Genomic DNA, 55291 nt, shown 5'->3' on the forward strand with positions numbered 1-55291 from the left:
CGTGCCGGACGGACCGTTCGGGTACGGCCATCCAGGCCTACCCGAACTGCCGGTCGCATCCCTGCGACCGGCTCCTGGCACAACGTTTCCGCCTCAGCGCTGCGAATAGCCCTCTACAGCAGAGGAGGCGCTGTGGCCTCAGACAGGGTGCCCTTTGCAGCAGGAAAAACGCCGCCGTTCTTTTCCCGCAGCGCACACGGAAGCTGGCCAGCAGGCTGGTACCGCTCAGGGGCGGGCATTTCGCAGCGCTGAACAGAGTGAGTCTGCCAGGAGAGCCCGCAGGGAAGCGGGCGAAAGGTGGGGCTGGAACAGGGAGGTTCCATCCCCACCGGTCCGTCAGGCAGACGAATGGCGTGAAGGTACCGCGTCAGCGGCGCGAGGACCGCCCGCCCCTGAGCGGCCCCAGACTGCGTGATCACCCCGTGCATAACTGACAAGCATAACTGACAAGCATTAGGCCGCTGCCCGCTTCTCTTAGTTGTCGATCACCTCGCCGCTCTTCTTCAGCAGCGGACAATCCGTCACGCCGATCACGCCGCTGTCAGTATGCAGGTACTGCGCGGTAATCAGGCCGCGCGCGGTCAGATAGCTGCACTGCAGGCCCAGACCCGCCGCGTTTTTATTGCTGCCGGCCAGCACGCCGTAGCCGGTAAACAGCATGGCGATCCAGATAACGGCGAGCAGAACGATCGCCCGGATAAAGAGTTTCATTTTGTCTCCATGTGATACATAACGCAGCTGTCCACTGTTTGCTGCCGCCCGTAATATTAACAGCTTGCCGCGCTTTGTATCCTGACGCGATCGGAGATTGCCGAAAGCCGGAGATTCAGGGAATTCTGCAATGCGCCGCGCAGCCTCGCCAGCCGCGCCCGCAACGGGTAGAATCGTGCCATCGATTTTTTTACGTTTTTGAGGCAGTTATGAACGAATTAGCCGCAACCTCTGATCCGCTGTTTAACTATGGCGTGCTGGCGATCATCATTATTGTGGCGTTTATCGCCTGGTTTTTTGTTAACCGGGCCAGCGTCCGCGCCAGCGAGCAGATCGCGCTGCTGAACCAGCTGCTGGAGGAGCAGAAAAAGCAGAATGCGCTGCTGCGTCGGCTGGTCGACACGCAGCACGGCGAGCAAACAGAGCAGCAGCAGGAAGAGAAGCGCGATTTCATTCGCCTGATCCCGGAACGTTAACCGTTATCCCATCCGCAAGGAGGCAGCATGGCCTGGCAAAATCCCTGGTACGACGGCAGCAAAGCGCATCACACGCCAGAGGGATTCCGTAATCTGGAGCCCGATCCGCGCCAGCCGGGCGATCTCGACCGCTGGCGCAAAGAGCGCAAAGCAGCGGGGCTGCCTTTTCCGCCGCAGGCGGGCTATGACGATTTTCAGACGCGCTGGTGGCAGCGCGCCGATCTCTCTGGCGTTGACGATCGCGTCTGGTGGCTAGGCCATGCGGCGATGCTGCTGCGCCTTAGCCAGCGCTATCTGCTGATCGATCCGGCGCTCTCAACCCGCGCCTCGCCGTTGCCTTTTGCCGGTCCGAAACGCAAAACCCCGCCGCCGCTGCGCATCCACGATCTGCCGCGCCTCGACTACGTGCTGATCTCCCATAATCACTACGACCATCTCGATTCCGCAACCGTCAGGCGCATTATCCGCCGCTTTCCCGACGTCACCTTTGTGGTGCCGCTGGGGCTGCAGGGCTGGTTTACCCGACGCGGTGCGCGGCATGTGCGCCAGCTCGACTGGTGGCAAAGTCTGGAGCAAGAGGAGCTGTCGCTGACCGCCGTGCCGGCGCGTCACTGGAGCATGCGCACGCTCTACGATCGCAACCGCTCGCTGTGGTGCGGCTGGGTGGTGCGCAGCCAGACGCTCAATTTCTGGTTCTCCGGCGACAGCGGTTTTTCCGAAAATCTGGCGGAGATCCCGCGCCGGCTCGGTCCATTCAATCTGGCGGCGCTGCCCATCGGCGCCTATGCACCGAAATGGTTCATGCAGAGCAGCCATATGGATCCCGACCATGCGGTCTCATTATGGCGCGTAATGGGTCAGCCTTTGACGCTGCCGATCCACTGGGGCGTGTTCGAGCTGGCAGACGAATCGCTCGATGAGCCGCCCGCGGAATTATCGCGCGCCATCCAGCGCAGCGGTGAAGATAATGGCCGCTTTGCGGCATGGAGAATAGGAGAGAGCCGAGCCTTGCAGAATATAACCCAGGAAAATTCCTAAAGCGCGCGGGTTATCCCTGGGTGGCCCGGGGATTTCAATTGATCTTTTATTCAGGATCAAAGAATAAATGGTAATAACTAATAAGCACCACTCTGCTTTTAATTGGGGCAAGGCTAAATTTTATTTTCCTGATTTTGGTGCAAAAGTATTAATTAACGGTGCCAGCGAAAAGAGGGATGGCGGGAAGAAAACCGGATAAAAAATGCGTCGTTTCGCTTTTGCGGTTTCGCTTAGGGAAAGTCAATGCCATAGAATTGCAATAATCTTGCTGTATATTAGCCCGTTACAGTGAATAAGGTTGGACGAAGGCGCGGTAATCCGCTACGTTATTCTCCTCATCAGCAGGTTGATGAGCAGGTTTTTTTCGGCTACGGCATGCTCAGCTTATGTACCAGAATGAACAAAGTGTGTCTCCTCTTTGCAAATTTTGTGCAGCGCGTCCGGCACCGATTAAAAATGCCTTGCCATTAATTTGCGGATATGTGATAACAATTCGTGGGTCAAACGAGGTACAGTTCTGTTTATGTATGGCATCTTCAGTAAAGAAGTTACGAGTAAAAACGTTGACGTTGAATACCGCTTCCTTGCCGAACCTTAATTAGTGCCTCATTCAGTAACGTCTCTGGTTTCTCTGTAGGTCTGCCTTCGGGCAAAATAAACACTCTAAGGAATTTGCAAAATGGCAAAGATTAAAGGTCAGGTTAAGTGGTTCAACGAGTCTAAAGGTTTTGGTTTTATTACCCCAGCTGACGGTAGCAAAGACGTGTTCGTACACTTCTCCGCTATCCAGGGCAACGGTTTCAAAACCCTGGCTGAAGGCCAAAGCGTTGAGTTCGAAATTCAGGACGGCCAGAAAGGCCCGGCTGCAGTCAACGTAACCGCTATCTGATTTCGTGCCAGCTCGGTGCCATGCACCACTGAAAACGAATCCGTAAAGCCCTGGTCATCTGACCGGGGCTTTTTCTTTGCGCTTTCGATAAGAGCGCGAACGGAGTACACTGCGGCGCTCGTGATAATGGAGTCCGTATGTTGCTGATTTGCCCCCTCTGTCAACGCTCTTTGCAGCCCGAAAACCGCAGCTGGCGCTGTGAAAACCGCCATCAGTTCGATCAGGCGAAAGAGGGCTATCTCAATTTGTTGCCCGTTCAGCATAAAGGCTCGCGCGAGCCGGGCGACAGCGCGGAGATGATGCAGGCGCGGCGCGAATTTCTGCAGGCGGGCCACTATCAGCCGCTACGCGACGGCGTGGTGACGCTGCTGCGCGACAGGCTGCGCGAGGCGGGCGCGCTACTCGATATCGGCTGCGGTGAGGGCTATTACACCGCGGCGCTCAGCGCGCTCGGCGCGCAGGTCTACGGGCTCGACATCGCCAAAAACGCTATCCGTCTGGCGGCGAAGCGCTATCCTGAAGTGCAGTTTTGCGTCGCGTCCAGCCAGCGCCTGCCCTTTGCCGACGCCTCGCTGGACGCGGTAGTGCGCATCTACGCGCCCTGTAATGAAGCGGAGCTGACGCGCGTGATCAAGCCCGGCGGCGTGCTGCTTACCGTCACGCCCGGCGCGCATCATCTGCAGCAGTTTAAGGCGCTAATCTACCGCGAGGTACAGCTGCATGCGCCGGAAGAGAAGCGCTACAGCGGATTTAGCGAAGAGACGCAGCAGTCGCTGCGCTACGGTATGCAGCTGAGCGGCGAGGCGGCGGCGACGCTGCTGCAGATGACGCCTTTCGCCTGGCGCGCCAAACCTTCCGTGTGGGGCGAGCTGCAGGCGTCGAAGACCTTTGACTGCGACGCCGATTTCCGTCTGACGGTGTGGCGTCGCGACTAACGCGCGTCCACCAGTTGGTGATAGATGCGTTCCAGATCGTCAAGCTGCTGCACGGCGATCAGCAGGCGGCGCTGCTCCAGCTGCATCACCAGAATGCCATCCTCGGAGAGATTCAGACCCTGAATGCGGTCATACGCTATCCAGACGCCGCCATAGAAAAGTCCTTCGCCCTTCATCAGCAGCGTGGGGCGCCGCAGCCAGAACAGCCAGAAGGCGAGGAAGAGGAGCACCATCAGCAGCGTGGTGGTCAGCTGCGGCCCCTGATGCGTTACGTTATTCCACAGCAAAATCAGCAGCAGCCCGATAAATATCAGGCTGTCGATCTTGTGTCTGCGTCGCAGCGCCACGCTTAAACGCGTCGGCCCTTTGCGGCGCGGCAGGATAAGGTCGTTATAGAGTGCAAAAAGCAGCAGCGCGGCGATGCAGAGCGCGATGAGGCTGTCCGTGAGTGTCATCCAGTGCTCCTGGTGCGATGCGGCGGGGAAGAGGCCGGGCGCGGCGCGCCCGGCAAGGGAACTACAGGCCCAGCAGGCCGATCCAGTAGCCGAAGATACCGATGACGAAGAAGCCGACGATAATCCACAGCGCGTTGACCTTGCGCCGCAGCAGCCACATACAGGCGAAGGTGAGCAACAGCGGCACGATGCCCGGCATCAGCTGATCGAGGATGGTCTGCACCGTGGTGACGGTGGTTTTCCCGGTCTGATCGGTAATGCGCGACACCACCAGCGGGATGTTGACGTGCGTCCACTTGTTCACCAGCGCGCCCATGACAAACAGGCCGAGAATCGACGCCCCCTCTGTCAGTTTCTGCAGGAAGCCGCCGCCCATGTCGCTGACGATATCGATCCCTTTACGATAGCCGTAGGCCACGCCGTAATAGCGGGTCAGCAGGCGCGCCAGGTTAAACAGCACAAAGAACAGCAGTGGTCCGAGCAGGCTGCCGCTCATGGCGATGCCGGCGCCGAGCGCGGCGAAAACCGGACGCACGGTTCCCCAGAAAATCGGGTCGCCGACGCCAGCCAGCGGCCCCATCAGCCCCACTTTAATGCCGTTGATGGCGGCATCGTCGATCGCCGCGCCGTTGGCGCGCTGCTCTTCCATCGCCATGGTGACGCCCAGTACCGGCGCGGCCACGTAGGGATGGGTATTGAAGAACTCCAGGTGGCGCTTTATCGCCTGACGGCGCGCCTCGTTGTTTTCCGGATAGAGGCGGCGGATCACCGGCACCATCGAGAAACAGAAGCCCAGCGCCTGCATACGTTCGAAGTTCCATGAACCCTGAAACAGATTCGACCGCAGAAACACGCCGCGAATATCGCCAGCAGTGAGTTTTTTTGGCGTTGTCGTTGTATCAACCATGTTGTCACCTGTTCCTTAGTCGAGTTCGTTGTCGAGATCGTTATTGGCCGGGCCAGCCGCTGGCGCACCCGCCACACGGTTATATTTCGGCGCCAGCTGGATATAGAGCACCGCCATCACCACGCCGATGACGCCCAGCGCCACCAGGTTGAAGCTAGTGAACGCCGCGGTGACGAAGCCGAGGTAGAAGAACGGCATCAGATAGCCGGCGCGCATCATGTTGATGACCATGGCGTAACCGACCACGACGATCATGCCGCCTGCGATATTCAGGCCGTTGGTCACGACTTCCGGGATCGAGCTGAGCAGGCTGTGCACCGCGCTGGTGCCAACGGAAATCGCCACGATCAGCGCCGGAATGGCGATACGCATCGCCTGCAGCACCAGCGCCGAGACGTGGATCCACGAAATCGCTGTCAGGTTGCCTTTTTCCGCCGCCTTATCGGCTGCGTGCTGGAAGGCGACGGTAATGGTGCGCACGATAATCGTCAGCACCTGGCCTGCCGCTGCCAGCGGGATCGCCAGCGCGATACCCGCACCGACGCTCTGTCCGCCAGCGATAACCAGTATGGTGGAGATGATTGAGGCGAGTGCCGCATCGGGCGCCACGGCGGCGCCGATGTTCATCCAGCCCAGCGCGATCATCTCCAGCGTGCCGCCAATGATAATGCCGGTTTTCATATCGCCGAGCACGGCGCCGATCAGGGTACAGGCCACCAGCGGACGGTGAAACTGAAACTCATCCAGAATCGACCCCATACCCGCAATACAGGCGACGATAAATATCAGGATGATTTGTAGCGAGGTTATTTCCATCATATCCCTTCTCCTCAGGAGGATAGCGTTAACTGGCCCGCAGGCGCAGCTGGCGGCTTTTTACGCGTTGACCTTCGCGATCAGGTCCATCATTTTCAGTTTTGGATCGTTTGACACCTTACGCACTTCCAGCTCAATGTGGCGCTCGTTAAGCTTGCGGAAGGCGGCAATATCCTTTTCATCGACCGAAACGGCGTTGTTGACCTGGGTTTTTCCCTGGCGAAACGCCATGCCGCCAATGTTGACCGACTTAATGTCGACGCCCTGTTCCACCACGCGCAGCACGTCGGTGGGATTGGTAAACAGCAGCATCACGCGGTCGCGGCCATATTTCGGGTTGTTCCAGACGCGCACCATCTTGTCGACGTCCACCACGTGCGCGGTGACGCCGGGCGGCGCCACCTGCGTCAGCAGGGTTTTGCGCACATGATCTTTCGCCACTTCGTCGCTGACGACGATAATGCGCGTGACGTTGGTCTCTTTGGTCCAGCGCGTCGCCACCTGGCCATGGATCAGACGGTCGTCGATACGCGCCAGGCCGATTTTCATATGTTCGCCCGGCGCGAGCGGGGTGGCGGGCTGCGCCGGAGCGGGCGCGGCAGGGGCGGCGGCCGGCGCGGGCGGTGGAGCAAGCTGGGTTTTCTGCGCTTTTACCCCTTCGCGGCCGGTTTCCACCGCGATGGCGACCAGCTCAGCGAAGGTGGGGTCGTCGTCGCGCGCCATCAGGGTTTCCACCAGCATCGGAATATTAACCCCGGCGATAACATCGTAATTCTCTTTGTCCAGCACCACGCGGCTGGCCGCGTTAAAGGGACTGCCTCCCCAGGTGTCGACCAAAAACAGCGCGCCTTTCGACGTATCGAGCTGCGCCAGCTGCGCCTGATATTTTTCAATAAGCGTTTCTGCATTCTCGCCGGGCACAAAGTCGATCCATCCGACGTTCTCCTGCTCGCCCAACAGCATCTCTGCGGTTTTAAGCAGTTGCTCGGCTGCCCAGCCGTGTGTACCAATTACTATCGCAATGGTCACTTGCTACCTCCGTTCGCTAAAGAGATTCGTCTGGAGTCGACGAACCGTTATGAGTTATCGCTACGGTTATCCCTGGACAAGCGTAGGCAAATCATCTGTATAGATGGGGTATTCTCAAGACGTTTTATGTAGAACAGTCAGTCGCGATTTATTTTAGTGCGCGAAAAAATAATTTATGTGACGGTCGTCAGTAATCCGACGGCTGAATCGCTACATCGCATTATTACTATGGTGTAACCGTTGAATCATTTGTAAATGAAAGAAAATTTTTTGACGTAATTTACTGGGCTGTTACATTAACGATCTGTTTATTACTCAGGAGTAACGGGTTTCAGCCCACCTTTATGGATCGTCACCGACGTCGCTTAACCACTTTGATGCGCGCATCCGCGCCTTCTCTCACGCCTGACGGCGTTCCCGTAGTTCACCCGATTGCCTTTCTGTCACGTCCTCAGACGCTGGCACGATATCGTTCAATCTGTCTCTCATTCTGGAGTCTGTAATGGAATTTCTCTTCGACCCCTCAATCTGGGCTGGTTTATTAACGCTTGTCGTACTGGAAATCGTCCTGGGCATCGACAACCTGGTGTTTATCGCCATTCTGGCTGACAAGCTGCCGCCGAAGCAGCGTGACAAGGCGCGCCTGATCGGCCTGTCGCTGGCGCTGGTAATGCGTCTGGGCCTGCTGTCGCTGATCTCCTGGATGGTGACGCTGACGCGCCCGTTATTTAGCGTAGGCGAGTTTAGCTTTGCCGGGCGTGATTTGATCTTGCTGGTGGGCGGGGTGTTCCTGCTGTTTAAGGCGACGATGGAGCTGCACGAGCGGCTGGAGAACCGCCAGCTTGAGCATCAGGGCAACCGCAGCTACGCCAGTTTCTGGGCGGTGGTGACGCAGATTGTGGTGCTGGACGCGGTCTTTTCCCTTGATGCGGTGATCACGGCGGTCGGCATGGTTAACCATCTGCCGATTATGATGACGGCGGTGGTGATTGCGATGGGCGTGATGCTGCTCGCCTCGAAGCCGCTGACCAACTTCGTCAACGCGCATCCGACGGTGGTGGTGCTCTGCCTCAGCTTCCTGCTGATGATCGGCCTGTCGCTGGTGGCGGAAGGCTTTGGCTTTCATATTCCGAAAGGCTATCTCTACGCGGCGATCGGCTTCTCAATTCTTATTGAGCTGTTTAACCAGATCGCGCGCCGCAACTTTATGCGTCATCAGGCGCATCGTCCGATGCGCGAGCGCACCGCCGAGGCGATCCTGCGCCTGATGGGCGGACGCCAGCGCGCGGCGCAGCCTGCCATCAGCGAAGAGTCGCCGCTGACGCAGGCGATGCCGCAGGAGGCGTTTAAAGATGAAGAGCGCTACATGATCAACGGCGTGCTAACGCTGGCGTCGCGCTCTATCCGCAGCATCATGACGCCGCGCGGCGATATCTCCTGGGTGGACGTGGCGCGTCCGCTGGATGAGATCCGCATCCAGCTGCTGGACACGCCGCACAGCCTGTTCCCGGTCTGTCGCGGCGAGCTGGACGAGATCGTCGGCGTGGTGCGCGCCAAAGAGCTGCTGGTGGCGATCGAGCACGGCATGGACGTCGCCACCTTTGCTGCGCGTTCGCCCGCTATCGTGGTGCCGGAAACCCTGGACCCGATTAATCTGCTCGGCGTGCTGCGCCGCGCCAAAGGCAGCTTTGTTATCGTCACCAACGAGTTCGGCGTGGTGCAGGGGCTGATTACGCCGCTGGACGTGCTGGAAGCGATTGCCGGCGAGTTCCCGGACGAGGATGAAACCCCGGATATCATTGCCGACGGCGACGGCTGGATCGTCAAGGGCGGCACCGACCTGCATTCGCTGCAGCAGCTGTTCGACGTCAACGATCTGGTAGATCCGGAGGAGGATCACGCCTCGCTGGCCGGTTTGCTGATTGGTCAGAAAGGGCAGCTGCCGCTGCCGGGCGAGGTGATCGACCTGCCGCCGCTGCACTTTACCATTCTGCAGGCGACCGACTATCGCGTCGACCTGGTGCGCGTCACGAAAGATAAGCCGCACGAGGATGAGGAAGAGGAGCAGTAATCAATCTGAATCTGCGGCGGGTTTATCAAACAGACGAGGATGCTGTTTAACGCGTGGGTGAGATGGGCCGAAGAGCAAAGCGTCCCGCAACAGGGACAAAAACGCCGGGAGCGTTTTTGAACAACGCGGTGCGTTGGCCCGTTTACGGGCGCACCTCAGGGAAGAGGTGCGTATCTGCGGGCCGAGCGAGCAAGGATGCGTAAAGCGACTTTGCGATCGGGCCATCTCATCCACGCAGGTATCCGCTCTTACAGGCAAGCTAAACGGCGCATTTGCGCCGTTTTTTATTACGGGGTCAGCCGCGCCTGATGCTGCGCCAGCCAGGCGGGGAAGTCCTCAATCGGCATCGGCCGCGCGTAAAAATAGCCCTGCAGCAGATCGACGCCGCGCTCGCGCAGGTAGTCAGCCTGCTCGGCGGTTTCCACGCCTTCCGCCACCAGGCTGATATTCAGACGCTGCGCCAGCGAGATCACCATATCGGTGACGGTGGCGTTAATCGCGTCGGTGCCGATTGCGGCGGTGAAAATCTTGTCAATCTTCAGCACGTCCGGCTGCAAATCCTTCAGATAGGAGAGCGAGCTGTGGCCGGTGCCGAAGTCGTCGATGGCCAGCCGCACGCCGATGCTGTGCAGCTGCGAAATCACCTTCTGATCCACTACCGGCAGCGCGTCACGCTCCGTCAGCTCCACCACCAGCTTCGGCAGCGGATTCGCCGGCCACCACAGCTGCTGCAAATCCTCAACGATAGCGCGATCGCGAAAGTGGCTGGCGGCGACGTTAATGGCGATATGGAACGAAGGACAGCGCGGCAGATTCGGCAGCTGCGCCACCGCTTTATCAATGACAAAGCGCGTCAGCGGCGCAATCAGGTTCTCTCGCTCAGCCAGCGGAATAAAAACGTCGGGCGGGATCCAGCCCTGGCGCGCGTTATGCCAGCGCAACAGCAGCTCAATGCCGTCGCAGTCGCCGCTCTGCGCATTGATCAGCGGCTGACAATAGACCATAAATTCATTCGCGGTGATGCCGTAGCTGATCTGCCAGCTCAGGCTCATGCGATTCGCCGTTGCCAGCCAGACGATATAGCCGATCAGCAGGCTCAGCAGCAGCGCCAGCGGCAGCTGCGACGGCAGAGTCGACAGCGCGAGCCGCGCCGGCGACGGGCCATACAGCGTAATGGTAAAGGGATAGCGCAGCGAGGCCTGATCGTAGCTCACTTCGTCTTCCGAGGGCGCCGTCGGCTCAATCAGCGGATTGCCATACTCCAGGCTCTCGCCGCCAACGTTAAAAATGGCGCGCTCTACCCACGGCAGCTGCGGCTCCAGCAGATAGGTGCTCATCAGCTCAATATTGATCACCTGCAAAATGCCGGAGCGGTTATCAAGCGATTTAGGCGTCCAGAGCAGCAGGATCGGCGACCCCTTCAGCAGATAGTTGTCGGTCGCCAGCATCATGCGCTGGTTATTGATCGCCAGCTCGGGATAGGTCTGACTAAAGGGAATGGCGCGCGGGCCGTAAATGCTGGAGCAGTAGATGGTGTCGTTTTCCACCAGCAGAATGGCGCGCACCGTCTGCAGCGCGGAGATTTTTTCGATCAGCGGAAAGCGCACGTCCTGGCAGGGCACGCCCACCAGACCGAGCGTATTGTTGGCTGAAACGTCAAGCGGCGAAAACATGCGGTCAAAGCGCTGAATGGCGCTATCGGCAAAATCGAGCGACTGCTGCTCAATGCGCGATTTCTCTTCAAAAAAGCGGAAAGCCAGCGTCAACATCAAAACCACAACGGCGATCACCAACGCGATAAGCAGTCGCTTACGGCGAAACTGTCCAACATATTGCTGGGCCAAAAGCATCAGTAACCACCTTCCACAGACCAAATAAAAGCAAGGATAACGGGGTTGTTATCGGCATGGCCCTGTTAAGGTTTAGCCATGCTTCAGAAAAAAAAGCGCTACTGAAAAAATCGCGCGACCTGAAAAGGTCACGCGAAACATTACTCTACCGTTAATCGCCGTTATGAGCCAGGCCTGACGGCAGCGGGTCGACGCCGCTGACTCTGATTAGTCGCACTGAACTTTAATCGCCAGACCGCCGCGCGAGGTTTCGCGGTATTTGGCGTTCATATCTTTGCCGGTCTCATACATGGTCTCAATCACTTTATCGAGCGAGACGCGTGGCTCGCTGGTGCGGCGCAGCGCCATACGCGCGGCGTTGATCGCCTTCACCGAGGCGATGGCGTTGCGTTCAATGCAGGGCACCTGCACCTGGCCGGCGACCGGATCGCAGGTCAGGCCGAGGTTATGCTCCATGCCGATTTCCGCCGCGACGCACACCTGCTCCGGGCTGGCGCCCAGCAGTTCGGCCAGCCCGGCGGCGGCCATGGAACAGGCCACGCCGACTTCGCCCTGACAGCCGACTTCCGCGCCGGAGATAGAGGCGTTCATCTTATAGAGAATGCCAATCGCGCCCGAGGCGAGGAAATAGCGGATAAAAATATCGGGCGTGACGCTTTCGATAAAGTGATCGTAATAGGCGAGCACCGCCGGCACGATGCCGCAGGCGCCGTTGGTCGGTGCGGTGACGACGCGGCCGCCGGCGGCGTTCTCTTCGTTCACCGCCAGCGCGAACATATTGATCCAGTCGATGACGTTCATTGGATCGTTGGAGTGTTTCGACGATGAGGTGAGCAGACGGCGCAGCGACGCGGCGCGGCGCGGCACGCGCAGCGGACCCGGCAGCACGCCTTCGGTATTAAGGCCGCGATCGATACAGGCCTGCATGGTCTGCCAGACGTCGGTAAAGTAGTCGCGGATCTCGTCGCGCGAGTGAAGCGCCAGCTCGTTCTTCATCACCAGGCCGGAGAGGGACAGGCCGGTTTCGCGGCAGTGCGCCAGCAGCTCTTTGGCGGAGTGGAACGGCCAGGGCACGCTCACTTCATCCAGCGCCGACTGGCCAAAGTGCTCTTCGTCGACGATAAAGCCGCCGCCGACAGAGTAGTAGGTTTTGCTTAAGATCAGCAGGTCGCCCGCAAAGGCGAGCAGGCGCATGCCGTTCTCATGCAGAGAGAGGTTTTCGCTGCGGAATACCATGCCGCCTTCGCGCGGGAAATCGACTTCATGGGCGCCGTTCGCCAGCAGCAGCCGTTCGCGCTGCTCGACATCTTTGATAAAAGCGGGAATGGCGTCGATATCCACCGTGGCCGGCGACGCGCCCGCCAGCCCCATAATAATGGCGATATCGGTATGGTGGCCTTTGCCGGTCAGCGAAAGCGAGCCGTAGACATCCACGGCGATGCGTGTCACCTGCTGAAGTTTTCCCTGTTCAGCCAGCAGATCGACAAATTCTTTGCCTGCTTTCATCGGACCCACCGTGTGGGAACTCGACGGGCCGATGCCCACTTTGAACATGTCAAAAACGCTAATCACAGGCGACACTCCTCACAAAAAATTTTTTTCTCTGCCGGGGCAGTTTATGGCGCTAATAGTAATCGTCGACCCGGGGAAATGAGCGCCTTTTCGCATGAAATAAACTAATCGTTCGCGCGAGAAATAGTTATCTTTCGCCACGGAGAGCAGCAGCCTGTTTTGCGGCGGAAAGGCGGGGAAAAGCGGGCGTCAGAACGCGATTTGCTCACTGAGGGAACGGATAATGCCCGCCGTCATGCCCCAGACCAGATACTCCTGGTAAACCGAGAGCCAGACAGGATGACGCAGCCCGGCACGATGCACCTCCAGCTCGGCGTAGCGGTTAAGGCGCAGCGCCTCTTCCAGCGGCATCTCAAAGGCGCTCTCCACCTCGTCGGGATTAATGTGCAGCGCGATATCCGGTGCAATGACGCCGACCACCGGCGTGACGCGGAAGCCGGTGCTGCTGGTCACCGGCGCGAGCTGGCCGATCACCTTTACCTGACAGGGATCGATGCCGACCTCTTCCTGCGCCTCGCGCAGCGCGGTGGCGATAAGCGAAGCGTCGCTCGCGTCCTGCATGCCGCCAGGGAAGGCGACCTGGCCGGCGTGCTTGCGCAGCTCACGCGAGCGGCGCGTCAGCAGCAGGCCCGGCGTCTCACGCGCGACGATCGGCACCAGCACCGCCGCCTGACGGCCAACGGGCGACCGCTGCGGTTTTTCCGGCTGCAGCAGGATAAAGCGGGTCAGAAAGTCGTCGAGCGTCAGCGGGTTCATGTCACGTCTCCAGCCAGCGCAGGCAGAATGCGGCTGACTTTATGCAGCGTTTCCTGATATTCGGCGTCCAGCTCGCTGTCGGCCACCACGCCGCCGCCCGCCGCGCAGAACAGCTGCTGCCGCTCCGCGATCAGCGTGCGGATGGTAATGCTGGTGTCCATACGGCCGCACAGGCTGAGATAGCCGATGCTGCCGCACCAGGCGTTGCGACGGTGCGGCTCCAGCTCGTCAATGATCGCCATGGCGCGAATTTTCGGCGCGCCGGTAATGGATCCGCCGGGAAAGCAGGCGCGCAGCAGATCGCTGGCGTGCAGCTCGGCCGGCAGACGCGCCCGCACCGTGCTGACCAGATGGTGCACCGCCGGAAAAGGCTCTACCACGAACAGCTGCGGCACGCTGACCGAGCCCGGCACGGCGACGCGGCCGATATCGTTGCGCAGCAGATCGACAATCATCAGATTCTCGGCGCGATCTTTCTCCGACTGCGCCAGCGCCAGCGCCTCCAGCCGGTCGAGATCGGCATCAGCGGCGCGCGGCCGCGTGCCCTTGATCGGCCGGGTTTCGATCTCATCGCCTTTCAGCGACAGAAAGCGTTCCGGCGACAGGCTGAGGATGGCGCTGTCAGGCAGGCGCAAAAAGGCGCTGAACGGCGCGCGGTTCGCCGCGTTGAGTCGGCAGAACGCCTGCCACTCATCACCCTGATAGTGCGCCTGAAAGCGCTGCGCCAGGTTGACCTGATAGCAGTCGCCCGCCTGAATATAGGCCTGCACCGCGTGAAAGCGCGCGGCGTAGTCGCTGTAGCTCAGGTTGGATTGCCAGGCGCTGGTGAGCGAGAAGGGCGCGGCGTTGCGCGTCGGCCACTGCTGTAGCCAGCGCAGCCGCGCCTGCGCGTCGCCCAGCGACACCAGCGTCAGGCGCTGCAGATGGTGATCGGCGATCAGCGCCCAGTCGTAGAGGCCGACCGCCATATCCGGCGTGGTGAGATCGTCCGCCGCCTGCTGCGGCACGCGTTCAAAGCGGCGGCCAAGATCGTAGCCGAACAGGCCGAGCGCGCCGCCCTGAAACGGCAAATCGTCGCGGGCAACCGGGCGCAGGCCGAGCGCGTCGCACTGCTGCTGCACCAGCCGCAGCGGGTCCTCGTCTGAGCGCAGCGTCTCGCCGTCCGCCTCAAGAATGGTGACATCGCCCTCGGTGACCAGCGTGGCGCGCGGATCGGCGGTGAGAATGTCGAAGCGGTTATCTGCATGGTCGGCATGGCCGGACGTGAGCAGCATCGCCCAGGGCAGGTGCGATATCGGGGCGAAACGCGCGCTGAGCGCATCCCGCGTATAGTGTAGACTGAGCGTTGAGACCATGATCCGGCAAAAATCTGACAGCAGTGAGGGCGCTAGCCTGCCATATTTTTTCCCGGCTGGCACCTCTTTGTTCCGCATGGAATAATGCCGGCCTCGCAACCAGGAGTGAATTATGTTTACAGGTTTACCGGCACTTTCCCACGAACAGCAGCAGCAGGCGGTGGAACGCATTCAGGAGCTGATGGCGGGCGGCCTCTCCAGCGGAGAGGCGATTGCCCAGGTGGCGCAGGAGATCCGCCAGACGCACAAAGGCGAGCAGATCCGGGCGCGCTTTGAAGATGAAGATGAGGCCTGAGGCCCGGCGCGGCGACTACAGCGCCGCGATAATTTTAATCTCCACCTTATATTTCGGGTTCATCAGCCCGGCCTGAACGGTGCAGCGCACCGGCGCGTTGCCGGGCGACACCCAGGCGTCCCACGCGCGGTTCATCGCCGCGAAATCCGCTTTCTCCACCAGAAAAATCGTCGCGTCGAGGATCTTGCTCTTGTCTGAGCCGACGCGCGTCAGCAGGGCGTCGATCACCGCCAGCGCGTTGGCGGTCTGCGCTTCAGCGTCAGCGTCGAGGTTCTCCGGCACGCTGGTGTAGTAGACGGTGTCGTTGTGAATAACGGCTTCCGACATACGGTGTTCCGGATCGATACGGGTAATCGTCATGGTTTCTCCTTATTTTTCCAGCCGATAGCCTGGCACAACAGGGGAGGTGCTGTCATCAGTTGTGGAGTGGGGCGTGGAATACTGACATAATTACAGTGTTTTTGCCGAAACGGGTGAGGAAGTGTGGCGGACGATTTTGCAGTAGATGGCGCGCTGGCGCAGGCGATTAGCGGCTTTAAGCCGCGCGAGGCGCAGCGTGAAATGGCGCAGGCGGTAGAAGAGGCTGTGAAGAGCGGCGGCGAGCTGGTGGTAGAGGCGGGAACCGGGACGGGTAAAACCTACGCCTATCTTGCCCCGGCGCTGCGCGCCGGAAAAAAAGTGATTGTTTCCACCGGATCGAAAGCGCTGCAGGATCAGCTGTATGGCCGCGATTTGCCGACCATCGCAAAAGCGCTGAACTTTACCGGTAAAACCGCCCTGCTGAAGGGGCGCTCCAACTATCTCTGTCTTGAGCGGCTGGAACAGCAGTCGATGGCGGGCGGCGATCTCAACGCTCAGGCGCTGGGCGATCTGGTCACCCTGCGCGGCTGGTCGTCGCAAACCGTTGACGGCGATATCAGCAGCTGCGGCGGCGTCACCGAAGACAGCCCCATCTGGCCGCTGGTCACCAGCACCAACGACAACTGCCTCGGCAGCGACTGTCCGCTTTATAAAGACTGCTTTGTGGTCAAGGCGCGCAAGCGCGCGATGGACGCCGACGTGGTGGTGGTAAACCATCATCTGTTTCTGGCCGATCTGGTGGTGAAAGAGAGCGGCTTTGCCGAGCTGATCCCCGAAGCTGACGTGATGATCTTCGACGAGGCGCATCAGATCCCCGATATCGCCAGCCAGTATTTCGGCCAACAGCTCTCCAGCCGCCAGCTGCTCGATCTGGCAAAGGATATCGCCATCGCCTACCGCACCGAGGTGCGCGACGTACAGCAGCTGCAAAAATCGGCGGATCGCCTCGCGCAGTGCGCGCAGGATTTTCGCCTGACGCTGGGCGAGCCGGGCTATCGCGGCAACCTGCGCGAACTCTTCGCCGACAACAACATCCAGCGCATGTTTACGCTGCTTGATGACGCGCTGGAACTCTGCTACGACGTCATCAAGCTGTCGCTGGGACGTTCGGCGCTGCTTGACGCGGCCTTTGAGCGCGCCGCGCTCTACCGCGGGCGCCTCAAGCGGCTGCGCGCCGTCAATGAGCCGGGCTTCAGCTACTGGTATGAATGCACCTCGCGCCATTTTACCCTCGCTCTGACGCCGCTTTCGGTGTCGGAACGCTTTCGCGAGGTGATGGACGCGCGCAAAGCGGCGTGGATTTTCACCTCTGCCACGCTGGCGGTCGACGAAGAGATGAGCCACTTCGCCGATCGGCTCGGCGTCAGCACGGCGAAAACCCTGATCCTCAACAGTCCGTTTGACTACGCGCGTCAGGCGCTGCTCTGCGTGCCGCGCAACCTGCCGGAACCGAATCGCCCCGGCGGCGCGCGTCAGCTGGCGCGCATGATGAAGCCGCTGATCGACGCTAATAAAGGACGCTGTTTCTTTCTCTGCACCTCACACCTGATGATGCGCGAGCTGGCGGCAGAGTTTCGCGCCAGCATGACGCTGCCGGTGCTGGTGCAGGGCGAAACCAGCAAAGGCCAGCTGCTGAAGCAGTTTATCGAGGCGGGCAACGCGCTGCTGGTGGCGACCAGCAGCTTCTGGGAGGGCGTCGACGTGCGCGGCGACGCGCTGTCGCTGGTGATCATCGACAAGCTGCCGTTTACCTCGCCGGAAGATCCGCTGCTTAAAGCGCGCATGGAAGATTGTCGCCTGCGCGGCGGCGATCCCTTCAGCGACGTGCAGCTGCCGGATGCGGTGATTACCCTGAAGCAGGGTGTAGGACGCCTGATCCGCGACACCGACGATCGCGGCGTGCTGGTAATTTGCGATCAGCGGCTGGTGTCGCGTCCCTATGGCGCGCTGTTTTTAAACAGCCTGCCGCCGACGCCGCGCACCCGCGATCTGGCCCGCGCCATCGCCTTCACGCAGCAAGCGAAAAAGTAATTTTCCACTGGCTGTGCTACCATGCGCGCCGTTTAAAATCACCCGAGGTTGTTATGTCTTCCCGAATCCTGGCGCTGGACACTGCGACAGAAGCCTGTTCAGCCGCGCTGCTTAATCAGCAGCAGATCGACGCCCGTTTTGAAATCGCGCCGCGCGACCACACGCAGCGCATTCTGCCGTTTATCGAGGCGCTGCTGCAGGCGCAGCAGCTGGAGCTGACGGCGCTCGACGCGCTGGCGTTCGGCCGCGGTCCCGGCAGCTTTACCGGCGTGCGCATCGGCATCGGCATTGCGCAGGGCCTGGCGCTCGGCGCCATGCTGCCGATGATCGGCATCTCGACGCTGGCGACGCTGGCGCAGGGCGCGTTCCGTCAGCAGGGCGCCACGCGCGTGCTGACGGCCATCGACGCGCGCATGGGCGAAGTCTACTGGGCAGAGTATCAGCGCGACGAGCAGGGCGTCTGGCAGGGCGAGGCGAGCGAAAGCGTGCTGTCGCCGGAGGCGGCGCTGGCGCGCATGCAGGCGCTGGAAGGGGAATGGTTTACCGCCGGCACCGGCTGGCAGGCCTGGCCGCAGTTGCAGCAGGGCCACGCGCTGACGCTCAGAGCGAGCGGCGTCGAGCTGCCCACGGCGGAAGATATGCTGCCGCTGGCGCAGCAGGCCTGGCAGCGCGGCGACACCGTGGCGCCGGAGCATGCCGAGCCGACCTACCTGCGCAATGAAGTGACGTGGAAAAAGTTGCCGGGCCGCTGATCGCGGCGCAACTTATTGCTCTGGCGCCAGTCTAATCAACATCTTTTAGGAGAATGCCTATGTCAGTGTGTCAAAAAGGTCTGTCCGGTATGTTGTTAGCCTGCGCGCTGTTGCTGAGCGGCTGCGTCACGGTGCCGGATGCGATCAAAGGAAGCTCTGCGCTTCCTCAGCAGGATTTAGTGCGCGTGATGAACGATCCGGCGCTGTTTGTCGGTCAGGAGTCGCGTTTCGGCGGCAAAGTGGTCAAGGTGACTAATCTCAACGGCAAAACCCGGCTGGAGATCGCCACCCAGCCGCTGGACGAGAGCGCGCGTCCGCGCTTAGGGGCCGCTTCGGTCGGGCGCATCTACGCTGACATTAACAACTTCGTCGATCCCACCGACGTCAGTAACCAGTATGTCACCGTGCTGGGCACCATTCGCGGCACCGAGAAGGGCACCATCGGCGCGGCGAGCTACAACTTTGTGGTGGTGGACGTGCGCGGCTACCAGCGCTGGCATCTGACCCAGCAGATCAACACGCCGCCGCAGCCCATCGATCCCTATATCTGGTATGGCCCGACGCGTCACCATCCCGGCTACTGGGGACCCAATCCCTACTGGGGCATGAGCAGCGGACCGGCGCAGGTGGAAACTATCCTGACCGAATAAGCCGTTATTAACCAGATTCAGGCCCGGCCGCGGCTGCCGCGACCGGGCTTTTTATTGCCGCGAATAAGCGGGTGGAAAAATTAGTGATGCGCTTCGCAACCTCAGCATGCCGGATCGGGCAGACTGGTACAATGAGTTAAAATATTGTTAACAGGCTGAATGGGTTGAGGCAGCAATGGAAAAACAACATGAATATCGAGGTGAACCCTTGAATAAGGTCTGGCTGAAACGCTATCCGGCTGATGTGCCCGCCGAGATTAATGCGGATCGTTATACCTCTTTGGTCGATTTGTTTGAACAGGCCGCACAGCGCTATGCTGACCAACCCGCCTTTATCAATATGGGGCAGCCGATTACCTATCGTCAGCTGGAGCAAAAAAGCCGCGCCTTCGCCGCCTGGCTGCAGTCTGGGCTGGGGCTGAAAAAGGGCGATCGCGTCGCGCTGATGATGCCTAATCTGCTGCAGTATCCCGTGGCGCTGTTCGGCGTGCTGCGCGCCGGCATGGTGGTGGTCAACGTCAATCCGCTCTATACGCCGCGCGAACTCAAGCATCAGCTCAACGACAGCGGCGCCAGCGCCATCGTTATCGTCTCCAACTTCGCCCATACCCTTGAAAAAGTGGTGGCGGAAACGGCGGTAAAGCATGTGATCCTGACGCGGCTCGGCGATCAGCTTAAGCCGGTGAAGGCGACGCTGGTAAATTTCGTGGTGAAGTACATCAAAAAGATGGTGCCGAAGTATCATCTGCCCGGCGCGGTCACCCTGCGTCAGGCGCTGCAACAGGGCGAAACGCTGCGCTATCAGCGCCCTAACGTCACCAATGATGACCTCGCTTTTCTGCAGTACACCGGCGGCACCACCGGCGTCGCCAAAGGCGCCATGCTGACCCATCGCAATATGCAGGCCAACCTCGAACAGACCAAGGCGACCTACGGCAAACTGCTGCGCGACGGCAAAGAGGCGGTGGTCACCGCGCTGCCGCTCTATCATATCTTTGCGCTAACGGTGAACTGCCTGCTGTTTCTTGAACTGGGCGGGCAAAATCTGCTGATTACCAACCCGCGCGATATTCCCGGCTTTGTGAAGTCGCTGGCGAAGTTTCCCTTCACCGCTATTACCGGCGTCAATACCCTGTTCAATGCGCTGCTCAACGAGCCGCAGTTTCATAAGCTCGACTTTTCCACCCTGCGCCTTTCGGCAGGCGGCGGTATGGCGGTGCAGAAAGCGGTGGCGGAGCGCTGGGAAAAGCTCACCGGCCACTATTTGCTGGAAGGGTATGGCCTGACCGAGTGCTCGCCGCTGGTGTCGGTCAACCCCTATGACATCACCGAGCACACCGGCAGCATCGGCCTGCCGGTGCCCTCGACCGATGTGCGTATCGTCGACGACGAGGGTAACGACGCCGCGCCTGGCGCGCCGGGCGAACTCTGGATCCGCGGGCCGCAGGTGATGGCGGGCTACTGGCAGCGCCAGGAGGCCACCGAAGAGGTGCTGAAAAATGGCTGGCTCCTCAGCGGCGATATTGTTACCGTTGACCCTCAAGGCTTTATCCGTATCGTCGACCGCAAAAAAGATATGATCCTCGTCTCAGGCTTTAACGTCTATCCCAATGAGATTGAAGATGTTTTAATGCAGCATCCCAAGGTGCGCGAGGCGGCGGCGATTGGCGTGCCGAGCGATCTGTCGGGCGAGGCGGTCAAGGTCTGCGTGGTGAAAAAAGAGGCGTCCCTGACCAAAGAGGAGCTGCTCGACCACTGCCGCCGACAGCTGACGGGTTATAAGGTCCCCAAAATAATCGAGTTCCGCGACGAGTTGCCGAAAAGCAACGTAGGGAAAATCCTGCGACGCGAACTGCGTGACGAGGCCAGGCGCAGCGCAAGCTGAACGCAGGCCAGATTTCTGGTTGAACGCCGGCGACGTCCGGCGTTTTTATTGATGATGAGATGGAGCGCCGCGCGCAGTCTGTCGCGGTGAAAAAGCGATTTGAATTATTCCCTGATCGACCAAAATGACCAACTGGCCGCCGTGTGCCAGCAGGCTCGCCAGCATGCGGCTGTGGCGCTGGATACCGAATTTGTCCGCACCCGCACCTACTATCCGCAGCTGGGGCTGATCCAGCTGTTTGATGGCGAGCAGCTGGTGCTGATCGATCCGCTTACCATCAGCGACTGGTCGCCTTTTATCGCGCTGCTGAGCGACACCCAGGTGAAAAAGTTTCTGCACGCCGGCGGCGAAGATCTCGAGGTTTTCCTGCACCGTTTCGGCGTGCTGCCGCAGCCGATGATCGATACACAGATTCTGGCGGCCTTTAGCGGCCAGCCGCTGTCGTGGGGCTTCGCCGCCATGGTGGCGCACTTCACCCAGACCACGCTGGATAAGAGCGAATCGCGCACCGACTGGCTGGCGCGTCCGCTGACGCAGCGTCAGTGCGACTATGCGGCGGCCGACGTGCACTATCTGCTGCCGATCGCCCATCAGCTGATGGCGATGACCGAAGAGGCGGGCAATATGGCCGCGGCGCTTAGCGAGTGCGATCAGCTTTGCCAGCGTCGCCTCGACGTGCTGCAGCCGCAGGAGGCCTGGCGCGATATCACCAACGCCTGGCAGCTGCGTCCGCGTCAGCTGGCGGCGCTGCAGCTGCTCGCCGCCTGGCGCCTCAACGTCGCGCGCGAAAAAGATATGGCGGTAAACTTCGTGGTGCGTGAAGAGAACCTGTGGAAAGTGGCGCGCTTTATGCCGGGTTCGCTGGGTGAGCTGGATCACCTGGGCCTTTCCGGCCATGAGATCCGCTTCCACGGCAAAACCCTGGTGGCGCTGGTGGCTGAGGCGCAGGCGCTGCCGGAAGAGGCACTGCCGCCGCCGCTGGGCAACCTGGTGGATCATCCGCACTACAAAAGCGTGTTCAAAGCGATCAAGGCGCTGGTGCAGGAGGTAAGCGAGGAGAGCGGCTTTAGTCAGGAGCTGCTGGCGTCGCGCCGTCAGATTAACCAGGTGCTGAGCCAGCACTGGGGGCTAAAACCGCAAACGCGCGTGCCGGAGCTACTGGCAGGCTGGCGCGGCGATCTGTTCAAAACCCGCATCGAAGCGATTCTGTCGCAGATCTGACGCAAAAACATTCCCCTGCTCTGAAGCAGGGGAATATCAGGAAACGGACGCGGTCATTTGGTCGCTTCTTCCGTCTCCGGCAGCGTGACGTTAAGCTCCAGAATAGAAATGTCGTCGCCTTTCTGGTCAAGCTGAACGGTGACCATATCGGGATCGATCTTCACATACTTGCAAATCACTTCCAGAATGTCGCGCTTAAGCTGCGGAAGATAGTGGGGCTCACTGTCGCCCCTTCTGCGTTCTGCCACGATAATCTGCAGCCTTTCCTTGGCTATGTTGGCAGTGTTCTTCTTCCGGGATAAAAAGAAATCGAGTAATGCCATGGTTTATCCCCCGAACAGGCGTTTCAGGAAACCCTTCTTCTCTTCTTCAATAAAGCGGAAGGGGCGTTCTTCACCGAGTAAGCGATCTACGGTATCAGCATAGGCTTTGCCGGCGTCGGAATTCGTGTCGAGGATCACTGGCTCGCCCTGGTTAGAGGCGCGCAGCACCGACTGATCTTCCGGAATAACGCCCACCAGCGGAATACGCAGGATCTCCAGCACGTCTTCCATGCTCAGCATATCGCCACGATTGACGCGGCCAGGGTTATAACGGGTCAACAGCAGATGTTCTTTCACCGGCTCCTGGCTGTTCTCGGCGCGGCGCGACTTAGAGGCGATAATGCCGAGAATGCGGTCGGAGTCGCGCACCGACGAGACTTCCGGGTTGGTGGTGATAATCGCTTCGTCAGCAAAGTAGAGCGCCATCAGCGCGCCGGTTTCGATCCCCGCCGGGGAGTCGCAGACGATAAAGTCGAAATCCATCGCCGCCAGGTCGTTCAGCACTTTTTCCACGCCTTCGCGGGTGAGCGCGTCTTTGTCGCGCGTCTGGGAAGCGGGCAGAATATGCAGCATCTCGGTGCGCTTGTCTTTGATCAGCGCCTGATTCAGCGTGGCGTCGCCCTGAATAACGTTAACAAAGTCGTACACCACGCGGCGCTCGCACCCCATGATCAGATCCAGGTTACGCAGACCAATGTCGAAGTCGATGACAACCGTCTTTTTGCCTTTTTGCGCTAAACCGGTGGCGATGGCCGCGCTTGACGTGGTCTTGCCAACGCCCCCTTTACCGGATGTAACTACAATAATGCGTGCCATAAATGTTGATTTCCTTAACAGAAGAAAAGGGGCCTAATTAAGTGTCTGGATAGTCAGCGCGCCCTCTTCGAGGCTGAGGCGCGCGGCTTTACCAAAAAATTCCGCCGGGATTTGATCCATGATCCAGTACTCACCGGCGATAGAGACCAACTCTGCTGCCAGGTTGGTGCAAAAAATCTGGCTGTTGCGGTCGCCGCCGGCGCCTGCCAGCGCGCGTCCTCGCATCATGCCGTAAATATGAATATTGCCGTCGGCCACCAGTTCGGCACCGGCGCTTACGCTGTTGGTAACGATTAAGTCAGCATTGCGCGCGTAAATCTGCTGGCCGGAACGCACCGGCGTAGTGACAATGCGCGTTTTGCTGGCCGGCGGCTCAGCGGGTACCACGGGCTGCGCCTCAGGCGCGGGCGCTTCGCTGCGCGGCTTGCTCTCTTTGCCTTCCGCCAGCACCGGCAGGCCGGCGCGGGCGATCATGCGCTTCAGCGCCTCGTCTTTGCAGCCGCTGACGCCGACGATGCGCAGGCCGGTGGCGGCAATCGCCTGCTGCAGCTGTTTCCAGTTGACGTTGCCGCTCAGCGCCGCCACGTTAAGTACCACCGGCGCATTTTTTAAAAAAGCGGGCGCCTGATCGATTTTGTCCTGAAGTGCCTTGCGGATCACGTCAGGTTCGGGATGGTGCAGATGAACAACAGACAGGGTAAAACTGCTACCTTTGAATTCGATTGGCGTTTGTGACATCTGTCCCACTCAGTCCTGTTTTCTCGCCCGGCGAACAAACGTCGATAAAATCATCATTTCAGCTCGTCCGGTGAATATTCGAAGTTCTGCAAGCATGTTATAGTTACTGTTATTTCCAGGCAAGCCACCATCCAGGATTATTCGAGTAAAAAATATGTTTTGTGTGATCTACAGAAGCCCGAACCGTGAGCAGACTTATCTTTACGTTGAAAAAAAGGACGATTTCTCCCGTGTGCCCGAAGCGCTGCTGCGCGGCTTCGGCAAGCCTCAACTGGCGATGGTGCTGACGCTGGACAAGCGCGATCGGCTGGCCAACGCTGACATCAATAAAGTGAAACAGGCGCTTAGCGAACAGGGCTATTATTTGCAGATGCCGCCGCCGGTCGAAAGTTTGCTGAAAGTTCATCTTGAGACGGGAAAAAAAGATTAATTCAGATTCATCTGTAAATATAATCAGTGCTTCTCGCTTTCTCAGCATAATTATATATAACGATTTGCAGCAAAATAATGGCGCGATTATCGCGCCTTTTACTGGTCAATATTCTTTATTGACAATGGAGTGGCGATAAATTCACCGCTCCGGCAGCATATATTCACGCTTTTTTGACAATTTACGCACACTAATCTTTGCTAAACCATCTTATTATGGCCGTCACGGCGGGCGCAGACCCGCTGAAGCGCAAACCTCAACGTGCCGGCGTCGCTGGCATCACAACCAACCAGAGCAGGGGATTAGCATGTATCAGCATCGTAACTGGCAGGGCGCCTTGTTGGATTTTCCGGTGAACAAGGTCGTCTGCGTCGGCAGCAACTATGCGAAACACATTAAGGAAATGGGCAGCGCCACGCCAACCGAGCCGGTAATTTTTATCAAGCCGGAGACCGCCCTTTGCGATCTGCGCCAGCCGCTCTCTATTCCCTCCGCGTTCGGTGAGGTGCATCACGAAGTAGAACTGGCGGTACTGATTGGCGCCACCCTGAAGCAGGCCGGTGAAGAGCACGTGGCGAAAGCGATCGCCGGCTATGGCGTCGCGCTCGATTTAACCCTGCGCGATCTGCAGGCGGGCTTTAAAAAAGCGGGCCAGCCGTGGGAAAAATCGAAAGGCTTCGATAATTCCTGTCCGCTCTCTGGCTTTATTCCCGCGGCAGAGTTTCCAGGCGACCCGCAGGATACCGAACTCAAGCTGGTGGTCAACGGCGAGGTGCGTCAGCACGGCAGAACCTCAGATATGATCCATCAGATCCTGCCGCTTATCGCCCATATGAGTCAGTACTTTACCCTGCGCGCAGGCGACGTGGTGCTGACCGGCACGCCGGAAGGCGTTGGCCCGATGCGCTCCGGCGACACGCTGGAAGTCTCGCTGGCGGGACACGGCATCAGCACGCGCGTGCTGTAAAAACTTGCAACGCCGCGCCTGACCCGATATAAGGTGCGGTTTTGTGACTAACCCGGACGCCGCCATCATGAGTGAACTTCCTTTCTGGCAGACTAAACGCCTCGATCAAATGAACGACGACGAGTGGGAATCCTTATGCGATGGCTGCGGCCAGTGCTGCCTCAATAAACTGCAGGACGCCGACACCGACGAAATCTACTTCACCAACGTCGCCTGCAACCAGCTCAATATCAAAACCTGCCAGTGCCGCAACTATGAGCGCCGCTTCGAGTATGAAGAGGACTGCATTAAGCTGACGCGTGAAAACCTGACGCAGTTTAACTGGCTGCCGCGCACCTGCGCCTATCGCCTGCTGGGCGAGGGAAAAGGGCTGCCGGCGTGGCATCCGCTGCTGAGCGGCTCAAAGTCGGCGATGCACGCGCAGCGTATTTCGGTGCGCTATATCGCGGTAAGGGAAAGCGAAGTGCGCGACTGGGAGGATCACATTATCGATCGTCCCGACCGCAACGGCTGATAAAAAACAGGCTGCCTTCTCGGCAGCCTGTTTTTTTTAGCGGGAAAAAAGCTCGCGGCGTTTAGGCTTAAACGGCTGGGCGATCAGCGCCAGCAGCGCGACAATCAGGTAAGCAGCGAAAATCACCATCATCCACTGCGGCATGCTTAGCGTCAGGAAGCTCCAGCCGCGCTCCGCACAGTCGCCGCTGGCGACGAACACCGACGGCAGCCATTTATCCAGCGGCAGCCAGGCGGGAAAACGCGCGGCAAAATCGCAGGTGGTGAAGGGGTTAGGATGCAGCTGGATCATCGTATGCTCATAGGAGAGGCGAAGCCCTTCCCAGGCGCTGTAGATCCAGATCAGCAGGCCAGCCCAGCGCAGCGGGGTTTTTGGCGCGATAGCACCGACGATGCCCGCGCCCATCACGCCGAACAGCGCGCAGCGCTCATAAATACACATCACGCACGGCTTCAGTCCCATCACATGCTGGAACCACAGCGCCACCAGCTCCAGCGCCAGCGCCGTTAACGCCAGCAGCAGCCAGGCGGCACGACCGCGCGAAGATTGATTGAGATATCGCAACATCTTGCTTTCCCTGTAAACGGTAATGCCACGCAGTGTAAACCAAAAGCGCGGCGGTGCCAGCCCGGCGCAGGCGAAAATCCTGGTCATTTTGGGCTTAACCTGATCCAGGGCAGCCATTCACATCTGCGGCGCGGCGATCCAGCCCCACAGCTGCAGGGTTTCGGTCACCGGCACCAGCAGCCAGTGCAGGCAGGCGAAGCCGACCAGCGACATCACCACGGTAAACGGCAGCGCCATCCACACCATTCGCCCATAGGAGAGCCGGATCAGCGGCGCCAGCGCCGAGGTCAGCAGAAACAGAAACGCCGCCTGGCCGTTGGGCGTCGCCACCGAGGGCAGGTTAGTGCCGGTATTGGTGGCGACGGCCAGCAGCTCATACTGCTGCAGGTCGATCGCGCCCTGGCTAAAGGCCTGCTTTGCCTCGTTGATAAACACCGAACCCACAAACACGTTGTCGGATATTGATGAGAGCAGGCCATTAAACACGTAGTACCAGCTGAGCTGCGCGTGCGGCTCAGCCTGCAGCACAAAGGCAATCAGCGGGCTAAAGAGCTGCTGCTCCACAATCACGGCGACGATGGCGAAAAATACCGTCAGCAGCGCGGTAAAGGGCAGCGCTTCGGTAAAGGCCTGGCCGATGGTGTGCTCGTCCGTCACGCCGCACAGCGAGGTGGCGAGCACGATAACCGAAAGCCCGATCAGGCCGACTTCTGCCAGGTGCAGCGCCAGCGCGGCGATGAGCCAGACGCCGATAGCCGCCTGGATCCACAGCCGGAGGCGATCCTGACGCGTGCGCTGCGCCGCTGCCTCATGTTCGCTCTGCAGCAGGATGGCGCGTACTTCATCCGGCAGCGTGGCACCATAGCCGAAGAGGCGAAGGCGTTCCACCAGCAGGCTGGTGAGAATGCCGCACAGCAGCACCGGCACCGTCACCGGCGCCATGCGCAGGAAGAAGCCAGCAAAGTCCCAGCCCGCCGCATGGGCGATAATCAGATTTTGCGGCTCGCCGACCATGGTCATCACGCCGCCCAGCGCCGTTCCAACGCCCGCCTGCATCATCAGGCTGCGCAAAAAGGCGCGGAACTGTTCCAGCGTGGCGCGCTGTTGATGCGCCTCGGCGGCGTAGTCTGGGTCGGACGAGACGCGATGATAGATTTGGTAGAAGCCGACGGCGACGCTGATCACCACCGCGACCACGGTGAGCGCGTCGAGAAAGGCGGAAAGAAACGCGGCCGCAAGGCAGAAGGTGAGGCTGAGCAGCACTTTGGATCGCAGCGTCAGCAGCAGCCGCGTAAAGACGAACAGCAGCAGCTGTTTCATAAAAAAGATGCCGGCCACCATAAAGATCAGCAGCAGCAGCACTTCCAGATTGCCGGCCAGCTCCTGCTTGACCTGCTCGGCGCTGGCCATGCCGATGGCGATCGCCTCCAGCGTCAGCAAACCGCCGGGCAGCAGCGGATGGCACTTTAGCGCCATGCCGAGGGTGAAGATAAATTCGGCGATCAGCAGCCAGCCGGCGAGAAACGGGCTGACAAAGAAGAACAGCAGCGGATTGATGATCAGAAATGCCAGCAGCAGCATTTTGTACCAGTTGGGCGACTGGCCGAGAAAGTTGCGATGCAGCGCCTGGCCCCAGGTGATCTCCATGGCGAAATGTCCTGTGCGAAGTAGAGAGAGTGAAAGGGTAATCAGCGCCATCAGGTGACGCAACAGTGCCTTGCAGGATTGCGCGCGGCTGCTGATTTTTGCGCCAGCGCGCGCTTTTAATCCTTGCGCAGTCTATAACAGCTCCAGGGCGTCTGGTATGATGAGTGCCATTTCGACAAAGAAAGCAACGAGAAAACATCGCTATGGTCATTAAGGCGCAGAGCCCTGCGGGATTTGCTGAAGAGTATATTATTGAAAGCATCTGGAACAGCCGCTTTCCTCCTGGGTCGATCCTTCCTGCTGAACGTGAGCTTTCTGAACTGATCGGCGTGACCCGCACCACGCTGCGCGAAGTGCTGCAGCGCCTGGCGCGCGACGGCTGGTTAACCATTCAGCACGGCAAACCGACGCGCGTGAATGACTTCTGGGAAACCTCCGGCCTGAATATTCTTGAGACGCTGGCGCGTCTCGATCACGACAGCGTGCCGGTGCTGATTGATAATCTGCTGTCGGTGCGCACCAATATCGCCTCGATTTTTATCAGCCGCGCGCTGCGTCACCATCCCGATAAGGCGCGCGCCGTGCTGGAGAGCGTCTCCGGCATCGAGGATCAGGCTGACGCCTATACCGAACTTGACTATCGCGTGTTTCGCGGGCTGGCCTTCGCCTCCGGCAACCCGATTTACGGGCTGATCCTGAATGGACTGAAAGGGCTGTACACCCGCGTCGGCCGTTACTATTTCTCTAATCCCGAAGCGCGCGAGCTGGCACGTAACTTTTATGCGCGGCTGGAAACGCTGTGCGTGAAAGAGCCGTCGCAGGATCAGATTGTCGACACGGTGCGCGACTACGGCCGTCGCAGCGGCGAGATCTGGCACAGCATGCAGAAAAGCATGCCGGAAGATTTAGGCAGCAAGCGCTAAAAGCGGAAAACCGGACAGCGTCCGGTTTTTTTTCAGGCCGCACCGCTGCTCAGGAAGCGGGTAGCATGAACAGAAGAGCAAAGCGTCCCGCGGCAGGGATGCCGCGGGCCGAGCGCGCAGGGACGCCTTGAGCGACTTTGCGATCTGTTCATGCTACTCGCGACCGCGCCTGACTCACAGGCATAAAAAAACCGGACGCTGTCCGGTTTTTTTATGGCATTTCCTTACAGCGCATTGCCACGCGTGGGACAGCGGTCCAGCAGCTCGACGCTGCCATCCTCGTTCTGCTGCTCGAGGTTCACGTCGAATCCCCATAGCCGATGTACGTGCTTCATCACCTCGCGGCGGCTCTTGTCGAGCGGCGTGCGGCTTTGCGGCACATAACGCAGCGTCAGGGAACGGTCGCCGCGCAGGTCGACGTTGTAAACCTGAATATTCGGCTCGAGATTGCTCAGATTATACTGCGCGGAAAGCTGCTGGCGGATGGCGCGATAGCCCGCCTCATCGTGAATAGCGGCGATCTCCAGATAGTTATTGCGATCGTCGTCCAGCACGGTAAACAGGCGGAAGTCACGCATCACCTTCGGCGACAGGAACTGGCTGATAAAACTCTCATCCTTGAACTCGCGCATGGCGAAGTGCAGCGTCTCCAGCCAGTCAGAGCCGGCGATATCCGGGAACCAGTAGCGATCCTCCTCCGTCGGCGACTGACAGATGCGCTTAATATCCTGGAACATGGCGAAGCCCAGCGCGTAGGGGTTAATACCGTTATACCACGGGCTGTTATAGGGCGGCTGAAACACCACGTTGGTGTGGCTGTGCAGGAACTCGATCATAAAGCGATCCGACACTTTGCCCTCGTCATAAAGATGATTGAGGATGGTGTAGTGCCAGAAGGTCGCCCAGCCTTCGTTCATCACCTGCGTCTGCTTCTGCGGATAGAAATACTGGCTCACCTTGCGCACGATGCGCAGGATCTCACGCTGCCACGGCTCCAGCAGCGGCGCGTTCTTCTCCATAAAATAGAGCAAATTCTCCTGCGGCTCCGACGGATAGCGCGCCGCTTCGACGTGCACCGCCTCTTTCTCGCGGCGCGGCAGGGTACGCCACAGCGTATTGACCTGGCTTTGCAAATACTCTTCGCGGCTCTTCTGCCGCGCTTTCTCTTCCTGTAAAGAGATCTTCTGCGGACGCTTATAGCGATCGACGCCGTAATTCATCAGCGCATGGCAGGAGTCGAGCAGACGCTCCACTTCCTCAACGCCGAAACGCTCTTCGCAGTCGGAAATATATTTCTTCGCGAACAGCAGATAATCGACGATAGAGCTGGCGTCGGTCCAGCTGCGGAACAGATAGTTATTCTTGAAAAAAGAGTTGTGGCCGTAGCAGGCGTGCGCCATCACCAGCGCCTGCATGGTCATGGTGTTCTCTTCCATCAGATAGGCGATGCAGGGATTGGAGTTGATGACAATCTCATACGCCAGCCCCTGCTGCCCGTGCTTATAGCGCTGCTCGGTTTCGATAAACTTCTTGCCAAACGACCAGTGAGCGTAATTGATCGGCATACCGACGCTGGAGTAGGCGTCCATCATCTGCTCGGAGGTGATCACTTCAATCTGATGGGGATAGGTATCGAGCCGGTAGAGTTTGGCTACGCGGTCAATTTCCGCAAGGTAGACATCGAGCAAATCGAATGTCCAGTCCGGTCCATCGCTGAGTCGTTTGCTGTCCTTAATCGGATCGTCAAAGATTGTCGTCATAGCGCACCTCTGTTTTGCAAACAGGCCTGCCCGCTGCGAGCAGCCGGTTTTGGTAATTTCAAGGCTCATCCCTAAGAAAGAGAACCCCAAAAACAGGCGAACACTTCAATGATAGCCCACTGTTACTTATCTGATCGCGGAACTCAACTGAATTATTCGGCACAAAATCATCCAGAAAAGGCAGCTAAAGCATTTGATGAGCTGATATAGGGTTAAAACGCCTGGCGCCAGCATAAAACGCTGTTTATAAGAGGATTATATGGCGTCGGCTTATTCTCCTGAAATAAGTGAATAATGCCGGTTGCGCTATGATTAACTGCTAAGAATAGGTGAAAAGGCGCATAAGTTACTGATTTTGTCTCAGCCATAAGATTTTAGTGTCTGAAAAAGTGAAAAACATGTGAAATAAGTTAATAAGGTAGGGGCGGCAGCCAGCAGGTTGGAATGCGCTGGTATCACGCTCTGGTCTAGTGAATTATGCTATTGAATTTGCCGGTGGGGGCGATATGCACGTAGTGATTCTGGGTAGTGGTGTGGTGGGCGTGGCGAGCGCCTGGTATTTGGCGCGCGCGGGCCATCAGGTGACAGTGCTGGATCGCCAGCCCGATGCCGCGCTAGAGACCAGCGCAGGCAATGCGGGACAGATCTCCCCTGGCTATGCGGCGCCCTGGGCCGCGCCGGGCGTGCCGCTGAAAGCGGTTAAGTGGATGTTTCAACGCCATGCGCCGCTGGCTATTCGCCTCGACGGCAGCAGCTTCCAGCTGGAGTGGATGTGGAACATGCTGCGCAACTGCGACATGCAGCACTACCAGCAGAATAAAAGCCGTATGGTGCGCATCGCCGAATACAGCCGCGACTGCCTGAAGGCGCTGCGCGAAGAGACCGGCATCGCCTATGAAGGACGGCAGGGCGGCACGCTGCAGCTGTTCCGCACCCAGCAGCAGTTCGACAGCGCCAGTAAAGATATTGAGGTGCTGCGCGAGGCGGGCGTGCCCTACGAGCTACTGCAGGCGCATGAGCTGGCGCGCGTCGAGCCGGCGCTGGCAACCACCCAGCACAAGCTGACCGGCGGGCTGCGCCTGCCCAACGATGAAACCGGCGACTGCCAGCTCTTCACCCAGAAGCTGGCGCGAATGGCGCAGGAGGCGGGCGTGGTATTCCGCTTCAATACCCCGGTCGATCAGCTGCTGCGCGAAGGCAACCGCATCTATGGCGTCAAGTGTGGCGACAAGGTGATCAAAGGCGACAGCTATGTCGTTGCTTTCGGCTCGTATTCGACCGCGCTGCTGAAGCATATTCTCGATATCCCGGTCTATCCGCTAAAAGGCTACTCCCTGACCATTCCGGTGAAGAACCCGGAGGCCGCGCCGGTCTCTACCATTCTTGATGAAACCTATAAGGTGGCGGTGACCCGCTTCGACAACCGTATCCGCGTCGGCGGCATGGCGGAAATTGTTGGTTTTAACAACAAACTGTTGCCCGCTCGTCGGGAAACGCTGGAGATGGTGGTGCGGGATCTTTATCCTGAAGGCGGTCATATCGAACAGGCCAGCTTCTGGAGCGGCCTGCGTCCAATGACCCCAGACGGAACGCCGATTGTCGGTCCGACGCCGCTCAGCAACCTCTATCTGAACACCGGACACGGCACGCTGGGCTGGACCATGGCCTGCGGCTCCGGTCAGCTGCTGGCGGACCTTATCAGCGGCAAAACCCCGGCGATTGCCGCCGACGATCTGTCGGTGCTGCGCTATTTGCCCGGTTTTGCGCCGTCATCAGCACCATTACGCAACGCGAACGCCACGCGTTAACTTTCAGGGAGAGAGGTATGTCACGTCCCGTTTTTGCCACCATCGATCGGCAGGCGTTGAGTCACAATCTGACGATCGTGCGCCAGGCGGCGCCCGACGCGCGCGTCTGGTCGGTGGTCAAGGCCAATGCCTACGGCCACGGCCTGAGCCGGGTCTGGGAGAGCCTGTCGCAAACCGACGGCTTTGCGTTACTCAATATGGAAGAGGCGATACTGCTGCGCGACAGCGGCTGGCGCAAACCGATCCTGCTGCTGGAGGGCTTTTTTCATCAGGAGGATCTGGCGCTCATCGACCGCTATCGCCTGACCACCAGCGTGCACAGCAACTGGCAGATCAAGGCGCTGGCGGAGGCGCAGCTCTCCGCGCCGGTAGATATCTATCTCAAGGTCAACAGCGGCATGAACCGGCTCGGCTTTCGTCCCGAGCAGACGCATGGCGCTTACCAGAAGCTGCGTGCGCTGCCTAACGTCGGCGATATCACTCTGATGGCGCACTTTGCCGATGCGGAAAATCCCGACGGGCTGGTGGCGCCGCTAGAGCGCATTGAGCAAGCCGCCGAAGGGCTGGCTATTCCGCGCTCGCTCTCTAACTCCGCCTGCACGCTCTGGCATCCGGAAGCGCACTATGACTGGGTGCGACCCGGCATTATTCTCTACGGCGCCTCGCCCAGCGGCGACTGGCAGGATATCGCCAGCACCGGCCTGAAACCGGTAATGACCCTGAACAGCGAACTTATCGGCATTCAACAGCTCAGCCCCGGCGACGGCGTCGGCTACGGCTATCGCTACCGTGCGCAGCAGGCGCAGCGCATCGGCGTGGTGGCGTGCGGCTATGCCGACGGCTATCCGCGCCACGCGCCCAGCGGCACGCCGGTATGCGTGGACGGCGTAATGACGCAGGTGGTCGGCGCGGTCTCGATGGATATGATCACGGTGGATTTAACTCCGTGCCCGCAGGCCGGCATCGGTTCGCAGGTTGAGCTGTGGGGCGATCGGGTGAAAATCGATCGGGTGGCGAAAGCGGCCGGCACGGTAGGCTATGAGCTGATGTGCGCGCTGGCGCCGCGCGTGCCGGTTAAGGTTATTTAAGCGCGGTCAGCGAACCGTGCATTTTTCTGCTGCAGCGCCAGGCGATCAGGGCCAGCGCTGCGCCCGCCAGCATCATCAGCGCCAGCGCGCTCTTTTCCGCCACCGGCAGCATGACAATCAGCAGGCTGCCCGCCGCGCCGCCCGCCATCTGAATAAAGCCCTGTAACGCCGCCGCCACGCCAGCCTGCTGCTGATAAGGCTCCAGCGCATAGCTGGTGGCCGGACCGACGGTAAACGCCAGACCCGCCACCGACACGGCGACCGGCAGCATATAGAGCGCCCAGTGTGCCTGCATCGTCTGCGGCAGCAGATGCATCCCCGCGAACAGCAGCAGCGCGCCCGCCAGCATGGTGACAAACCCCATCGCCAGACAGAACGGCCGTCCCGCTTTGCGGATGGTTTTATTGACGAAGGCGCTCACCAGCATGATCCAGAAACCATTGGCGCCAAAGGCGAACGAGAACTGAATCGGCGTCAGGCCGCCTTCGTTCATCAGCACCTGCGGCGCCAGCGACACATAGGTCAGCACCATGCCGAGCGCGCCGGCGTTGGCAAAGGCGAAGGCAAGAAAGCGCGGCTGGCGCAGGATAGCGCCATACTGCGCCAGCGGCACGCCCCTGACCCGCAGCGTATCGGCGGGGCGCGTTTCCGGCAGCCAGAGCAGCACGATCAGCGCGATCAGCAGGCCATAGGCGCAGAGAAACCAGAAGGGCGCGCGCCAGCCGAAGGCGCTGGCGAGCAGGCCGCCCAGCAGCGGCGCCAGCGCGGGCACGATATTGAGCGCGCCGTTGAGAAAGCCGTAGGCGCGCGCCGCGGCGTCGCCGCTCAGGCGATCGCGCACGCCGCTGAACGCCACTACCGCGCTACAGCACACCGCGCAGCCCTGAATCAGCCGCGCCGAGAGGAACATCGGCCAGTTGCTGGCGGTGGCGGCGACGGCGCTGCCAACCACGTAGAGCGCCAGTCCCAGCAGCGCGATCGGCTTGCGGCCGTAGTTGTCCACCAGCGGGCCGGTCACCAGCTGCCCTAAGCCCATCACCAGCAGAAAGATCGGAATGGTGGTCTGGATCAGACTCACCGGCGTATTCAGGCCAAGGGCAATATCCGGCAGGGTAGGAAGATAGAGATCGATGCCCAGCGGCGCCAGCAGCACCAGGCTCAACAGCATCAGGGTAAATTTTTGCATAAAAACCAGAGGGTGAACGTCCTGTTAAAACAAGCGGGAAGGGTAATGAGTTGGGGGCGAAAAGAAAAGAGGAAATTGCGATGCCCGCCGCTAAGCGGGCATCGGCCTCGCGCTTAGTAGGCGCCGTCGCGGCGCAGCACTACGCCGGCGGTTTTGAACAGAATGGCGATATCGGTCCAGAGCGCCCAGTTTTTCACATACCAGGAGTCGAAGTAGACGCGCGTATCGTAGTCGATATCGTTGCGTCCGCTGACCTGCCACAGGCCGGTCATGCCCGGTTTTGCCATCAGGTAGTAGTCCACGTCGCCCGCGTAGCGCTCCAGCTCCGCTTCGATCACCGGACGCGGGCCGACCAGGCTCATTTCGCCGCGGATCACGTTCCACAGCTGCGGCAGCTCATCGAGGCTGGTTTTGCGCAGGAAGCCGCCGATTTTGGTGACGCGCGGATCTTTCTTCAGCTTAAAGTCTTTGTCCCATTCGGCGCGCGCCTCTTCGCTGGTGGCCAGCAGCTTTTCCAGCACCTCTTTCGAGTTGGTCACCATCGAGCGGAATTTCAGGCACTTAAACTTCTCGCCGTTCTGGCCGATACGCTCGTGGCCGTAGATGGCGTTGCCGCCGTCGCGTTTCACCATATAGCAGAGCAGGCCGAATACCGGCGCCAGAAACAGCAGCAGCATCGACGCCACCACGATGTCGAAGCAGCGCTTGAGGAAGCGCGAGGAGCGTTTCGCCAGGCTGTTGCTGACGCGCAGGATCATCACTTCATGGCTGAAGATAAACGACATATCGGTGCCGTAGAGCGGCACGCCGCGCAGGGTCGGGATCACCGAGACCGAGCGGCAGTTCATCTTAGAGAGAAACTTCAGCCAGGTGTCGCGCACCGCCTGCTGTTCGAACTCAGTGGCGACAATAAACTGCACGTTTTCGCGGTCGATGGTCTGCCAGTTGATATCCTGCTGTTTGATCATCGGCACGCCGTTGACGGACGAGGGAAGGGTTTCGTCGTCGGTGCTGATAAACGCCTGCACGTTGTAGCCGAGGATCTCTTCGCTCTGCAGCGCGGCATAGGCTTCCATGGCGTTTTTGCCCGAGCCGATAATAATGGTCTCTTTTTGCCACTGGCCGGCGCGGTTGATGGCGCGCTTGACGCCGGCACGCATCAGCGGCAGCAGCAGCAGCGCGTACGTCCAGCTAAAGAGCCAGACCATGCGCGAAAAGTCCCACTTGGAAAAGGCGATCAGCGCCAGATCCAGCAGCGAAAAGACAAACAGGGTTTTAATAACTTCCTTCAGCTCGAACCAAAAGGGCTTGCGGTAGGTGTAGTGACGCATGCGCATCCAAAAATAGGCGGTGCACAAAACAGAGAGCGCAAACTGCGCAATAAAACGGTATTCGATTTGATGAGGCGGAATAAACGCATCGAGATCGCCCCAGATCCCCTGAATAGTCGCCGCCGATAAAAACAGGGCCAGATTAAGGGCAATCAGGTCGGAAAAGCTTAACGCTAGTTTTGCGAGGATATTTTTTCGCGTTCCGCTCCATGAGCGGCTCGCATCATTCATCACCAATGTACTTGCCATAACACCTGCTCTCTTTTTTCTTAAGTAAAAGATGGCCTGACCAGAATCAAGTACGCGCTCAGGAGTGGACATCTGAAAAAGCAAAATAACGCGCTTTCAGTTCATTACAGTCGTTAGAGCCATACAGGCTGCAGTGAGGAGATAACACATTTACGTGATGATTATCACGAAAAGCTGCAGCAACGATTAAGAGTATGCAGGAGATATTTGACAGAGTTAATACGGAACAAATCCTAAAAACCTTTTTTTGCCTAAAGTTTTGTTCACGTAAGTTGATGAAATGGTTGCTTAAACTGGCGGGATAACCGGAAATAACCAAATATTTTAGGACACTTTTTCGGAATTACCGCCAGGAAAGGTCGCTGGCGGTGAAAATAGCGGCTCAGGCAGGTTTTTTTAATACCCACTGGTCTTGCTGTTTATCGTAATGCGCAATTTCTAAATCTACCGGCTCGCCATCAATCCAGGCCGGCACGCTGGTTTCATGATCCCAGCCGTCGAGCTGATAACTCAGGCCGGGATTGGTTTGACAAGGGATGCTGACGGTCTGCAAATTATCGCTGTCGAGTTCGGCATCGATAATCTCATAACGGCCAATTTTCACGACGTGTCCCATAACGTTCTCCCGTTTGCTGGGTTAAATAATCAGCATAGCTGTTTCCGCCGGAATATCGAGCCGCAGCGTATCGGATTATTCTCGCTCTTCCGCGACCCGCACCCCGATTTTAACGATGCGGTTGTCCTCTTTTTCCGCCACCGTCCAGGTCAGATGGTTCCACTCGACATGGTCACCAACTACCGGCGTTCCGCCAAGCATGCTCATCACCAGCTGGCCCAGCGACTGCTGCTGGTTGGTGTCTTCATCCAGCTCCAGCCCGTAAATCTGCGCCACATCGTGCAGGCGCGCGTCGGCGTCGAGAATAAAGTCGCCGAAGAAACGCTGATCGAGCGCCACCGGCGGTGACTGGCTGAACATTTTGCCCAGCGCAGGCAGATCGCGCTCGCGGCCAATCACGCAGATGACATCGCCCTCTTTCAGGCGGGTGTTGGCGTTCGGGTGCATCAGCGCGTTATCGCGAAACAGTGCGGCAATGCGGGTTTCGCGCGGCATCTGCAAATCGCGCAGCGCCGCCCCAACGCACCATTTATCGGCGCTCAGCTGGTAGACGAACTGCTCCCAGGGGTTTTCCGGGTGGATATCCAGCCCGACGCGGCTGACAGGCGACGCGGTCGGCGGCACCACCACGCGCGCTTTTTTCGCGGCAAAGCCGAGCGAGGTGCCCTGCAGCATCAGCGACACCAGCACCACAAAGAAGGCGATATTAAAGTAGAGCGAGGCGTTTTCCAGCCCGGCCATCATTGGGAAGACCGCGAGGATAATCGGCACCGCACCGCGCAGGCCGACCCAGCTGATAAAGATGCGCTCGCGCCCGGTAAAGCCGCGGAACGGCAGCAGGCCCACCAGAATTGACAGGGGACGCGCCACCAGAATCAGCCACAGCGACAGGAGCATCGCTGGCACCGCGATATGCCAGAGGTCGGACGGCGTCACCAGCAGGCCGAGCACGATAAACATGCCGATCTGGCTCAGCCACGCCATGCCGTCAAAGGTTTGCAGAATGCCGTGTCGGTTGCGAATCGGGCTGTTGCCGAGCAGAAAGCCGCACAGATAGACCGCCAGAATGCCGCTGCCTTCCAGCATGGTGGTCAGCGCGAACACCAGAATGCCGCCGCTGAGCGCCAGCAGCGGATAGAGGCCGGTGGCAAGGTTAATGCGGTTGATCAGCTGCTGCAGCGCCCAGCCGCCGCCCAGTCCCAGCACGATGCCCAGACCGAACTGCTGCACCAGATGCACCAGGAACATCCAGTCCAGCCCGGTTTCGCCTTTCTGAATCATCTCAATCAGCGTAATGGTTAAAAACACCGCCATGGGATCGTTGCTGCCCGACTCAATCTCCAGCGTTGAGCTGACGCGTTCGTTTAGCCCTTTGTCGCCCAGCAGCGAGAAGACCGCGGCGGCGTCGGTGGAGCCGATAATCGCCCCGATGAGAAAACCCTGCATCAGGTCGAGGCGGAACAGCCAGGCGGCGGCGACGCCGGTCAGGCCGGCAGTAATCATCACGCCGACCGTGGCCAACGACAGCGCCGGGCCGAGTGCCACCTTAAAGGAGCTGGCTTTGGTGCGCATGCCGCCGTCCAGCAGGATCACCGCCAGCGCCAGGTTGGAGATCAGGTAAGCGGCGGGGTAGTTATCAAAGGCGATGCCGCCAATGCCGTCGACGCCGGTCAGCATGCCTAACGCCAGAAAGATCACGAGGATAGGAATGCCCAGACGGGAGGAAAAAGAACTGAGTAAAATGCTCGCGGCTACCAGCACAGAACCGATAATAAAAAGGCTATAGACAATGTTGTGGTTCAATGTGGTCTCCTGCGGTTACGACGTTCAGGTAGCGGCTGTCGCGGGGAATGGCCAGGCATCAAAAAAAGACGATGCGTAATCAGTAAGTTGTCGGTGCATTAACTCTAATTTTACCGCTTTGTTTTTCGATTAAAGCACTGCCTTAATGTGCAAAAAAAAGACATTGTTCGTCAAGGGGATTAATGGCGGGTATTTTAGCATGTATTCGCGGGATTGAAGAAAAAGCCGGTCAGCGACCGGCTCAGAGCGTCAGGCTTCTGCCGCCTGTTTGTGAAACAGCTCGCGAAATACCGGGTAAATATCTTCCGGCTCGCGGATGTGCTGGATAGCGAAGTTATCAAATACCGACTGCAGGTGCTCATACTCGCGCCACAGGGTCTGATGCGCGCGTCGGGTGATCTCGATATAGCTGTAGTAGCGCACCACCGGCAAAATGTTTTTCGCCAGTATTTCATGGCACAGCGGCGAATCATCGGCCCAGTTGTCGCCATCCGACGCCTGCGCCGCATAGATATTCCACTGCGCCGGATCGTAGCGCTCTTTGACCACCTCATCCATTAGCTTCAGCGCGCTGGAGACGATGGTGCCGCCGGTTTCCTGCGAGTAGAAGAACTCCTGCTCATCCACTTCCTTGGCCTGCGTGTGATGGCGGATATAGACTACGTCAACGTTTTTATAGGTCCGGCTCAGGAACAGATAGAGCAGGATGTAAAAACGTTTCGCCATATCCTTGGTCGCCTGGTCCATCGAGCCAGAGACATCCATCAGGCAGAACATCACCGCCTGGCTGGAAGGCTCAGGGCGCTTCTCGAAGTTTTTGTAGCGCAGGTCAAAGGTGTCGATAAAGGGCACCCGCTCGATACGCGCGCGCAGCTCGGCAATCTCTTTGCGCAGGCGCTCCTCTTCCAGCAGCTGAGCGGGCTCCGCTTTCTCAATCGCCGTCAGCGCCTCTTCCAGCTCATGCATCATGCGCCGCTTGCCCGCCGTCATCGCGGTCCGCCGCGCCAGCGAGTTCTGCAGCGAGCGCACTACGCTGATATTGGCGGGCACGCCGTTAGAGGTGAAACCGGCACGATGGGTTTTGTACTCGTTCAGCTGGCGATGCTGGTTTTTACGCAGATTCGGCAGCGCCAGATCTTCGAACAGCAGATCGAGATACTCATCTTTGGAAATCTGGAAAACGAATTCATCCTGACCTTCGCCATCCTGACTGGCGTTGCCCTGACCGCTTCCGCCGCCACCACCGCCGCCCTGCGGACGCTCGATACGGTCGTTTTGCACGAAGTGATCGTTGCCGGGATGGACGCGATGACGACTGCCGCCGCGCCCCTGATGGAAAATCGGCTCGTTAATATCGTCAACTGGAATCGACACGGACTCGCCACTTTCAACGTCGGTCACCGAGCGTTTATTGATGGCCTCGGAGATCGACTGTTTGATTTGCGACTTATAACGGCGCAAAAAGCGCTGTCGGTTGACTGCGCTTTTATTCTTGCCGTTAAGTCGCCGATCGATGAAATAGGCCATAAAATTCCCCCAAACGTTGTAAGCAGGTCGGGCAGCAGCCCGACCTTATGGGTATTAATGCCAGCGCATCAACGTGCTTACGCGGTGTGATTATGACGATTTACGCACGCGCAGATACCATTCGCACAGCAGACGCACCTGCTTGCGGGTATAGCCTTTTTCCATCATGCGCTCGACGAAATCATCATGTTTCTTCTGTTCATCCGTGGAGGTTTTGGTATTGAACGAGATCACCGGCAGCAGCTCCTCGGTGTTTGAGAACATTTTCTTCTCAATCACGGTGCGCAGCTTCTCGTAGCTGGTCCAGTTGGGATTGCGCCCGTTGTTCTGCGCGCGGGCGCGCAGCACGAAGTTGACAATCTCATTGCGGAAATCTTTCGGGTTGCTGATCCCGGCCGGCTTCTCGATTTTTTCCAGCTCCGCATTCAGCGACTCACGGTCGAACAGCTGTCCAGTATCGGGATCGCGATACTCCTGATCCTGGATCCAGAAATCGGCGTAGGTCACGTAGCGGTCAAAGATGTTTTGGCCATATTCAGAGTAGGACTCCAGATAGGCGGTCTGGATCTCTTTGCCGATAAACTCGGCGTATTTCGGGATCAGATAGCCTTTCAGGTGTTCCAGATACTTCTCTGCCTGATCCTGCGGGAACTGCTCGCGCTCAATCTGCTGCTCCAGTACATAGAAAAGGTGCACCGGGTTCGCCGCCACTTCGTTGTGGTCGAAGTTAAACACGCGCGACAGGATCTTAAAGGCGAAGCGCGTTGACAGACCGTTCATCCCTTCGTCGACGCCCGAATAGTCATGATACTCCTGCCAGGATTTGGCCTTGGGATCGGTATCCTTCAGGCTTTCGCCGTCATAGACCCGCATTTTCGAGTAGATGCTCGAGTTTTCCGGATCTTTCAGACGCGACAGGATAGAGAAGCGCGCCAGGGTTTCCAGCGTGCCGGGCGCGCAGGGCGCGGTGGCCAGCTCACTGTGGTTGAGCAGCTTCTCGTAGATCTTGATCTCTTCGGAGACGCGTAGGCAGTAAGGCACTTTGACGATGTAAACACGGTCAAGGAACGCCTCGTTGTTTTTGTTGTTGCGGAAGGTCACCCATTCTGATTCGTTGGAGTGGGCGAGGATAATGCCGTTAAACGGCAGGGCGGAGATCCCCTCGGTGCCGTTATAGTTTCCTTCCTGCGTCGCGGTCAGCAACGGGTGCAGCACCTTGATCGGCGCCTTAAACATCTCCACGAACTCCATAATGCCCTGGTTGGCGCGGCACAGCGCGCCGGAGTAGCCATAGGCGTCGGGATCGTTCTGCGCGTGGTTCTCCAGCTTGCGGATATCCACTTTACCCACCAGCGCGGAGATATCCTGGTTGTTCTCGTCGCCAGGCTCAGTTTTGGCGATGGCCAGCTGCTCCAGAATCGACGGCCAGACCTTCACCACCTTGAAGCGGGTGATATCGCCACCGAAGTCATGCAGGCGCTTGGCGGCCCACGGTGACATGATGGTGCCGAGATAGCGACGCGGCACGTTGTACTCTTTTTCAAGAATATTGGCGTCTTCCTGCGGGTTGAACAGGCAGAGCGGATGATCGTTAACCGGGCTGCGCTCGCCGTCGGCGCTGAGAACGTAAATCGGCACGCGCTGCATCAGCGATTTCAGCCGCTCCGCCAGCGAGGACTTACCGCCGCCTACCGGGCCCAGTAAATAAAGGATCTGTTTTTTCTCCTCCAGACCCTGCGCGGCATGTTTCAGGTAAGAGACAATCTGTTCTATCGCTTCTTCCATGCCATAGAACTCTTCGAAGGCCGGATAGCGGCCAATCACACGGTTGGAGAATATTCTGGAAAGGCGTGGCTCCTGAGCAGTGTCGACCATTACTGGCTCACCTATAGCCATTAAGAGTCGCTCTGCAGCGTTGGCGTATGCACTGCGATCCTGTTTACAGATGGTCAGAAATTCCTGCAGTGTGAACTCTTCGTCCTTGGCAGCTTCATAACGCTGACGATAGTGATCGAATATATTCATAGCGATGCCCGTCCTTTCGTTTTTAGCACAGGTAAAGGAGCGTAATTAAAGGCTCTTGCAGCTCCCGGAAGATATTCTCATTTGAGTACAGCAACCCTTATGCCAACCTGATCTCTTGTTATCGGGATACACACTTTTTATGGTTACTCTGCTCTGACAATGACTCATGGCTTACTGTTAACTGTAGAAGGCATTTAGGAAATTTCCTCCGCATAATTTTACTATTTGGCGATATATCAATAACAAAGTCAGATTGTTGCAAAGCCAGACTGGCCAAAATTAAGGGGAAAAGAGAGTAGAATCCGGCAGATGTGGCGCTTTCAGCCGCTCTCTCAGCGCGCACCTCAGATAATGGTTAAACCGGCGAGCAAAAATCGTTAAACTTCGTGGTGATTTTTATATTTATGGAAGAAATAAATTGTGAACCAATTCAAACTTAAAGCGCTTAGCGCCCTTATTCCTTGTATTTTTTTTGTTAATACCGCTGCCGCTGAATCGTTGTCGCTTGGCGCATCAGTGATTTACGCGCAGTCTCCCTACCGTGGCGGCCAGGATCGCTATCTGCCGATTCCGGTAATTAATTACGAAGGAGAGAACTTCTGGTTCCGCAGCCTGCAGGGCGGCTACTACCTGTGGAAAGATCAGCAGAACCAGCTCTCCCTGACGCTGCTCGGCTCGCCGCAGCAGTACGATCCCGGCGAGAACGACCTCGGCGATATGAAAGATCTCGATAAGCGCCGGATGACGCTGATGGGCGGTGCCACCTATAGCCATATGGCGGAGTGGGGCATTCTGCGTACCGCGCTGCTGGGCGACGTGCTGAACAACAGCAACGGCATTATCTGGGATCTGACCTACCTCTATCGCTTCAACTTTGGCGATTTTAGCCTGACGCCAGGCGTCGGCGCGATGTGGAACAGCGCAAATCAGAACCGCTATTACTATGGCGTCTCCAGCCACGAGTCCGCGCGCACCGGCATCAATCGCTATCAGCCTGACGACAGCTGGTCGCCCTACGTCGAGCTGAGCGCCAGCTATCAAATCTCCCCGCAGTGGAACGCCAGCCTGGTGGGGCGCTATACCCGCTTTGACAGCGAAATCAAAGACAGCCCGATGATCGACAAGAGCGGACAGACCACGCTCTGGACCGGTATCAGCTACACCTTCTAGCGCCGACCTTAACGGGCGAGCGGCGAACGCCGGCACCCTAATGGTGCCCTGATTTGATGCAGGAGAAGAGAGATGGATAAAACGATCGCTTTTGATGACCGCACGCGGTTACCCGCTATTGGTCAGGGCACCTGGTATATGGGGGAAGAGGCCGCGCGACGCGGTGAAGAGGTGGCGGCGCTGCAGGCGGGGCTGGATGCGGGCCTGACGCTGATCGACACCGCGGAAATGTATGCCGAAGGCGGAGCGGAAGAGGTGGTAGGCGAGGCGCTGCGCGGCCGACGCGACAGCGCCTTCATCGTCTCGAAAGTCTATCCCTGGCACGCGGGGGAAGTTGACGCCGTTGAGGCGTGCGAGCGCAGCCTGCGGCGGCTCGACACCGATCGGCTCGACCTCTATCTGCTGCACTGGCGGGGCAATGTGCCGCTGGAGGAGACCATCCGCGCCATGGAGACGCTGCAGCAGCAGGGGAAGATTCTGCGCTGGGGCGTTTCTAATTTCGACGTCGACGACCTGCAGGAGCTGCTGAGCGAGCCGGGCGGCGCGCGTTGCGCCACCAACCAGGTGCTCTATCATCTCGCTTCGCGCGGGATTGAATTCGACCTGCTGCCAGAGTGTCAGCAGCGTCAGATGCCGGTAATGGCCTATTGTCCGCTGGCGCAGGCGGGCAGGCTACGTCAGGCGCTCTTCGCTGACTCGACGCTGGTGGAGATTGCGCAGCAGAAGGGGATTAGCGTGGCGCAGCTGCTGCTGGCCTGGGTGATCCGCAAAGAGGGCGTGATGGCGATTCCGAAAGCCAGCTCGCAGGCGCACGTCAACGAGAATGCGGCGGCGCTGCAGATCCGGCTAGAGGACGATGAGCTGGCGCGCATCAATAAAGCCTTCCCGCCGCCGCAGCGCAAAATGGCGCTGGATGTGGTTTAACTATCGTGGTCGGCGTTTACTGAGCGGGTAGCCAGGCTACCCGCAAAAACACTTTCAACGGCGTTAAGCCTTCTGCCGCAGGCGGAAGGTGGTCGCCAGCCGCGCCGGCTTCTCGTCTGCGCTGCGCATTGGCTTACTGATGCGCGCCGTCTCGACGCACACCATGGTTTTATAACCGTCGTTGGCCATGTCCGCCATGCTGCACGACAGCTCGACGCCAGGGTTCCAGGTCACCACGTCGCTGTGATGGTGGTGATAGACCTCAATCACCCGCTGCCCCTGGCTATCCTGGATCAGAGAGCAATCTTCCGGCTGCGTGAAGACGCGGTCGATGCGACCTGGATAGGTCTGTTTGCCGGTCGATTCCCGTTCGCTGTTGTTCTCTACCTTGTCGATAAAGCGCGCGCCCAGCCCGCTCACCTCGACGCCAGCGATATCGCCCACCTGGAAATAGCTGTGCAGCGCGCCGGTGGCGTTGAAATCGCCGTGTGCCTCTAGCTCGATTTCACAGTGCTTGCCAAGACGGAAGCGGGCGAACAGCGTAAAGTCATGCGGCCACAGCTTTTTGGTCTGCGCGTTGCTTTCCAGCACAAAGGTCAGCATCACGTTTTCTTCATTCTCGTCGTGCGCCGACAGCGTCCAGGGCTGATTGCGCGCGAAACCGTGCGCCGGTTCGCCCTCGGGCCCGAACCACGGCCAGCAGATCGGCACGCCGCCGCGAATCGCCTTACCCGCAGAAAAAAGCGACTTTTCGCTCAGCCAGATCGCCGGCTTTTCTCCGCTCGGCTGCCAGGCGATAAGATGCGCGCCCTGCAGCGTCACCGCCGCGCGAACCTGGGGGTGACTCACCACAATCACCGGCAGATCGCCCAGCTGACGCTGCGAAAGGTAAGGGGAGATCTGTTTCACCACCGGCAGGGAGAAAATTTTATCTTGCATAACCGAATCCTTCCTGTTGCTACGAAAAAAAAGGGCGACCGAAGTCGCCCTTGTTGTCTCCTGACCGGTTTGCTTATTTAGCAACCAGCGCGATCAGGTCGAGAACTTTGTTTGAGTAGCCAGTTTCGTTGTCATACCAGGAAACCAGTTTCACAAAGTTGTCGTTCAGCGCGATGCCGGCTTTGGCGTCGAATACTGAAGTCAGCACTTCGCCGTTGAAATCGGTAGAAACCACGTCGTCTTCAACGTAGCCCAGCACGTCTTTCATTTCGCCTTCGGCAGCGGCTTTGATCGCTGCACAAATTTCTTTGTAAGACGCGGCTTTTTCCAGACGCACGGTCAGGTCAACCACGGATACGTTCGGGGTCGGTACGCGGAACGCCATACCGGTCAGTTTACCGTTCAGCTCCGGCAGGACTTTGCCCACGGCTTTCGCTGCGCCAGTAGAAGACGGGATGATGTTCTGAGATGCGCCGCGGCCGCCGCGCCAGTCTTTGTGAGACGGGCCATCAACGGTTTTCTGCGTAGCGGTGGTAGCGTGAACGGTGGTCATCAGACCTTCGACGATGCCGAATTTGTCGTTGATGACTTTCGCCAGCGGTGCCAGGCAGTTAGTGGTGCAAGAGGCGTTAGACACGATGTCCTGGCCTGCATATTTGTCGAAGTTAGCGCCGCGCACGAACATCGGGGTGTCGTCTTTAGACGGACCGGTCAGCACGACTTTTTTCGCGCCAGCGGTGATGTGTTTACGTGCGGTTTCGTCGGTCAGGAAGATACCGGTCGCTTCAGCAACCACGTCCACGCCCACTTCGTCCCACTTCAGGTTAGCCGGGTCTCTCTCAGAGGTAACGCGGATTTTTTTGCCGTTTACGATCAGCGCGCCGTCCTGCACTTCAACGGTGCCGTTGAAGCGGCCGTGCGTTGAGTCGTACTTCAGCATGTAAGCCATGTAGTCGGCGTCTAACAGGTCGTTGATCGCAACGATTTCGATGTCAGAACGCTGCTGAGCAGCACGGAAAACGATACGGCCGATACGACCAAAACCGTTGATACCTACTTTGATAGTCATATATTCCACCAGCTATTTGTTAGTGAATAAAAGGTTGGCTGTAAAATTACAAAAACCTTACCAGGCGTCAAGCGGAATCGTGTCAATAGTTGCGACAGGTCAATCCGTTCAACAGGAATAATTTGTTGCGCAACCGCTTGCGCAACAGAGGTATGGAGATGATGCCAAAACCCGATCGCTGAATATAAAGGGATACCATTAGCAAAAGGTGATCGAAGTCACAAATCTGCGCTGTGAAAGGAAACTCAGACAACTAAGCACGAAAAAAAAACCGCCATTGTTATTCATTTGTTAGAATAGTAGTCGATTTTTTCAGAATGACACTCTCCGGAACCACTCAAATGGCTAAAGAAACCGCATCCGAAGCAAAAATTGCGCAATTGTCTGAAATGCAGCGCTATGTCACGCAGCAGCGCGGCACCGAACCGCCGTTCAGCGGCGCGCTGCTGCACAATAAACAGGAAGGCATCTACCACTGTCTGGTCTGCAATGCGCCGCTGTTTCTCTCTGAGTCGAAATATGACTCGGGCTGCGGCTGGCCGAGCTTTTATCAGCCGGTCGCCGACGACGCGATTCGCTATCTTGAAGATGATTCCCACGGCATGCATCGTATCGAGATCCGCTGCAACAGCTGCGACGCGCATCTGGGACACGTTTTCCCGGACGGCCCACAGCCCACCGGCGAGCGCTACTGCGTCAACTCGGCGTCGCTGAGTTTTACCGATGAGCAGGGCGACGAGACGCAGGGGTAATCATGAAACAGCAGCTTGAAGCAGTGGTCGACGCCATGACGCCAGAGGTGTATCAGCGGCTGGCAACGGCAGTAGAAACCGGCAAATGGCCGGATGGCGTGGCGCTAACGCAGGAGCAGCGCGACAACTGCCTGCAGCTGGTGATGCTCTATCAGGCGCGTCACAATGCGACGCCGCAGCATATGACGATTGGTCAGGGCGGGGAGATGGTGACGAAATCGAAGCGAGAGCTGAAGGAAGAGTTCGGCATCGACGCAGAGATTACCCGCATCAATCTGCATTAGGCAGAAGGCCGACGCGCCGTCGGCCTGATTGCCTTGCGCTAGATCAGCACGGCGCCTTGCGCCTTCATCTGGGCAAAGGCAATTTCGCTGTCTTCCGGGCTTAGATTGACGCCGCGGCAGCCCTCTTTCACCACCGTGACCTGATAGCCCAGCTCCAGCGCATCCAGCACGCTGTACTTCACGCAGTAATCCGTCGCGATCCCCAGCATTACCAGATGGGTAATGCCGCGCGCCTGTAGCCAGCTGTCCAGCTCGGTTTTGCGTCGGTGACCGTTGTCGAAAAAGGCGCTGTAGCTGTCGACGTCGACATCCTGACCTTTATGAAACACGGCGTCGATCAGGTTGCGATCGAGACCGGGATGGAGTTCAGCGCCCGCAGAGCCCTGAATGCCGTGATCCGGCCACCAGATCTGCGCCAGGCCGTTCAGTTCGCCCAGCGTATAAACCGGCTCGCCGGAGACCGAGGCGAAGCTGCCGTGGTCGGCGGGGTGCCAGTCCTGCAGCGCCAGCACGCAGTCGCCGCGCGCGCGGAATTCGCGCGCGTAGCGGTTGGCCACCGGCACGGTCATATCGCCTTCATGCACGGCCATCGGGCCGCCGGGACAAAAATCGTTCTGTATATCAATGATGATGAGGGCCTGCTTCATAACAGGTTGCTCCGTAATTAATCTTCGGTCAGTTCACCGCGCAAATTCTGCTGCATCCTGGCGCGAATCTGGTCGCAGGAAAGATCCTGGCTCAGTAAAAAGTGGAGCTTGGTCAGCGCGGCTTCCACTGTTAAATCAAATCCGCTGATCACGCCCGCATGTTCCAGCGCGTTGCCTGTGGCGTAGCCGCCCATGTTCACCTTACCGGAGATACACTGGGTCAGGTTCACCACCACAATGCCGCGATCGCTCGCCTGCTGCAGCTCGGCAAGAAACTCGGCGTTCTGCGGCGCGTTGCCGACGCCGTAGGAGCGCAGGATCAGCGCCTTCACCGGCTGACGCAGGAAGTTACGCACCACGTCTGCCGAAATACCCGGATAAATCGTCACCACGCCAATCGGCTGCGGGGTGATGGTGTGCACCTTCAGCGGCCCGTTGCCCTGTGGCGCAGGCGGGGTATTCAGCCGACGAATATGGATGCCCGCCTCCAGCAGCGCGGAGAGATTAGGCGACGCAAAGGCGTTAAAGCCGTCCGCATGCGCTTTGGTGGTCCGGTTGCCGCGATAGAGCTGGTTATTAAAAAACAGCGAGACTTCGTTAACGGGATAGTTGGCCGCCACGTAAAGCGCGTTCAGCAGGTTTTGCTGGCCATCGGAGCGCAACTCCGCCAGCGGGATCTGTGAGCCGGTGACGATCACGGGTTTCGCCAGATTCTCCAGCATGAACGACAGCGCCGAGGCGGTGAACGCCATGGTATCGGTTCCATGCAGGATAACAAATCCATCGTAACGATCATAATTTTGTCGAATATCTTCGGCGATTGACTGCCAGTCTTCCGGCGTCATATCCGAGGAGTCGATCAGCGGATCGTATTCGTGAATAGTGAAATCAGGCATTTCAGGCCGGTGAAACTCCGGCATATTCGCCAGCTGTTGCTGCAGGTGGCCTGAAACCGGGATATAGCCCTGTGCAGAGCGCTGCATGCCGATGGTGCCGCCGGTGTAGGCGACATAGATATTTTTCTTTTGCATCAGAAACTCAGACTTGCCGTAAAACGCGCAGTATAAGGGGAAAGCAGGGGAAAAGCAGCCCGATCAACGACCGGGCTGCGAGCTTTATCGCACTTCGCCGCAGTTCAAGCAGAAGGCGTAGCGATTTTGCGGATCGTTGAGGTTATTCAGCAGGCCAGGCTGTTGCTTCATGGCGCTCATTACGTCGAGCATCGGCGTCGGCAGCCAGACTTTCAGCGCGTTTGGCAGCACAGTCTGCGCTGAGGCGCTGACCTGGTTCAGCAGCATATCGAACATGCCCGGCTGATCCTGATACCAGGTGAGCTGCGGCGTTGCGACCTTCGCCAGTTCGCCCGCTTTCTTCACCGCATCGTCGAAGTCGCCCAGCGCATCCACCAGACCGTTGCTCTTCGCGTCGCTGCCGGTCCAGACGTGACCCTGCGCGATAGCGTCGATCTGCTCCGGCGTCTTATGACGCGAGGCGGCGACCAGGCCGACAAAGTTGCGGTAGCCGTTTTCAATCGTCAGCTGCATCAGCTGCTGAACCTCGGTCGGCAGCGCTTTGGTAGAGGCGACGTCCGCCAGTGGCGAGGTGGCGACGCCGTCGGTATGTACGCCGATGCTGTCGAGACTGTTCTCCAGCGTGTTGATGACGCCAAAAATGCCGATAGAGCCAGTCAGGGTGCTGGGGCTGGCGATAATGTAGTCCGCCGGGGTCGAGATCCAGTAGCCGCCCGAGGCCGCCATGCCGCCCATCGACACCACAACCGGCTTACCGGCCGCATGCGCCGCCGCCAGCTCTTCGCGGATCGCCTCAGAGGCCGTCACGCTGCCGCCAGGGCTGTTGACGCGCAGGATAATCGCTTTGACTTTCGGGTCGAGGCGGGCGTCGCGGATCTGCGCGGCGGTGGTGTCGCCGCCGACGTTGCCGGGCGTCTCTTCGCCGTCCATAATCGCGCCGCTCGCCATCACCACGGCGATATTGCCGTCCTGCTGGGTGGGCTGTTTGACGTTGTAGTCATAGATGCTGACGCTGTGATAGTCGTTGTTGGCCTTATCCCAGCCGAAGGTTTTCACCAGCTCCTGATCGGCCGCCGCGCGGCTGTCCAGCACATCCACCAGCTTGTTGTTAAGCGCATATTTGGCGGTATCGCCGTTTACCGCTTCAAGACCGGCGATTACCGCCGCCGCGCCGGGGAAGAGCTGATCCGGCGTGATCTGACGGTTGCCCGCCACGGTGGTGAGGTAGTTCTGCCACAGCTGACCAACCCAGCGGCTGTCGGCGTCGCGCGCCGCCTGCGACATATCGTCACGCAGGAAAGGCTCGACCGCGGACTTATAGGTGCCGACGCGGAAGACGTGCGAGTTAACCTTCAGCTTGTCCAGCAGGGTTTTATAGTAGAGGCCGTTAGTGGCAAAACCGTGCAGATCTACGGTGCCCTGCGGCGAGAGGTAGATTTTGCTGGCGTAGCTGGCCAGGTAGTACTGCGCCTGACTGTAGCTGTCGCCCAGCGCATAAATCGGCTTGCCGCTGTCGCGGAACTCGCGCAGCGCTTTGCCGACATATTGCAGAGAGGGCTGATCGCCGCCGGCGAAGTCGCGCAGATCCAGCACCATGCCTTTAATGTTTTTGTCGCCTTTCGCCTGACGAATGGCGTCAACCACGTCAAACAGCGAGTTCTCCTGCAGGCGATCGCTGCTGGCGCCCAGCAGCTGTCGGCCCAGTTTGCTCAGCTTATTGCTGACCGAAGGCTTATCGACAATGACGCCGGTAAGATCGACGCGTAGCGCGCCTTGCTGCACCGGCGTCGCGCTGCTGCCGGAGCCGCTGACCTGCAGCCAGATGCCGACGCCGACCAGAATCAACAGGATCAGGAACAGATTAAGAATAAACTCCCTGATAAAATTCAGCACTCGCCATGTCCATCGGAACAGACCGGCAATAATTCGCCACAATGTGCGCATCAGACTCTCCATTTTCGCTAGCGGAAAGCGGTCGCCGCGCGGCTCCGCCCTCCATGACGCCCTCATCCTAAAGAGCGGCGTGGAAAATGTCAGCAGGAAATCGCGGCGGACTGTTACAAAAGATCAGGCTGTGCCAGGATTAGCCAACGCGTTATGACATCAGGAGAAAATCATGGATGCACTTGAATTGCTGGTTAATCGTCGCTCAGCGTCGCGCCTGACCGAGCCGGCGCCGGCCGGCGAAAGTCTGCAGAACATTATCCGCGCCGGGATGCGTGCGCCGGATCACGGTACGCTGCAGCCGTGGCGCTTCGTTATCGTCGAGAATGAAGGGCGCGAGCGACTCAGCCGACTGCTGGAAGAGGCGGCGCGCGAGGCGCAGCTGGACGACAAGGCGATTGATAAAGCGGCGCGCTCGCCGTTTCGCGCGCCGATGATTATCACTGTGGTTGCCCATTGTGAAGATCACCCGAAGGTGCCGCGCTGGGAGCAGGTGGTGTCGGCGGGCTGCGCGGTGATGGCGATGCAGATGGCCGCGGCGGCGCAGGGCTTTAACGGCATCTGGCGCAGCGGCCCCTGGACCGATAACGCGCGGGTGCGCAGCGCCTTCGACTGCCGCGAACAGGACGCCATCGTCGGCTTCCTCTATCTCGGCACGCCGCAGCTTAAATCCAGCACCACCGTGATCCATCCCGACACCACGCCTTTTGTTCGTTATTTCTAGCGGATAATTCCCTCTTTTCATGCCAGCGCGGCGGGTTGCGCGGATCCTGTGCGACCGATCCAGAAGTGACCCGCCAGAGCTTACCTCCGTATGCGGAAACGTCTAAGATAGCGCTGCGCCTCTGTGCGTTAGCCGAATGGCCCTTATACCCTGAAGTAAAGGATCTCTCTGACCCATGCGTTTGTTTATTGCGGAAAAACCCAGCCTGGGCCGCGCCATCGCCGATGTGTTGCCCAAACCTCATCGCCGCGGCGACGGCTTTATCGCCTGCGGCGACGATCAGGTCGTCACCTGGTGCGTCGGGCATCTGCTGGAGCAGGCGCAGCCGGACAGCTACGACAGCCGCTACGCGCGCTGGTCGCTGGCCGACCTGCCGATTATCCCGCAAAAATGGCAGCTGCAGCCGCGTCCTTCGGTGGCGAAGCAGCTTAAAGTGATTGAGAAGCTGCTGAAACAGGCCAGCGAAGTGGTGCACGCCGGCGACCCGGATCGCGAAGGTCAGCTGCTGGTGGATGAGGTGCTGGACTATCTTCAGCTGCCGGCGGAAAAACGCGGACGCGTGCAGCGCTGCCTGATTAATGACCTCAATCCGCAGGCGGTAGAGCGCGCGGTCGGTCGCCTGCGTGAAAACCGCGAATTCATTCCGCTCTGCGTCTCGGCGCTGGCGCGTGCGCGCGCCGACTGGCTCTACGGCATCAATATGACGCGCGCCTGGACGCTGCTGGGCCGCAATGCGGGCTATGACGGCGTGCTGTCGGTAGGACGCGTGCAGACGCCGGTGCTGGGGCTGGTGGTGCGCCGCGACGAAGAGATCGAAAACTTTATTCCCAAAGACTATTTCGAGGTGAAGGCGCATATCGTTACGCCTGACCAGCAGCGTTTTGTCGCCAGCTGGGTGCCCAGCGACGCCTGCGAGCCCTGGCAGGACGAAGAGGGGCGTTTGCTGCATCGCGCGCTGGCGGATCACGTCGTGGCGCGTATCGCCGGTCAGCCCGCCGTCGTTACCCACTATAACGACAAGCGCGAGGGCGAGGGCGCGCCGCTGCCGTTTTCGCTCTCCAGCCTGCAGATTGAGGCGGCGAAGCGCTACGGGCTGAGCGCGCAGACGGTGCTGGACACCTGCCAGAAGCTCTATGAAACCCATAAGCTAATCACCTATCCGCGCTCCGACTGCCGCTATCTGCCGGAGGAGCATTTTGCCGGCCGTCATGCGGTGCTCAAGGCAATTCAGGCGCACGCGGGCGCGATGACGCCGCCGGACGACTTTAGCGCCGACCGCCGCAACCGCTGCTGGGATGACAAAAAGGTCGACGCGCATCACGCCATTATCCCCACCGCGCGCGCCAGCGCGGTGCGCCTGACGGAGAACGAGCAGAACGTCTATGCGCTGATTGCGCGCCAGTATCTGATGCAGTTCTGCCCTGATGCGATTTTCCGCAAGTGCGTCATTGAACTGGATATCGCCGGTGGCAAATTTGTTGCCAAAGCGCGCTTTCTGGCCGAGGCGGGCTGGCGCGCGCTGCTGGGCAGCAAAGAGCGCGACGAGGAGAATGACGGCACGCCGCTGCCGGTGGTGGCGAAAGACGATCGGCTGCTGTGCGAGCGCGGCGAAGTGCTGGCGAAGCAGACGCAGCCGCCGCGCCCCTTTACCGACGCCACGCTGCTCTCCGCCATGACCGGCATTGCCCGCTTTGTGCAGGATAAAGAATTAAAGAAAGTACTGCGTGCGACCGATGGTTTAGGCACGGAGGCGACGCGCGCCGGGATTATCGAGCTGCTGTTCCGCCGCGCGTTTCTGGTGAAAAACGGGCGCTATATCAACGCCACGCCTGCGGGACGCGCGTTGATCCACTCGCTGCCGGAGCTGGCGGCGCGTCCCGATATGACGGCGCAGTGGGAATCCACGCTGACGCGGATCAGCGAAAAAGCGTGCCGCTACGAGGAGTTTATGCAGCCGCTGGTCGGCACATTGACCGACCTGATCCAGCAGGCGCGCCAGCAGCCCAGCGCGATAGCCTTCCGCGGCCTGCCTGCCTCAGGGCAGAAAAAGCGTCCAAAACGCACGGCGAAACGAAAAGTGAAGGAGAGCGAATAATGCGTTATTGCGCGGGTTTATGGTTGATGGCAGCGCTGTTTAGCGGCGCTGCCGCGGCGACTGTCTCACACGGACATGGGCAGAACAGCAGCGTGGGTGGCAACACCGATGTGGTGGTGGATCTGCCGCCTGAAGTCTGGACGCAAAATCAGAACAGCGCACCCAGCTGCCAGCAGTGCTGTATTTTTGAAAACCGCAACTACAGCGAGGGCGCAGTGGTGAAGTCGGAAGGGGTACTGCTGCAGTGCGCGCGCGATGAAAAGGTGCTCGGCACCAATCCGCTGATCTGGAAAATCGTTAAATAAGCGGCGTGGCGCTATGCCACGCCGCGCTATCAAAACTGGAAGGTTGACCAGACCGGCGCATGGTCGGACGGTTTGTCCATGCTGCGGATATCGTAGTCGATCCCGGTTTCTACACAGCGGGCGGCCAGCGGCTGGCTGGCCAGCAGCAGATCGATGCGCAGACCGCGATTGTCATCGAAGCCTCTTGAGCGGTAGTCGAACCAGGAGAAGCGGTCGCTGACCGCCGGGTTCTGCGCGCGGAAGGTATCCACCAGACCCCACTGCATCAGACGATCCATCCATTCGCGCTCTTCCGGCAGGAAAGAGCATTTGCCGGTGCGCAGCCAGCGTTTACGGCTCTCTTCGCCAATACCGATATCAAGATCTGTGCTGCTGATGTTCATATCGCCCATGATCAGCACCGGCTTATCTGCCAGCAGACTCTGCTCCAGGTAGCTCTGCAGATCGCGATAGAACTTCTCTTTCGCCGGGAATTTGGTCGGATGGTCACGGCTTTCGCCCTGCGGGAAGTAGCCGTTGATCACCGTGATGTTGCCGATTGGGCTGGGAATATCCGCCATAATGATGCGGCGCTGCGCCTCTTCGTCGTCGCCGGGGAAGCCGCGGCGAACCGCTATCGGTTCCGCTTTGGTCAGCAGCGCCACGCCGTAGTGGCCTTTTTGCCCGTGATAGAAGACGTGATAGCCGAGCTTTGCCACCTCTTCAAGCGGAAACATATCGTCATGCACCTTGGTTTCCTGCAGGCCAATGACGTCTGGCTGGTGCTGTTCGACCAGGGCTTCAAGCTGATGAGGACGGGCGCGCAACCCATTGATGTTAAATGAGACAAATTTCATGGCGTGGAACCGTGTTCTGCAAATGTTGCGGCGGATGGTAGCGAGTTTTAACGGAAAAGTCATGAGGAGGAGGGAAAGTGCGTTGTCTCGCTGCGCTCGACCCGAACCTTCGGTCGAAGCTTCTCATCCTTCTCCCCGAAGTTTTGGGTCATTCAGGAGAGGGTATTTAACAAAGGAGATTATACAAGGATGGTGGTGG

General features: G+C 58.9%; 54 protein-coding genes. 26 read left to right on the forward strand and 28 right to left on the reverse strand.

What is annotated here, in order from left to right; all coding sequences use genetic code 11:
- Positions 1–474: 474 nt before the first annotated feature.
- Positions 475–711, reverse strand: a complete 237-nt coding sequence (locus B2J69_RS22545) for a YobH family protein (RefSeq protein ID WP_081142557.1) — start codon at positions 709–711, stop codon at positions 475–477.
- Between the two features lie 209 nt (positions 712–920).
- Here B2J69_RS22545 and B2J69_RS22550 point away from each other — a divergent pair, with 209 nt between their 5' ends.
- The 6 genes from B2J69_RS22550 (at position 921) to rlmA (ending at position 4049) form a co-directional block, all read left to right on the forward strand.
- Positions 921–1187 carry a YebO family protein gene (locus tag B2J69_RS22550; protein WP_081142560.1) on the forward strand — a complete coding sequence of 89 codons (267 nt, stop codon included), beginning with the start codon at positions 921–923 and terminating at the stop codon, positions 1185–1187.
- Between the two features lie 27 nt (positions 1188–1214).
- The gene (locus B2J69_RS22555) at positions 1215–2225 is read left to right on the forward strand and encodes an MBL fold metallo-hydrolase (RefSeq protein ID WP_081142564.1); all 1011 of its coding nucleotides are present in this window, start codon (positions 1215–1217) and stop codon (positions 2223–2225) included.
- A gap of 67 nt (positions 2226–2292) precedes the next feature.
- Positions 2293–2424, forward strand: a complete 132-nt coding sequence (locus B2J69_RS24460; protein ID WP_256461759.1) for a hypothetical protein — start codon at positions 2293–2295, stop codon at positions 2422–2424.
- Between the two features lie 324 nt (positions 2425–2748).
- On the forward strand, positions 2749–2823 hold the full coding sequence (locus B2J69_RS24430; RefSeq protein ID WP_370661853.1) for a DUF2627 domain-containing protein: 75 nt from the start codon (positions 2749–2751) through the stop codon (positions 2821–2823).
- An 81-nt stretch (positions 2824–2904) separates the two neighbouring features.
- The gene (gene cspE / locus B2J69_RS22560) at positions 2905–3114 is read left to right on the forward strand and encodes a transcription antiterminator/RNA stability regulator CspE (RefSeq protein WP_003852684.1); all 210 of its coding nucleotides are present in this window, start codon (positions 2905–2907) and stop codon (positions 3112–3114) included.
- A gap of 137 nt (positions 3115–3251) precedes the next feature.
- Positions 3252–4049, forward strand: coding sequence for a 23S rRNA (guanine(745)-N(1))-methyltransferase (gene rlmA / locus B2J69_RS22565; RefSeq protein WP_081142569.1), 798 nt, complete (start codon positions 3252–3254; stop codon positions 4047–4049).
- On the opposite strand, the gene B2J69_RS22570 is transcribed toward rlmA, so the two are convergent.
- From B2J69_RS22570 to manX, 4 genes are all read right to left on the reverse strand, one after another.
- The gene (locus B2J69_RS22570; RefSeq protein WP_081142572.1) at positions 4046–4504 is read right to left on the reverse strand and encodes a DUF986 family protein; all 459 of its coding nucleotides are present in this window, start codon (positions 4502–4504) and stop codon (positions 4046–4048) included. The two genes, rlmA and B2J69_RS22570, sit on opposite strands and share 4 nt — an antisense overlap.
- Before the next feature lie 61 nt (positions 4505–4565).
- Positions 4566–5411 carry a PTS mannose transporter subunit IID gene (locus B2J69_RS22575; RefSeq protein ID WP_081142574.1) on the reverse strand — a complete coding sequence of 282 codons (846 nt, stop codon included), beginning with the start codon at positions 5409–5411 and terminating at the stop codon, positions 4566–4568.
- 15 nt (positions 5412–5426) lie between these two features.
- Complete coding sequence (locus tag B2J69_RS22580) at positions 5427–6227, reverse strand: PTS mannose/fructose/sorbose transporter subunit IIC (protein WP_033747932.1); 801 nt, start codon at positions 6225–6227, stop codon at positions 5427–5429.
- Positions 6228–6287: 60 nt separating this feature from the next.
- Entirely contained in the window at positions 6288–7256 is a 969-nt protein-coding gene (manX, locus tag B2J69_RS22585; protein WP_081142576.1) for a PTS mannose transporter subunit IIAB, read from the reverse strand.
- A 502-nt stretch (positions 7257–7758) separates the two neighbouring features.
- On the opposite strand from manX, the gene B2J69_RS22590 reads away from it, so the two are divergent.
- On the forward strand, positions 7759–9327 hold the full coding sequence (locus B2J69_RS22590; protein WP_081142578.1) for a TerC family protein: 1569 nt from the start codon (positions 7759–7761) through the stop codon (positions 9325–9327).
- Between the two features lie 287 nt (positions 9328–9614).
- Here B2J69_RS22590 and B2J69_RS22595 read toward each other — a convergent pair whose 3' ends face one another.
- The 4 genes from B2J69_RS22595 to pabB form a co-directional block, all read right to left on the reverse strand.
- Positions 9615–11177 carry an EAL domain-containing protein gene (locus tag B2J69_RS22595; RefSeq protein WP_081142580.1) on the reverse strand — a complete coding sequence of 521 codons (1563 nt, stop codon included), beginning with the start codon at positions 11175–11177 and terminating at the stop codon, positions 9615–9617.
- Positions 11178–11384: 207 nt separating this feature from the next.
- Complete coding sequence (locus B2J69_RS22600; protein ID WP_081142582.1) at positions 11385–12749, reverse strand: L-serine ammonia-lyase; 1365 nt, start codon at positions 12747–12749, stop codon at positions 11385–11387.
- 189 nt (positions 12750–12938) lie between these two features.
- A complete protein-coding gene (locus B2J69_RS22605) occupies positions 12939–13505 on the reverse strand; it encodes a CoA pyrophosphatase (protein WP_081142584.1) in 567 nt (188 codons plus the stop codon).
- Positions 13502–14863, reverse strand: coding sequence for an aminodeoxychorismate synthase component 1 (gene pabB / locus B2J69_RS22610; protein WP_081142648.1), 1362 nt, complete (start codon positions 14861–14863; stop codon positions 13502–13504). The genes B2J69_RS22605 and pabB overlap by 4 nt, the downstream gene beginning before the upstream one ends.
- A 109-nt stretch (positions 14864–14972) precedes the next feature.
- On the opposite strand from pabB, the gene B2J69_RS22615 reads away from it, so the two are divergent.
- The gene (locus B2J69_RS22615) at positions 14973–15155 is read left to right on the forward strand and encodes a YoaH family protein (RefSeq protein WP_081142586.1); all 183 of its coding nucleotides are present in this window, start codon (positions 14973–14975) and stop codon (positions 15153–15155) included.
- Between the two features lie 15 nt (positions 15156–15170).
- Here the strand turns inward: B2J69_RS22615 and B2J69_RS22620 are convergent, their stop codons facing one another.
- On the reverse strand, positions 15171–15515 hold the full coding sequence (locus B2J69_RS22620; RefSeq protein WP_081142588.1) for a RidA family protein: 345 nt from the start codon (positions 15513–15515) through the stop codon (positions 15171–15173).
- A 123-nt stretch (positions 15516–15638) separates the two neighbouring features.
- Between B2J69_RS22620 and B2J69_RS22625 the strand changes: the two genes are divergently transcribed.
- The 5 genes from B2J69_RS22625 to rnd all read left to right on the forward strand — a co-directional run bounded on the left by B2J69_RS22625 (position 15639) and on the right by rnd (position 22054).
- On the forward strand, positions 15639–17546 hold the full coding sequence (locus B2J69_RS22625; RefSeq protein WP_081142590.1) for an ATP-dependent DNA helicase: 1908 nt from the start codon (positions 15639–15641) through the stop codon (positions 17544–17546).
- Between the two features lie 53 nt (positions 17547–17599).
- On the forward strand, positions 17600–18298 hold the full coding sequence (gene tsaB, locus B2J69_RS22630; RefSeq protein ID WP_081142592.1) for a tRNA (adenosine(37)-N6)-threonylcarbamoyltransferase complex dimerization subunit type 1 TsaB: 699 nt from the start codon (positions 17600–17602) through the stop codon (positions 18296–18298).
- Positions 18299–18357: 59 nt separating this feature from the next.
- The gene (locus B2J69_RS22635; RefSeq protein ID WP_081142594.1) at positions 18358–18948 is read left to right on the forward strand and encodes a Slp family lipoprotein; all 591 of its coding nucleotides are present in this window, start codon (positions 18358–18360) and stop codon (positions 18946–18948) included.
- A 208-nt stretch (positions 18949–19156) separates the two neighbouring features.
- Positions 19157–20833, forward strand: a complete 1677-nt coding sequence (fadD, locus tag B2J69_RS22640) for a long-chain-fatty-acid--CoA ligase FadD (RefSeq protein WP_143806333.1) — start codon at positions 19157–19159, stop codon at positions 20831–20833.
- Positions 20834–20932: 99 nt separating this feature from the next.
- Positions 20933–22054: a ribonuclease D gene (gene rnd / locus B2J69_RS22645; RefSeq protein ID WP_081142597.1), complete on the forward strand. Its 1122-nt coding sequence runs from the start codon at positions 20933–20935 to the stop codon at positions 22052–22054.
- A gap of 53 nt (positions 22055–22107) precedes the next feature.
- Here rnd and minE read toward each other — a convergent pair whose 3' ends face one another.
- From minE to minC, 3 genes are read right to left on the reverse strand one after another with little or no spacing between them, the layout of a single operon-like run.
- Positions 22108–22377, reverse strand: a complete 270-nt coding sequence (gene minE, locus B2J69_RS22650) for a cell division topological specificity factor MinE (protein WP_081142598.1) — start codon at positions 22375–22377, stop codon at positions 22108–22110.
- A gap of 3 nt (positions 22378–22380) precedes the next feature.
- Positions 22381–23193 (reverse strand): septum site-determining protein MinD, encoded by an 813-nt coding sequence (gene minD / locus B2J69_RS22655; protein WP_033746633.1) that lies wholly within the window; start codon positions 23191–23193, stop codon positions 22381–22383.
- Between the two features lie 33 nt (positions 23194–23226).
- Positions 23227–23931, reverse strand: coding sequence for a septum site-determining protein MinC (gene minC, locus B2J69_RS22660; RefSeq protein ID WP_081142599.1), 705 nt, complete (start codon positions 23929–23931; stop codon positions 23227–23229).
- Between the two features lie 154 nt (positions 23932–24085).
- On the opposite strand from minC, the gene B2J69_RS22665 reads away from it, so the two are divergent.
- From B2J69_RS22665 to B2J69_RS22675, 3 genes are all read left to right on the forward strand, one after another.
- Positions 24086–24361, forward strand: coding sequence for a YcgL domain-containing protein (locus B2J69_RS22665; RefSeq protein ID WP_081142600.1), 276 nt, complete (start codon positions 24086–24088; stop codon positions 24359–24361).
- Between the two features lie 307 nt (positions 24362–24668).
- A complete protein-coding gene (locus B2J69_RS22670; RefSeq protein ID WP_081142601.1) occupies positions 24669–25328 on the forward strand; it encodes a fumarylacetoacetate hydrolase family protein in 660 nt (219 codons plus the stop codon).
- A 67-nt stretch (positions 25329–25395) separates the two neighbouring features.
- A complete protein-coding gene (locus B2J69_RS22675) occupies positions 25396–25842 on the forward strand; it encodes a YcgN family cysteine cluster protein (RefSeq protein ID WP_081142602.1) in 447 nt (148 codons plus the stop codon).
- Positions 25843–25878: 36 nt separating this feature from the next.
- Here B2J69_RS22675 and dsbB read toward each other — a convergent pair whose 3' ends face one another.
- Positions 25879–26409 carry a disulfide bond formation protein DsbB gene (dsbB, locus tag B2J69_RS22680; RefSeq protein WP_081142650.1) on the reverse strand — a complete coding sequence of 177 codons (531 nt, stop codon included), beginning with the start codon at positions 26407–26409 and terminating at the stop codon, positions 25879–25881.
- 117 nt (positions 26410–26526) lie between these two features.
- Complete coding sequence (gene nhaB, locus B2J69_RS22685; RefSeq protein ID WP_081142603.1) at positions 26527–28056, reverse strand: sodium/proton antiporter NhaB; 1530 nt, start codon at positions 28054–28056, stop codon at positions 26527–26529.
- Between the two features lie 203 nt (positions 28057–28259).
- On the opposite strand from nhaB, the gene fadR reads away from it, so the two are divergent.
- Positions 28260–28979 carry a fatty acid metabolism transcriptional regulator FadR gene (gene fadR, locus B2J69_RS22690; RefSeq protein WP_081142604.1) on the forward strand — a complete coding sequence of 240 codons (720 nt, stop codon included), beginning with the start codon at positions 28260–28262 and terminating at the stop codon, positions 28977–28979.
- 224 nt (positions 28980–29203) lie between these two features.
- Here fadR and B2J69_RS22695 read toward each other — a convergent pair whose 3' ends face one another.
- Complete coding sequence (locus tag B2J69_RS22695; RefSeq protein WP_081142605.1) at positions 29204–30739, reverse strand: SpoVR family protein; 1536 nt, start codon at positions 30737–30739, stop codon at positions 29204–29206.
- A gap of 506 nt (positions 30740–31245) precedes the next feature.
- On the opposite strand from B2J69_RS22695, the gene B2J69_RS22700 reads away from it, so the two are divergent.
- Positions 31246–32547: a D-amino acid dehydrogenase gene (locus tag B2J69_RS22700; protein WP_081142606.1), complete on the forward strand. Its 1302-nt coding sequence runs from the start codon at positions 31246–31248 to the stop codon at positions 32545–32547.
- Between the two features lie 17 nt (positions 32548–32564).
- The gene (dadX, locus tag B2J69_RS22705) at positions 32565–33635 is read left to right on the forward strand and encodes a catabolic alanine racemase DadX (RefSeq protein ID WP_081142608.1); all 1071 of its coding nucleotides are present in this window, start codon (positions 32565–32567) and stop codon (positions 33633–33635) included.
- On the opposite strand, the gene B2J69_RS22710 is transcribed toward dadX, so the two are convergent.
- The 6 genes from B2J69_RS22710 to yeaG all read right to left on the reverse strand — a co-directional run bounded on the left by B2J69_RS22710 (position 33628) and on the right by yeaG (position 42372).
- Complete coding sequence (locus tag B2J69_RS22710; RefSeq protein ID WP_081142610.1) at positions 33628–34821, reverse strand: multidrug effflux MFS transporter; 1194 nt, start codon at positions 34819–34821, stop codon at positions 33628–33630. The genes dadX and B2J69_RS22710 overlap by 8 nt on opposite strands.
- 113 nt (positions 34822–34934) lie before the next feature.
- A complete protein-coding gene (gene wbaP / locus B2J69_RS22715) occupies positions 34935–36401 on the reverse strand; it encodes an undecaprenyl-phosphate galactose phosphotransferase WbaP (RefSeq protein WP_081142612.1) in 1467 nt (488 codons plus the stop codon).
- Between the two features lie 382 nt (positions 36402–36783).
- Positions 36784–37017 carry a DUF1480 family protein gene (locus tag B2J69_RS22720; RefSeq protein ID WP_081142614.1) on the reverse strand — a complete coding sequence of 78 codons (234 nt, stop codon included), beginning with the start codon at positions 37015–37017 and terminating at the stop codon, positions 36784–36786.
- A 75-nt stretch (positions 37018–37092) separates the two neighbouring features.
- Entirely contained in the window at positions 37093–38820 is a 1728-nt protein-coding gene (locus B2J69_RS22725; protein WP_081142616.1) for a potassium/proton antiporter, read from the reverse strand.
- Positions 38821–39069: 249 nt separating this feature from the next.
- Positions 39070–40347: a YeaH/YhbH family protein gene (locus tag B2J69_RS22730; RefSeq protein ID WP_081142618.1), complete on the reverse strand. Its 1278-nt coding sequence runs from the start codon at positions 40345–40347 to the stop codon at positions 39070–39072.
- A 90-nt stretch (positions 40348–40437) separates the two neighbouring features.
- A complete protein-coding gene (gene yeaG, locus B2J69_RS22735; RefSeq protein WP_081142620.1) occupies positions 40438–42372 on the reverse strand; it encodes a protein kinase YeaG in 1935 nt (644 codons plus the stop codon).
- 420 nt (positions 42373–42792) lie between these two features.
- On the opposite strand from yeaG, the gene B2J69_RS22740 reads away from it, so the two are divergent.
- Positions 42793–43542, forward strand: a complete 750-nt coding sequence (locus B2J69_RS22740; protein WP_081142622.1) for a MipA/OmpV family protein — start codon at positions 42793–42795, stop codon at positions 43540–43542.
- A 72-nt stretch (positions 43543–43614) separates the two neighbouring features.
- Positions 43615–44466 carry an aldo/keto reductase gene (locus tag B2J69_RS22745; RefSeq protein ID WP_081142624.1) on the forward strand — a complete coding sequence of 284 codons (852 nt, stop codon included), beginning with the start codon at positions 43615–43617 and terminating at the stop codon, positions 44464–44466.
- A 63-nt stretch (positions 44467–44529) separates the two neighbouring features.
- On the opposite strand, the gene B2J69_RS22750 is transcribed toward B2J69_RS22745, so the two are convergent.
- On the reverse strand, positions 44530–45405 hold the full coding sequence (locus B2J69_RS22750; protein WP_081142626.1) for a D-hexose-6-phosphate mutarotase: 876 nt from the start codon (positions 45403–45405) through the stop codon (positions 44530–44532).
- Between the two features lie 73 nt (positions 45406–45478).
- A complete protein-coding gene (gene gapA / locus B2J69_RS22755; RefSeq protein ID WP_081142628.1) occupies positions 45479–46474 on the reverse strand; it encodes a glyceraldehyde-3-phosphate dehydrogenase in 996 nt (331 codons plus the stop codon).
- A gap of 341 nt (positions 46475–46815) precedes the next feature.
- Between gapA and msrB the strand changes: the two genes are divergently transcribed.
- Both msrB and B2J69_RS22765 read left to right on the forward strand, forming a co-directional pair.
- The gene (gene msrB / locus B2J69_RS22760) at positions 46816–47226 is read left to right on the forward strand and encodes a peptide-methionine (R)-S-oxide reductase MsrB (RefSeq protein ID WP_081142630.1); all 411 of its coding nucleotides are present in this window, start codon (positions 46816–46818) and stop codon (positions 47224–47226) included.
- Between the two features lie 2 nt (positions 47227–47228).
- Positions 47229–47510 carry a YeaC family protein gene (locus B2J69_RS22765; protein WP_081142632.1) on the forward strand — a complete coding sequence of 94 codons (282 nt, stop codon included), beginning with the start codon at positions 47229–47231 and terminating at the stop codon, positions 47508–47510.
- 38 nt (positions 47511–47548) lie between these two features.
- On the opposite strand, the gene pncA is transcribed toward B2J69_RS22765, so the two are convergent.
- From pncA to sppA, 3 genes are all read right to left on the reverse strand, one after another.
- Positions 47549–48157: a bifunctional nicotinamidase/pyrazinamidase gene (gene pncA / locus B2J69_RS22770; RefSeq protein WP_081142634.1), complete on the reverse strand. Its 609-nt coding sequence runs from the start codon at positions 48155–48157 to the stop codon at positions 47549–47551.
- Positions 48158–48174: 17 nt separating this feature from the next.
- A complete protein-coding gene (ansA, locus tag B2J69_RS22775; RefSeq protein WP_081142636.1) occupies positions 48175–49188 on the reverse strand; it encodes an asparaginase in 1014 nt (337 codons plus the stop codon).
- Between the two features lie 84 nt (positions 49189–49272).
- Positions 49273–51132: a signal peptide peptidase SppA gene (gene sppA / locus B2J69_RS22780; RefSeq protein WP_081142638.1), complete on the reverse strand. Its 1860-nt coding sequence runs from the start codon at positions 51130–51132 to the stop codon at positions 49273–49275.
- 172 nt (positions 51133–51304) lie between these two features.
- Here sppA and B2J69_RS22785 point away from each other — a divergent pair, with 172 nt between their 5' ends.
- The 3 genes from B2J69_RS22785 to B2J69_RS22795 all read left to right on the forward strand — a co-directional run bounded on the left by B2J69_RS22785 (position 51305) and on the right by B2J69_RS22795 (position 54256).
- On the forward strand, positions 51305–51856 hold the full coding sequence (locus tag B2J69_RS22785; RefSeq protein WP_081142640.1) for an NAD(P)H nitroreductase: 552 nt from the start codon (positions 51305–51307) through the stop codon (positions 51854–51856).
- Between the two features lie 175 nt (positions 51857–52031).
- Positions 52032–53951 carry a DNA topoisomerase III gene (locus B2J69_RS22790; RefSeq protein WP_081142642.1) on the forward strand — a complete coding sequence of 640 codons (1920 nt, stop codon included), beginning with the start codon at positions 52032–52034 and terminating at the stop codon, positions 53949–53951.
- A gap of 26 nt (positions 53952–53977) precedes the next feature.
- The gene (locus B2J69_RS22795) at positions 53978–54256 is read left to right on the forward strand and encodes a YnjH family protein (protein ID WP_094078547.1); all 279 of its coding nucleotides are present in this window, start codon (positions 53978–53980) and stop codon (positions 54254–54256) included.
- A 29-nt stretch (positions 54257–54285) separates the two neighbouring features.
- Here the strand turns inward: B2J69_RS22795 and xthA are convergent, their stop codons facing one another.
- Positions 54286–55092, reverse strand: coding sequence for an exodeoxyribonuclease III (xthA, locus tag B2J69_RS22800; RefSeq protein ID WP_081142646.1), 807 nt, complete (start codon positions 55090–55092; stop codon positions 54286–54288).
- Between the last annotated feature and the right edge of the window lie 199 nt (positions 55093–55291).

It is taken from the genome of Pantoea latae (assembly GCF_002077695.1).
Lineage (GTDB): Bacteria > Pseudomonadota > Gammaproteobacteria > Enterobacterales > Enterobacteriaceae > Pantoea > Pantoea latae.

What these genes read in the sequence shown, in the direction of transcription:
- B2J69_RS22545 (WP_081142557.1), bottom strand. Translation starts at nt 711, where the DNA reads ATGAAACTCTTTATCCGGGCGATCGTTCTGCTCGCCGTTATCTGGATC.
- B2J69_RS22550 (WP_081142560.1), top strand. Translation starts at nt 921, where the DNA reads ATGAACGAATTAGCCGCAACCTCTGATCCGCTGTTTAACTATGGCGTG.
- B2J69_RS22555 (WP_081142564.1), top strand. Translation starts at nt 1,215, where the DNA reads ATGGCCTGGCAAAATCCCTGGTACGACGGCAGCAAAGCGCATCACACG.
- B2J69_RS24460 (WP_256461759.1), top strand. Translation starts at nt 2,293, where the DNA reads ATGGTAATAACTAATAAGCACCACTCTGCTTTTAATTGGGGCAAGGCT.
- cspE (WP_003852684.1), top strand. Translation starts at nt 2,905, where the DNA reads ATGGCAAAGATTAAAGGTCAGGTTAAGTGGTTCAACGAGTCTAAAGGT.
- rlmA (WP_081142569.1), top strand. Translation starts at nt 3,252, where the DNA reads ATGTTGCTGATTTGCCCCCTCTGTCAACGCTCTTTGCAGCCCGAAAAC.
- B2J69_RS22570 (WP_081142572.1), bottom strand. Translation starts at nt 4,504, where the DNA reads ATGACACTCACGGACAGCCTCATCGCGCTCTGCATCGCCGCGCTGCTG.
- B2J69_RS22575 (WP_081142574.1), bottom strand. Translation starts at nt 5,411, where the DNA reads ATGGTTGATACAACGACAACGCCAAAAAAACTCACTGCTGGCGATATT.
- B2J69_RS22580 (WP_033747932.1), bottom strand. Translation starts at nt 6,227, where the DNA reads ATGGAAATAACCTCGCTACAAATCATCCTGATATTTATCGTCGCCTGT.
- B2J69_RS22590 (WP_081142578.1), top strand. Translation starts at nt 7,759, where the DNA reads ATGGAATTTCTCTTCGACCCCTCAATCTGGGCTGGTTTATTAACGCTT.
- B2J69_RS22595 (WP_081142580.1), bottom strand. Translation starts at nt 11,177, where the DNA reads ATGCTTTTGGCCCAGCAATATGTTGGACAGTTTCGCCGTAAGCGACTG.
- B2J69_RS22605 (WP_081142584.1), bottom strand. Translation starts at nt 13,505, where the DNA reads ATGAACCCGCTGACGCTCGACGACTTTCTGACCCGCTTTATCCTGCTG.
- B2J69_RS22615 (WP_081142586.1), top strand. Translation starts at nt 14,973, where the DNA reads ATGTTTACAGGTTTACCGGCACTTTCCCACGAACAGCAGCAGCAGGCG.
- B2J69_RS22620 (WP_081142588.1), bottom strand. Translation starts at nt 15,515, where the DNA reads ATGACGATTACCCGTATCGATCCGGAACACCGTATGTCGGAAGCCGTT.
- tsaB (WP_081142592.1), top strand. Translation starts at nt 17,600, where the DNA reads ATGTCTTCCCGAATCCTGGCGCTGGACACTGCGACAGAAGCCTGTTCA.
- B2J69_RS22635 (WP_081142594.1), top strand. Translation starts at nt 18,358, where the DNA reads ATGTCAGTGTGTCAAAAAGGTCTGTCCGGTATGTTGTTAGCCTGCGCG.
- minE (WP_081142598.1), bottom strand. Translation starts at nt 22,377, where the DNA reads ATGGCATTACTCGATTTCTTTTTATCCCGGAAGAAGAACACTGCCAAC.
- minD (WP_033746633.1), bottom strand. Translation starts at nt 23,193, where the DNA reads ATGGCACGCATTATTGTAGTTACATCCGGTAAAGGGGGCGTTGGCAAG.
- minC (WP_081142599.1), bottom strand. Translation starts at nt 23,931, where the DNA reads ATGTCACAAACGCCAATCGAATTCAAAGGTAGCAGTTTTACCCTGTCT.
- B2J69_RS22665 (WP_081142600.1), top strand. Translation starts at nt 24,086, where the DNA reads ATGTTTTGTGTGATCTACAGAAGCCCGAACCGTGAGCAGACTTATCTT.
- B2J69_RS22670 (WP_081142601.1), top strand. Translation starts at nt 24,669, where the DNA reads ATGTATCAGCATCGTAACTGGCAGGGCGCCTTGTTGGATTTTCCGGTG.
- B2J69_RS22675 (WP_081142602.1), top strand. Translation starts at nt 25,396, where the DNA reads ATGAGTGAACTTCCTTTCTGGCAGACTAAACGCCTCGATCAAATGAAC.
- dsbB (WP_081142650.1), bottom strand. Translation starts at nt 26,409, where the DNA reads ATGTTGCGATATCTCAATCAATCTTCGCGCGGTCGTGCCGCCTGGCTG.
- nhaB (WP_081142603.1), bottom strand. Translation starts at nt 28,056, where the DNA reads ATGGAGATCACCTGGGGCCAGGCGCTGCATCGCAACTTTCTCGGCCAG.
- fadR (WP_081142604.1), top strand. Translation starts at nt 28,260, where the DNA reads ATGGTCATTAAGGCGCAGAGCCCTGCGGGATTTGCTGAAGAGTATATT.
- B2J69_RS22695 (WP_081142605.1), bottom strand. Translation starts at nt 30,739, where the DNA reads ATGACGACAATCTTTGACGATCCGATTAAGGACAGCAAACGACTCAGC.
- B2J69_RS22700 (WP_081142606.1), top strand. Translation starts at nt 31,246, where the DNA reads ATGCACGTAGTGATTCTGGGTAGTGGTGTGGTGGGCGTGGCGAGCGCC.
- dadX (WP_081142608.1), top strand. Translation starts at nt 32,565, where the DNA reads ATGTCACGTCCCGTTTTTGCCACCATCGATCGGCAGGCGTTGAGTCAC.
- B2J69_RS22710 (WP_081142610.1), bottom strand. Translation starts at nt 34,821, where the DNA reads ATGCAAAAATTTACCCTGATGCTGTTGAGCCTGGTGCTGCTGGCGCCG.
- wbaP (WP_081142612.1), bottom strand. Translation starts at nt 36,401, where the DNA reads ATGGCAAGTACATTGGTGATGAATGATGCGAGCCGCTCATGGAGCGGA.
- B2J69_RS22720 (WP_081142614.1), bottom strand. Translation starts at nt 37,017, where the DNA reads ATGGGACACGTCGTGAAAATTGGCCGTTATGAGATTATCGATGCCGAA.
- B2J69_RS22730 (WP_081142618.1), bottom strand. Translation starts at nt 40,347, where the DNA reads ATGGCCTATTTCATCGATCGGCGACTTAACGGCAAGAATAAAAGCGCA.
- yeaG (WP_081142620.1), bottom strand. Translation starts at nt 42,372, where the DNA reads ATGAATATATTCGATCACTATCGTCAGCGTTATGAAGCTGCCAAGGAC.
- B2J69_RS22745 (WP_081142624.1), top strand. Translation starts at nt 43,615, where the DNA reads ATGGATAAAACGATCGCTTTTGATGACCGCACGCGGTTACCCGCTATT.
- B2J69_RS22750 (WP_081142626.1), bottom strand. Translation starts at nt 45,405, where the DNA reads ATGCAAGATAAAATTTTCTCCCTGCCGGTGGTGAAACAGATCTCCCCT.
- gapA (WP_081142628.1), bottom strand. Translation starts at nt 46,474, where the DNA reads ATGACTATCAAAGTAGGTATCAACGGTTTTGGTCGTATCGGCCGTATC.
- msrB (WP_081142630.1), top strand. Translation starts at nt 46,816, where the DNA reads ATGGCTAAAGAAACCGCATCCGAAGCAAAAATTGCGCAATTGTCTGAA.
- B2J69_RS22765 (WP_081142632.1), top strand. Translation starts at nt 47,229, where the DNA reads ATGAAACAGCAGCTTGAAGCAGTGGTCGACGCCATGACGCCAGAGGTG.
- pncA (WP_081142634.1), bottom strand. Translation starts at nt 48,157, where the DNA reads ATGAAGCAGGCCCTCATCATCATTGATATACAGAACGATTTTTGTCCC.
- ansA (WP_081142636.1), bottom strand. Translation starts at nt 49,188, where the DNA reads ATGCAAAAGAAAAATATCTATGTCGCCTACACCGGCGGCACCATCGGC.
- sppA (WP_081142638.1), bottom strand. Translation starts at nt 51,132, where the DNA reads ATGCGCACATTGTGGCGAATTATTGCCGGTCTGTTCCGATGGACATGG.
- B2J69_RS22785 (WP_081142640.1), top strand. Translation starts at nt 51,305, where the DNA reads ATGGATGCACTTGAATTGCTGGTTAATCGTCGCTCAGCGTCGCGCCTG.
- B2J69_RS22790 (WP_081142642.1), top strand. Translation starts at nt 52,032, where the DNA reads ATGCGTTTGTTTATTGCGGAAAAACCCAGCCTGGGCCGCGCCATCGCC.
- B2J69_RS22795 (WP_094078547.1), top strand. Translation starts at nt 53,978, where the DNA reads ATGGCAGCGCTGTTTAGCGGCGCTGCCGCGGCGACTGTCTCACACGGA.
- xthA (WP_081142646.1), bottom strand. Translation starts at nt 55,092, where the DNA reads ATGAAATTTGTCTCATTTAACATCAATGGGTTGCGCGCCCGTCCTCAT.